General features: G+C 56.3%; 45 protein-coding genes, 1 tRNA gene and 1 pseudogene (1 of these 47 only partly in view). 24 read left to right on the top strand and 23 right to left on the bottom strand.

Annotated elements, in window-relative coordinates; all coding sequences use genetic code 11:
• Nucleotides 1–344: 344 nt before the first annotated feature.
• Both PPTH39_RS06555 and PPTH39_RS06550 read left to right on the top strand, forming a co-directional pair.
• Nucleotides 345–866: a DUF6586 family protein gene (locus tag PPTH39_RS06555; protein ID WP_095020292.1), complete on the top strand. Its 522-nt coding sequence runs from the start codon at nucleotides 345–347 to the stop codon at nucleotides 864–866.
• Nucleotides 867–984: 118 nt separating this feature from the next.
• Complete coding sequence (locus PPTH39_RS06550) at nucleotides 985–1,218, top strand: hypothetical protein (RefSeq protein WP_003446620.1); 234 nt, start codon at nucleotides 985–987, stop codon at nucleotides 1,216–1,218.
• Between the two features lie 69 nt (nucleotides 1,219–1,287).
• On the opposite strand, the gene sulA is transcribed toward PPTH39_RS06550, so the two are convergent.
• Both sulA and lexA read right to left on the bottom strand, forming a co-directional pair.
• Nucleotides 1,288–1,761, bottom strand: a complete 474-nt coding sequence (sulA, locus tag PPTH39_RS06545; protein WP_095002210.1) for an SOS-induced cell division inhibitor SulA — start codon at nucleotides 1,759–1,761, stop codon at nucleotides 1,288–1,290.
• Nucleotides 1,762–1,772: 11 nt separating this feature from the next.
• Nucleotides 1,773–2,381 carry a transcriptional repressor LexA gene (gene lexA, locus PPTH39_RS06540; RefSeq protein WP_029611310.1) on the bottom strand — a complete coding sequence of 203 codons (609 nt, stop codon included), beginning with the start codon at nucleotides 2,379–2,381 and terminating at the stop codon, nucleotides 1,773–1,775.
• Nucleotides 2,382–2,641: 260 nt separating this feature from the next.
• Between lexA and PPTH39_RS06530 the strand changes: the two genes are divergently transcribed.
• From PPTH39_RS06530 to PPTH39_RS06520, 3 genes are all read left to right on the top strand, one after another.
• Nucleotides 2,642–3,349, top strand: a complete 708-nt coding sequence (locus tag PPTH39_RS06530) for a TetR/AcrR family transcriptional regulator (RefSeq protein WP_095002208.1) — start codon at nucleotides 2,642–2,644, stop codon at nucleotides 3,347–3,349.
• 183 nt (nucleotides 3,350–3,532) lie between these two features.
• Nucleotides 3,533–4,531 carry a beta-N-acetylhexosaminidase gene (gene nagZ, locus PPTH39_RS06525; RefSeq protein WP_169916728.1) on the top strand — a complete coding sequence of 333 codons (999 nt, stop codon included), beginning with the start codon at nucleotides 3,533–3,535 and terminating at the stop codon, nucleotides 4,529–4,531.
• Between the two features lie 13 nt (nucleotides 4,532–4,544).
• Nucleotides 4,545–5,282 (top strand): S-methyl-5'-thioinosine phosphorylase, encoded by a 738-nt coding sequence (locus PPTH39_RS06520; RefSeq protein WP_095002206.1) that lies wholly within the window; start codon nucleotides 4,545–4,547, stop codon nucleotides 5,280–5,282.
• A gap of 81 nt (nucleotides 5,283–5,363) precedes the next feature.
• Here the strand turns inward: PPTH39_RS06520 and PPTH39_RS06515 are convergent, their stop codons facing one another.
• Together PPTH39_RS06515 and mfd are read right to left on the bottom strand one after the other, a co-directional pair.
• The gene (locus PPTH39_RS06515) at nucleotides 5,364–8,066 is read right to left on the bottom strand and encodes a DEAD/DEAH box helicase (protein ID WP_130871782.1); all 2,703 of its coding nucleotides are present in this window, start codon (nucleotides 8,064–8,066) and stop codon (nucleotides 5,364–5,366) included.
• 11 nt (nucleotides 8,067–8,077) lie between these two features.
• The gene (gene mfd / locus PPTH39_RS06510) at nucleotides 8,078–11,527 is read right to left on the bottom strand and encodes a transcription-repair coupling factor (protein ID WP_095019366.1); all 3,450 of its coding nucleotides are present in this window, start codon (nucleotides 11,525–11,527) and stop codon (nucleotides 8,078–8,080) included.
• Between the two features lie 285 nt (nucleotides 11,528–11,812).
• On the opposite strand from mfd, the gene PPTH39_RS06505 reads away from it, so the two are divergent.
• On the top strand, nucleotides 11,813–13,276 hold the full coding sequence (locus tag PPTH39_RS06505; RefSeq protein WP_083369829.1) for a glyceraldehyde-3-phosphate dehydrogenase: 1,464 nt from the start codon (nucleotides 11,813–11,815) through the stop codon (nucleotides 13,274–13,276).
• 152 nt (nucleotides 13,277–13,428) lie between these two features.
• Here PPTH39_RS06505 and tcuC read toward each other — a convergent pair whose 3' ends face one another.
• Nucleotides 13,429–14,727 (bottom strand): MFS transporter, encoded by a 1,299-nt coding sequence (gene tcuC / locus PPTH39_RS06500; protein ID WP_095002202.1) that lies wholly within the window; start codon nucleotides 14,725–14,727, stop codon nucleotides 13,429–13,431.
• A gap of 155 nt (nucleotides 14,728–14,882) precedes the next feature.
• Nucleotides 14,883–15,446 carry a chalcone isomerase family protein gene (locus PPTH39_RS06495; protein ID WP_130871781.1) on the bottom strand — a complete coding sequence of 188 codons (564 nt, stop codon included), beginning with the start codon at nucleotides 15,444–15,446 and terminating at the stop codon, nucleotides 14,883–14,885.
• A 258-nt stretch (nucleotides 15,447–15,704) separates the two neighbouring features.
• Between PPTH39_RS06495 and sthA the strand changes: the two genes are divergently transcribed.
• Entirely contained in the window at nucleotides 15,705–17,099 is a 1,395-nt protein-coding gene (gene sthA, locus PPTH39_RS06490) for a Si-specific NAD(P)(+) transhydrogenase (RefSeq protein ID WP_095002200.1), read from the top strand.
• Between the two features lie 42 nt (nucleotides 17,100–17,141).
• On the opposite strand, the gene PPTH39_RS06485 is transcribed toward sthA, so the two are convergent.
• Both PPTH39_RS06485 and PPTH39_RS06480 read right to left on the bottom strand, forming a co-directional pair.
• Complete coding sequence (locus PPTH39_RS06485; RefSeq protein WP_095026088.1) at nucleotides 17,142–17,864, bottom strand: glycerophosphodiester phosphodiesterase; 723 nt, start codon at nucleotides 17,862–17,864, stop codon at nucleotides 17,142–17,144.
• Nucleotides 17,865–17,900: 36 nt separating this feature from the next.
• Entirely contained in the window at nucleotides 17,901–18,485 is a 585-nt protein-coding gene (locus tag PPTH39_RS06480; protein ID WP_095026089.1) for a PilZ domain-containing protein, read from the bottom strand.
• Between the two features lie 94 nt (nucleotides 18,486–18,579).
• Here PPTH39_RS06480 and PPTH39_RS06475 point away from each other — a divergent pair, with 94 nt between their 5' ends.
• The 3 genes from PPTH39_RS06475 (at nucleotide 18,580) to PPTH39_RS06465 (ending at nucleotide 21,829) form a co-directional block, all read left to right on the top strand.
• Nucleotides 18,580–19,830 (top strand): lipoprotein-releasing ABC transporter permease subunit, encoded by a 1,251-nt coding sequence (locus PPTH39_RS06475; RefSeq protein WP_095002197.1) that lies wholly within the window; start codon nucleotides 18,580–18,582, stop codon nucleotides 19,828–19,830.
• Between the two features lie 7 nt (nucleotides 19,831–19,837).
• Nucleotides 19,838–20,521 carry a lipoprotein-releasing ABC transporter ATP-binding protein LolD gene (lolD, locus tag PPTH39_RS06470; RefSeq protein WP_165446489.1) on the top strand — a complete coding sequence of 228 codons (684 nt, stop codon included), beginning with the start codon at nucleotides 19,838–19,840 and terminating at the stop codon, nucleotides 20,519–20,521.
• Nucleotides 20,522–20,584: 63 nt separating this feature from the next.
• Complete coding sequence (locus tag PPTH39_RS06465; RefSeq protein ID WP_095002195.1) at nucleotides 20,585–21,829, top strand: lipoprotein-releasing ABC transporter permease subunit; 1,245 nt, start codon at nucleotides 20,585–20,587, stop codon at nucleotides 21,827–21,829.
• Nucleotides 21,830–21,917: 88 nt separating this feature from the next.
• Here the strand turns inward: PPTH39_RS06465 and PPTH39_RS06460 are convergent, their stop codons facing one another.
• Nucleotides 21,918–23,309 carry a heavy metal sensor histidine kinase gene (locus tag PPTH39_RS06460; RefSeq protein WP_130871780.1) on the bottom strand — a complete coding sequence of 464 codons (1,392 nt, stop codon included), beginning with the start codon at nucleotides 23,307–23,309 and terminating at the stop codon, nucleotides 21,918–21,920.
• Nucleotides 23,309–23,989, bottom strand: a complete 681-nt coding sequence (locus PPTH39_RS06455; protein WP_095002193.1) for a heavy metal response regulator transcription factor — start codon at nucleotides 23,987–23,989, stop codon at nucleotides 23,309–23,311. Before PPTH39_RS06455 ends, PPTH39_RS06460 begins: the two co-directional genes overlap by 1 nt.
• 155 nt (nucleotides 23,990–24,144) lie before the next feature.
• Between PPTH39_RS06455 and copI the strand changes: the two genes are divergently transcribed.
• Together copI and queF are read left to right on the top strand one after the other, a co-directional pair.
• Nucleotides 24,145–24,681 (top strand): copper-resistant cuproprotein CopI, encoded by a 537-nt coding sequence (copI, locus tag PPTH39_RS06450; protein WP_095019362.1) that lies wholly within the window; start codon nucleotides 24,145–24,147, stop codon nucleotides 24,679–24,681.
• A gap of 81 nt (nucleotides 24,682–24,762) precedes the next feature.
• Nucleotides 24,763–25,593, top strand: a complete 831-nt coding sequence (gene queF, locus PPTH39_RS06445; RefSeq protein WP_095019361.1) for an NADPH-dependent 7-cyano-7-deazaguanine reductase QueF — start codon at nucleotides 24,763–24,765, stop codon at nucleotides 25,591–25,593.
• Between the two features lie 109 nt (nucleotides 25,594–25,702).
• Here the strand turns inward: queF and PPTH39_RS06440 are convergent, their stop codons facing one another.
• The gene (locus PPTH39_RS06440; protein ID WP_095002190.1) at nucleotides 25,703–26,176 is read right to left on the bottom strand and encodes a peroxiredoxin; all 474 of its coding nucleotides are present in this window, start codon (nucleotides 26,174–26,176) and stop codon (nucleotides 25,703–25,705) included.
• 13 nt (nucleotides 26,177–26,189) lie between these two features.
• The gene (locus tag PPTH39_RS06435) at nucleotides 26,190–26,750 is read right to left on the bottom strand and encodes a glycine cleavage system transcriptional repressor (RefSeq protein WP_130871779.1); all 561 of its coding nucleotides are present in this window, start codon (nucleotides 26,748–26,750) and stop codon (nucleotides 26,190–26,192) included.
• A gap of 327 nt (nucleotides 26,751–27,077) precedes the next feature.
• Between PPTH39_RS06435 and dapA the strand changes: the two genes are divergently transcribed.
• The 6 genes from dapA (at nucleotide 27,078) to PPTH39_RS06405 (ending at nucleotide 32,636) form a co-directional block, all read left to right on the top strand.
• The gene (dapA, locus tag PPTH39_RS06430) at nucleotides 27,078–27,956 is read left to right on the top strand and encodes a 4-hydroxy-tetrahydrodipicolinate synthase (RefSeq protein ID WP_095002189.1); all 879 of its coding nucleotides are present in this window, start codon (nucleotides 27,078–27,080) and stop codon (nucleotides 27,954–27,956) included.
• 17 nt (nucleotides 27,957–27,973) lie between these two features.
• The gene (gene bamC, locus PPTH39_RS06425) at nucleotides 27,974–29,089 is read left to right on the top strand and encodes an outer membrane protein assembly factor BamC (protein WP_095020284.1); all 1,116 of its coding nucleotides are present in this window, start codon (nucleotides 27,974–27,976) and stop codon (nucleotides 29,087–29,089) included.
• Between the two features lie 4 nt (nucleotides 29,090–29,093).
• On the top strand, nucleotides 29,094–29,852 hold the full coding sequence (locus tag PPTH39_RS06420; protein WP_095002187.1) for an MBL fold metallo-hydrolase: 759 nt from the start codon (nucleotides 29,094–29,096) through the stop codon (nucleotides 29,850–29,852).
• 28 nt (nucleotides 29,853–29,880) lie between these two features.
• Nucleotides 29,881–30,594, top strand: coding sequence for a phosphoribosylaminoimidazolesuccinocarboxamide synthase (purC, locus tag PPTH39_RS06415; protein ID WP_019410660.1), 714 nt, complete (start codon nucleotides 29,881–29,883; stop codon nucleotides 30,592–30,594).
• A 91-nt stretch (nucleotides 30,595–30,685) separates the two neighbouring features.
• Nucleotides 30,686–30,775: transfer RNA gene (locus tag PPTH39_RS06410), tRNA-Ser, on the top strand.
• Nucleotides 30,776–31,229: 454 nt separating this feature from the next.
• Nucleotides 31,230–32,636 carry a hypothetical protein gene (locus PPTH39_RS06405; RefSeq protein WP_130871778.1) on the top strand — a complete coding sequence of 469 codons (1,407 nt, stop codon included), beginning with the start codon at nucleotides 31,230–31,232 and terminating at the stop codon, nucleotides 32,634–32,636.
• A 64-nt stretch (nucleotides 32,637–32,700) separates the two neighbouring features.
• Here PPTH39_RS06405 and PPTH39_RS06400 read toward each other — a convergent pair whose 3' ends face one another.
• The 6 genes from PPTH39_RS06400 to PPTH39_RS06375 all read right to left on the bottom strand — a co-directional run bounded on the left by PPTH39_RS06400 (nucleotide 32,701) and on the right by PPTH39_RS06375 (nucleotide 42,176).
• Nucleotides 32,701–33,078: a hypothetical protein gene (locus PPTH39_RS06400; RefSeq protein ID WP_046071426.1), complete on the bottom strand. Its 378-nt coding sequence runs from the start codon at nucleotides 33,076–33,078 to the stop codon at nucleotides 32,701–32,703.
• Nucleotides 33,079–33,948: 870 nt separating this feature from the next.
• Nucleotides 33,949–34,854 carry a replication initiation protein gene (locus PPTH39_RS06395; RefSeq protein WP_130871777.1) on the bottom strand — a complete coding sequence of 302 codons (906 nt, stop codon included), beginning with the start codon at nucleotides 34,852–34,854 and terminating at the stop codon, nucleotides 33,949–33,951.
• Between the two features lie 424 nt (nucleotides 34,855–35,278).
• Nucleotides 35,279–36,367 (bottom strand): J domain-containing protein, encoded by a 1,089-nt coding sequence (locus PPTH39_RS06390; RefSeq protein ID WP_198417397.1) that lies wholly within the window; start codon nucleotides 36,365–36,367, stop codon nucleotides 35,279–35,281.
• Nucleotides 36,368–36,471: 104 nt separating this feature from the next.
• Entirely contained in the window at nucleotides 36,472–38,310 is a 1,839-nt protein-coding gene (locus tag PPTH39_RS06385; RefSeq protein ID WP_046071428.1) for a hypothetical protein, read from the bottom strand.
• Between the two features lie 477 nt (nucleotides 38,311–38,787).
• Nucleotides 38,788–40,359 (bottom strand): site-specific integrase, encoded by a 1,572-nt coding sequence (locus PPTH39_RS06380; protein WP_130871776.1) that lies wholly within the window; start codon nucleotides 40,357–40,359, stop codon nucleotides 38,788–38,790.
• A gap of 242 nt (nucleotides 40,360–40,601) precedes the next feature.
• Nucleotides 40,602–42,176 (bottom strand): sensor domain-containing diguanylate cyclase, encoded by a 1,575-nt coding sequence (locus PPTH39_RS06375; RefSeq protein WP_130871775.1) that lies wholly within the window; start codon nucleotides 42,174–42,176, stop codon nucleotides 40,602–40,604.
• Nucleotides 42,177–42,505: 329 nt separating this feature from the next.
• On the opposite strand from PPTH39_RS06375, the gene PPTH39_RS06370 reads away from it, so the two are divergent.
• The gene (locus tag PPTH39_RS06370) at nucleotides 42,506–43,555 is read left to right on the top strand and encodes an alpha/beta hydrolase (protein WP_130871774.1); all 1,050 of its coding nucleotides are present in this window, start codon (nucleotides 42,506–42,508) and stop codon (nucleotides 43,553–43,555) included.
• 15 nt (nucleotides 43,556–43,570) lie between these two features.
• A pseudogene (locus PPTH39_RS06365) lies at nucleotides 43,571–44,050 on the top strand ((R)-mandelonitrile lyase); the annotation flags it as partial.
• A gap of 74 nt (nucleotides 44,051–44,124) precedes the next feature.
• Here PPTH39_RS06365 and PPTH39_RS06360 read toward each other — a convergent pair.
• From PPTH39_RS06360 to poxB, 4 genes are all read right to left on the bottom strand, one after another.
• Entirely contained in the window at nucleotides 44,125–45,018 is an 894-nt protein-coding gene (locus tag PPTH39_RS06360) for a LysR family transcriptional regulator (protein ID WP_095019351.1), read from the bottom strand.
• A 25-nt stretch (nucleotides 45,019–45,043) separates the two neighbouring features.
• A complete protein-coding gene (map, locus tag PPTH39_RS06355; RefSeq protein ID WP_095026092.1) occupies nucleotides 45,044–45,835 on the bottom strand; it encodes a type I methionyl aminopeptidase in 792 nt (263 codons plus the stop codon).
• Nucleotides 45,832–46,074 (bottom strand): ParD-like family protein, encoded by a 243-nt coding sequence (locus tag PPTH39_RS06350; protein WP_016780087.1) that lies wholly within the window; start codon nucleotides 46,072–46,074, stop codon nucleotides 45,832–45,834. The genes map and PPTH39_RS06350 overlap by 4 nt, the downstream gene beginning before the upstream one ends.
• A gap of 227 nt (nucleotides 46,075–46,301) precedes the next feature.
• A complete protein-coding gene (gene poxB, locus PPTH39_RS06345) occupies nucleotides 46,302–48,023 on the bottom strand; it encodes a ubiquinone-dependent pyruvate dehydrogenase (RefSeq protein WP_130871772.1) in 1,722 nt (573 codons plus the stop codon).
• 348 nt (nucleotides 48,024–48,371) lie between these two features.
• Here poxB and PPTH39_RS06340 point away from each other — a divergent pair, with 348 nt between their 5' ends.
• Complete coding sequence (locus tag PPTH39_RS06340) at nucleotides 48,372–49,751, top strand: glutamine synthetase family protein (RefSeq protein ID WP_095002178.1); 1,380 nt, start codon at nucleotides 48,372–48,374, stop codon at nucleotides 49,749–49,751.
• 93 nt (nucleotides 49,752–49,844) lie between these two features.
• Nucleotides 49,845–50,495, top strand: coding sequence for a class I SAM-dependent methyltransferase (locus PPTH39_RS06335; protein WP_095019348.1), 651 nt, complete (start codon nucleotides 49,845–49,847; stop codon nucleotides 50,493–50,495).
• Here PPTH39_RS06335 and ampC read toward each other — a convergent pair.
• On the bottom strand, nucleotides 50,492–51,646 hold the full coding sequence (ampC, locus tag PPTH39_RS06330) for a class C beta-lactamase (RefSeq protein ID WP_095031712.1): 1,155 nt from the start codon (nucleotides 51,644–51,646) through the stop codon (nucleotides 50,492–50,494). The two genes, PPTH39_RS06335 and ampC, sit on opposite strands and share 4 nt — an antisense overlap.
• Before the next feature lie 251 nt (nucleotides 51,647–51,897).
• On the opposite strand from ampC, the gene rnd reads away from it, so the two are divergent.
• A complete protein-coding gene (gene rnd / locus PPTH39_RS06325; RefSeq protein WP_095002175.1) occupies nucleotides 51,898–53,031 on the top strand; it encodes a ribonuclease D in 1,134 nt (377 codons plus the stop codon).
• Nucleotides 53,028–53,088, top strand: the 5' portion of a protein-coding gene (locus tag PPTH39_RS06320; protein ID WP_095002174.1) for a YcgL domain-containing protein. The gene runs 233 nt beyond the window's last position; 61 of the gene's 294 nt are visible here — the first part of the coding sequence; it begins with the start codon at nucleotides 53,028–53,030; its stop codon lies beyond the right edge, outside the window. The genes rnd and PPTH39_RS06320 overlap by 4 nt, the downstream gene beginning before the upstream one ends.

The following is a 53,088-nucleotide window of genomic DNA, read 5'->3' as shown; positions in this document are numbered from 1 at the left end:
CGCCAGGCGCGACTCTCATCGTGGCGCTGGGGCGTGCCCCAAACAGACGCCGGATAGATTTAAGCAAGCCAACCACATCACCCGTTAATCAGTATTGCAAAATGGGGGGTGACCATAGATTTTTTTGCCGGTTCCGGGCGTGGTTGTCGCCGCTGGAGCACTTTTTGTGGGAGCGGGCTTGCTCGCGATGGCATCGACACGGTATGACTGGAACACCTCAGCGCCTGCATCGCGAGCAAGCCCGCTCCCACACGTGACGTTAGGGAGCGTGGGCCTTGCGCCAGCACGCCCTGATCCCTGAGACTGCACGACCTGCCTTTACCCATCCGCTGTGGAGCGCCCGCATGGCTCACGAACTCTATACCCGCACCAATCAGAAGATCTATTTCGCCGGTCTGGCCCTGGAGGCCATGAACAAGGCGAGCGAAGGTCGGGCCATGAATGCCCAGGCGCTGGTTCAGGCCGAGCGCGAGGCGGCGGTATTCCATTTATATGGTGCCTTGCTAGGCCTGTGTCATGAAATTGCAGGCTTTTATCGCCTGTCACAAGCCAGCGCACCACGGGTTGAGTTGTTGCTCACCCGGCAGGTGCTGGACGAGAAAGCCATCCCTGAACTGGCAGAGCTGGTCGAGCTGGCTTGCGCGCCGCAAACCTGGCTGGCGCAGCTGGTGGCCACCCATGCAGCGCTGTATCAGCCGCTGCAGGCGCCGAAAAAGGTCAAGGCAGATGTATTCCAGCCTTTGATCGATACGGTCAGCCTGGAAGATGAGGCGCCACATGAGCTAAGCCGCGAAACCATGGAAGAGTGGCGCCAGAATCTCAAGGCGCTGGCCATTCGGTTCCGTGACGGACTCAATGAGTGCTGAGGGTCATAAGCGAAACGGTACAGTCATTCATCAGTCTGTAGTACAAAGCGCACAGATCCTGGGAATTTCCCATAGGATGGCTGATATACTCCCACGCTTTCGTGGAGAACAAATTTATATGCCAACGTCCTTTCTAGAAATTGTCGAGTTGCCAGACGGCCGCATCGAGTTGCGCCGTGCTGAGGACGAAGGGTCTTTGGTCACGCTGAATTTTTCTGAAGATGCCAAGGCTTTTCTTCAGGGTCAGCACGTAGAGGTGGCCAAGGCCATGCTCAGCGTCGGCGTGCAAATGGCGGGTCGGCTGGCAGAAGGCGAGCTGGAAAAAGACGACGGGCCGCGCATTCTTCATTAATCGCCCCGCAACCCTGTGCCGCAGCCAGGCAAGTGCATTCTGCACTGGCCCTGTGGCAGCGTTGCTTGTTTAGCCCAGGCGAATATTCAGGCTTTGCCCGTGACCGGTGCGGGCTGCGCTGATCAACTGTTGGCGTGCAGCGCTGTTCAGCGGGTTGATCCAGCTGACAACGGTGTGGCTGCGGCCCAGGCGTAGCGCTTCGCAGGTGAGCTGCAACGCGCTTTTATTGCCATTGGGCTGCAGCAGCAAAATTCGCTCGCGGTTCAGCCCTGCATCGCGCAGCCAGCTTTGGGTCAGGCTGGCCGGTGGTGCGATAAGGGTCAACCAGCGGGCGTTTTGCTGCTCGCTCAGTTCGCGCAGCATGGGGGCAAGCAGGTTCAGGCAGTTTCCGGCAGCACCGCGTAGCGACAGCTCACTGAAGACTTCAGGTTCGGCGCTCCAGGGTGATTCGAGCACGTCCTTGATCGCAGGGGCCATGGGCTGTGCCATGAACGCCTCGAACAGGGTCAGTTGTGCGGGCAGCGGTGTGTGGGGGAACTGCATGACGCCTCCTATTAGCGGCGAATAACGCCGACGCTCAGGCCTTCAATAACCAGTTCCTGCTCCTTGAGATTGACTTCAATAGGGGCAAAATCCGGATTTTCAGCGATAAGCCAGACTTTGCTGCCTTCACGCTTGAAGCGTTTTACGGTCACTTCGTCGTCGATGCGGGCTACCACGATCTGGCCGTTGCGCGCTTCGCGGCAGGTATGCACAGCCAGCAGGTCGCCATCGAAGATGCCGACGTCCTTCATGCTCATGCCCTGTACGCGCAGCAAGTAATCAGCTCGCGGATGGAAGAAGGTCGGGTTGATGTTGCAGGACTCTTCAACGTGTTCCTGCGCCAGGATCGGCGCACCGGCAGCAACCCGGCCGATGATGGGCAGGGTGGATTCGTCAGCCTTGGCTTCGAAGCCGGGAATGCGAATGCCTCGTGAAGCCCCAGGGGTCATCTCGATGGCACCCTTGCGGGCCAGGGCCTTGAGGTGCTCTTCGGCAGCGTTGGGTGACTTGAAGCCCAGTTCCTGTGCGATCTCGGCACGGGTGGGCGGGTATCCGTTGTCATCCAGGCATCGCTTGATGAAAGCCAGGATCTCAGCTTGGCGTGGCGTCAGTTTTAACATGATGATCGCTCTGTCTTTTTATACAGTGACTGGGATTATATACAGTGAAGGCGTATTGGCAATCATCCATTTCCGGCAGTCCGCTGGACGGTCGTCGATAAGCGCTGTGGCCCGTACCTTATCAGTTGGGGCCGGGCTGGCCGAGGCTGTGGTTAAATGCGAAACCGACCGGTCGCAAAACGAATAGGTCATCTTGACTTTTGACTGGCTGAAACGTATGTTTCAAACAAGTGTTTAAATGTTTGTCAGGCGGAGTAGTCATGGCCCAGTCGGAAACCGTTGAACGTATCCTTGATGCTGCCGAGCAGCTGTTCGCGGAAAAAGGGTTTGCTGAAACTTCATTGCGGCTGATTACCAGCAAGGCCGGGGTCAATCTGGCGGCGGTCAATTACCATTTTGGTTCAAAGAAAGCGCTGATCCAGGCGGTGTTCTCACGCTTCCTTGGGCCTTTCTGTGCCAACCTGGACCGTGAGCTGGAGCGTCGTCAGGGCAAGCCGGAGAATCGCCCGACTCTTGAGGAGTTGCTGGAGATGCTGGTCGAGCAGGCGCTGGTGATTCAGCCACGCAGTGGCAACGACCTGTCGATCTTCATGCGTTTGCTGGGTCTGGCCTTCAGCCAGAGCCAGGGCCACTTGCGCCGCTATCTTGAAGACATGTACGGCAAGGTGTTCCGCCGCTATATGCTGCTGGTCAATGAAGCGGCTCCGCAGATCCCGCCCATCGAGCTGTTCTGGCGCGTGCATTTCATGCTCGGCGCGGCGGCCTTCAGCATGTCGGGGATCAAGGCGCTGCGTGCCATTGCCGAGACCGATTTTGGCGTTAACACCTCGATCGAGCAGGTGATGCGCCTGATGGTGCCGTTTCTCGCCGCCGGCATGCGTGCCCAGAGCGGCGTCAGCGATCCGGCCATGGCCAGTGCGCAGATGCGTCCTCGCAGTAAAACTGCACCGGTCAGCGTCAAGGTTTGACCCGCTGCGGGTGGGCGCGGCAGCTTTGATCCGCTAAGCTAGCTGTCATGCCCAGCCCTGTCTTGTTCCCGTCTGCCAATTCGCCGCCGCCTCTCTGGAGTGCGGTGCGCAGGCCCGTGCCTGCGTATCCGGACCGGTTAACAAGCGCTCTCTCTTTCTAAAGGATTTCCCATGAGTTCTGCCTTGCAAGGCTCCTTGATGGTGGACGTCGCCGGTACCTGGCTGACGGCTGAAGACCGGCAATTGCTGCGCCAGCCTGAAGTGGGCGGATTGATCATCTTTGCACGCAATATCGAGCACCCGCGCCAGGTGCGTGAGTTGAGTGCTTCTATTCGGGCCATACGACCGGACCTGCTGCTGGCGGTCGATCAGGAAGGCGGCCGCGTGCAGCGCCTGCGTCAGGGCTTTGTGCGCCTGCCTGCCATGCGCGCCATTGCCGACAACCCCAATGCCGAGTACCTGGCCGAGCAATGTGGCTGGATCATGGCCACTGAAGTGCTGGCGGTGGGGCTGGACTTGAGCTTTGCCCCGGTTCTGGACCTGGACTATCAGCGCAGTGCTGTGGTCGGCAGCCGCTCGTTCGAGGGTGACCCCGAGCGCGCCGCTGTATTGGCCGGGGCATTCATTCGCGGGATGAACGACGCGGGCATGGCTGCCACCGGTAAGCACTTTCCGGGGCACGGGTGGGCTGAAGCTGACTCTCATGTAGCCATCCCTACGGATGAGCGCAGCCTGGAGCAGATCCGTGCCCATGACCTGGTGCCGTTTGCCCGTTTGAGCAAGCAACTGGCGGCGGTCATGCCGGCCCATGTGATCTATCCGCAAGTCGACAGCCAACCCGCAGGTTTTTCCCGGCGCTGGCTGCAGGACATCCTGCGCGGTGAACTGCAATTTGATGGTGTTATTTTCAGTGACGACCTGTCGATGGCTGGTGCTCATGTGGTGGGTGATGCCGCCAGTCGTATCGAGGCCGCCTTGTCGGCCGGTTGCGACATGGGCCTGGTATGCAACGACCGCGCCGCGGCAGAGCTGGCACTCAGTGCTGCGCAGCGCTTGAAAGTTACGCCATCGCCACGGATTGCGCGCATGCGTGGCCAGGCCTGGGCCAGTACCGATTATCGCCAGAGCCCGCGCTGGCTGGTGGCGATGGGCGCACTCAAAGATGCTCAATTAATTGATTAAGGGATCTGCCTCAATGACGGTTTACGCAATTATCGGCGGTACGGGCCTTACCCAGCTGGAAGGGCTGACCATCAGCCGCGCGCTGGCGCTGGACACGCCCTACGGGCCGACCTCGGCAGATATCCAGATCGGTGAGTTTGGCGGCCGCGAAGTGTTGTTCCTGGCCCGTCACGGCCATCCGCACCGGGTGCCTCCGCATCAGGTCAACTACCGCGCCAACCTGTGGGCGCTGAAGCAGGCCGGGGCCGAAGCGATTCTCGCGGTAAATGCCGTGGGCGGGATTCATATGGCGATGGGCACCGGGCATTTTTGTGTGCCTCATCAGTTGATCGACTACACCAGTGGCCGCGAGCATACTTTTTTTGCCGGTGATCTGGAGCAGGTGACCCATATCGACTTCAGCTATCCCTACACCGAATCGTTGCGCGAGCAATTGATTGGCGCATTGGCGGCCGAGGGCTGCTCCTACAGCAGTCATGGTGTTTATGCCGCTACTCAGGGCCCGCGTCTTGAGACAGTGGCAGAAATCGCCCGTCTTGAACGTGACGGTTGCGACATCGTGGGCATGACCGGCATGCCGGAAGCGGCACTGGCCCGCGAGCTGGAACTGGATTACGCGTGCCTGGCGCTGGTGGTCAACCCGGCAGCGGGCAAGTCGACAGCGATTATCACCATGGCCGAAATCGAGCAGGCGCTGCATGAGGGTATGGGCAAGGTAAAAGCGACGTTGGCGCGGGTGCTGGCGGGCTAATCAAGTCCGTAGCAGCCGCCGAACGCAGCCTCGCGGAGCTCGGCAGCTGCTACAGAATCAAGCCGCAAGTTGCGTCAATTTTCAGCGCTTTTCAGTTTTAGGCGGCAACGGCGCAAACAATGCGTCGATGTCGTCATCCTGCAGTTTCCAGTCCCCTGCGACGCGTCCGTCCAGTACGCCTGCCGCCAAATCTGACTTTTCCTGCTGCAAATGCTGGATTTTTTCTTCCACAGTGCCGCGGGCAATCATTTTGTACACAAACACCGGTTTTTCCTGGCCTATACGATAGGCGCGGTCAGTGGCCTGGTTTTCTGCCGCCGGGTTCCACCAAGGATCGTAGTGAATCACCGTGTCGGCCTCGGTAAGGTTCAGGCCTACGCCACCAGCCTTGAGGCTAATCAGAAAAATCTGCAGCTTGCCGCTCTGGAAGTCCTTGACCGGTGTACGTCGGTCCCGGGTTTGCCCGGTGAGGATGGCGTAGGGCACCTTGCGTTTTTTCAGCTCGGCCTCGATCAGCCCCAGCATCGAAGTGAACTGCGAAAACAGCAGGATGCGTCGGCCTTCGGCAAACAGCTCTTCGAGCATCAGCATCAGGCTGTCGAGCTTGCCCGAGGTGCTGCCTTTTTTCGGCGGGGTGTCGCTGACCAAGCGCAGGTCGCAACATACCTGGCGCAGTTTGAGCAGCGCTTCGAGGATAATTATCTGGCTGCGTCCCACGCCCTTACGGGTGATTTCGTCGCGGACTTTTTTGTCCATCGCCAGGCGCATGGTTTCGTACACGTCGCGCTGGGCTTCGTTGAGGTCCACCCAGTGGATGATTTCGGTCTTGGGCGGCAGTTCGGTAGCGACCTGCTCCTTGGTGCGGCGCAGCAGAAACGGTTTGATTCGCGCATTGAGATGCTGCAGGCGCTCGTTGCTGCCCTGGCGTTCAATGGGCACCCGGTAGTCGCGATTGAAAGTCTTGACGTCGCCCAGCCAGCCGGGCAGCAGGAAGTGGAACAGTGACCACAGCTCACCCAGGTGGTTCTCCAGCGGGGTACCACTCAGGCACAGGCGCTGGCGGGCAACCAGCTCGCAGGCGGCCTGGGTGGCCTTGCTGCCGGGGTTCTTGATGTACTGTGCTTCGTCCAGCACCAGCAGGTGCAGCGGCAGTTTTGCCAGATGCTCGATGTCCTTGGGCAGCAAGGCGTAGGTGGTCAGGATCACGTCGTAGTCGTTGAGGTGCGCGAAATATTTTTTGCGCGTGGCACCATACAGCGCCAGTACCTTGAGCTGCGGCGTAAAGTGCGCCGCTTCGTCGAGCCAGTTGGGGATCAGGCTGGTGGGCATCACAATCATGGCCGGGCGATCAAGGCGGCCGGCATTTTTTTCGCACAAGATATGCGCCAGGGTCTGCAGGGTTTTGCCCAGGCCCATGTCATCGGCCAGCACGCCGCCCACTTCCAGCTGACGCAATGACTGCATCCAGCTCAGGCCTTCGAGCTGATAGGGGCGCAGGTTGGCATTGAGCCCTTCGGGGGCTTCGACGCTGAAATTCTTGATATCTCGCAGGCGCTGGGCGAAGCCGCGAATCTGCTCGCCACCTTCCCAGCGCAGAGGGAGTGCATCCAGGGCGTTGAGCCGCGGCGCGTCAGCACTTTTGATCCGCAGAGAAGTGGCGTCCGGCTCGCCCAGATAAAACTCGTCCAGAGTGGCCAGTACCGGTTTCAGCCGTCCGTACGGCAGCGCAACCTGCAGCGGACCATGGCCGCTGGCAGGGTTGGCCGGAATATTCACCAGGATCAGTTCGTCGTCCCTGCGCCGGGCGAGTTTTTCCGGGTTGAGGATGTCGCTGTGGGAGCGCATCAGGTTGAGCAGTATCGGCAGCAGGCTCAGGTGCTGGCCGTTGACGATAATCCCCAGCTCCAGGTCAAACCAGTCGCGCTCCGGGGCTTCGTCGACAGTGGCATACCAGTCTTCTACCGGGGTCAGGTCAAAGCCGAAACCTTCATCGATCTGCAACTCCCAGCCCTTTTCGGCCAGGCCTTGCAACTGGTTGAGGGTGAAATTCAGCCAGGCACTGTCATTGACCAGCTCAAACAGCTCGCCGGCGCTTTCCGGTAGTGCCTTGCTCTGGCGCGTGGCAATTTTAAAGCCCAGGCTGCGCAGTTGCTCGCGGTAAAGGTGTTCGACCTCGGGCTTGCGCTTGATGCGCAGGGTTTGCTGTTCCTGGCGCAGCAGGATGTCAGCGTTTTTTTGCCCGCTCACGTACTGGTCCAGGTAGTTGAACGACAGGGCGGCGCGGTGCTGGATATAGCGCTGCATTTTGCCGTTGCGCGGCTCGAAAGCGCTGAATTCGGCACTGGCCAGCCACAGTCGCGGTACTGGCTGGACGTCCTCGACCAGCTGTTCTGGCAGATTGTTGGGGCGACGTGAGTCGAGTACGGCCTGGAGTTTTTCCAGAAGCTCGGCATCCTGAGCAGCGGCGGGGTAGTTCAAGGTTTCTTCAATCTTCAGTAAGACGGCTGCGGTGTGCTTGCAATTAACCCGCACCGGGCAGGTACAGTGGGCGCTGACCAGCAGCAAGGTGCTTTTGGCCGACTCACGCAACTGAATGGTCTGTCGGTAGATGTTTTCGCCAGAGCCCTGACAGCTGGCAGTGATCAGCTTGTCGCCGATCTGGGCGATCCTGACCCGATTTTCCTTGGCGTAGCGGCGGCCACGCTCAAGGCTTTGTTCCTTGAAGCGACTGACCCAGCTTGGTGCCAACGGCTGGGTCAGTCGGTCGGTGGGGTTCAGGGGCATGGGTTTTTCATTCAGGAAGACTTCGGCGTCAGGCGCTCGAACAGCGCTTCAATGGTATTGAAGCGTTCTTCCGGGCGCTCCATGGGTACCATGAATTTGAACAGGGTCGCGCCTTCGAATTTGTAGCGGTTGGGTTGGCCCTGGATCAATTTGATCAGCACCATCGGGTCAACCGGGGTGTCGGCGGCAAACTCGATGCGTCCGCCCTGCGGGCCGGCGTCGACTTTTTTGATGCCTAGTTGCTCGGCCTGCAATTTGAGCAGGGTGATGCGTACCAGGTTCTTGGTCGGCTCGGGGAGCAGGCCGAAGCGGTCGATCATCTCGACCTGCAAGTCCTTGAGGCCCTCTTCATCGGTTGCCGAGGCAATACGCTTGTAGAGGATCAGTCGCGCATGCACATCCGGCAGATACGACTCGGGAATCAGCGCAGGTACCCGCAGGTTGATTTCCGGGCCGCCACCCAGCGGCTGGTCGAGGTTGGGTTGCTCGCCCTTGCGGATCGACTTGACCGCGCGTTCGAGCATTTCCATGTACAGGGTAAAGCCGACCGCCTGAATCTGGCCGCTTTGACCATCCCCCAGTAACTCGCCCGCGCCACGGATTTCAAGGTCGTTGGTGGCCAGGACAAAGCCGGCACCCAGGTCCTGGGTGTTGGCGATGGCTTCCAGGCGTTTTTGCGCGTCGCCGGTAATCTGCTGGCGCGGTGGCGTCAGCAGGTAGGCATAGGCCTGGTGGTGACTGCGTCCGACGCGGCCGCGCAACTGGTGCAACTGTGCCAGGCCGAACTTGTCGGCGCGCTCGATGATGATGGTGTTGGCGCTCGGCACGTCGATCCCGGTCTCGATGATGGTCGAGGCGATCAGCACGTTGAAGCGCTTGTGATAGAAGTCACTCATCACCTGTTCGAGTTCGCGTTCGCGCATTTGCCCGTGGCCGATGCCGATCCGTGCTTCAGGCACCAGCTCGGCCAGTTCTGCCGCACATTTCTCGATGGTTTTAACGTCGTTGTGCAGGTAGTAGACCTGCCCGCCGCGCAGCAACTCACGCAGCAACGCCTCTTTGACGGTGCTTTTGTTCTGTTCCATGACGAAGGTGCGCACCGACAGCCGGCGCGCCGGCGGCGTGGCGATGATCGACAGGTCGCGCATGCCTGACACGGCCATGTTCAGCGTACGCGGGATCGGCGTGGCGGTGAGGGTCAGGATGTCGACTTCACTGCGCAAGGCCTTGAGCTGTTCTTTCTGGCGCACGCCGAAGCGGTGTTCTTCGTCGATGATCACCAGGCCCAGGTTTTTGATTTTGACATCGTCCTGCAGCAGCTTGTGGGTGCCGATGACGATATCGATCTTGCCTTCGGCCAGGTCGGCGACTGCCTGGTTGATCTCTTTGGCCGACTTGAAGCGGCTCATCACCTCGACCGTTACCGGCCAGTCGGCAAAACGGTCGCGGAAGCTGTTGTAGTGCTGCTGGGCGAGCAGGGTGGTGGGTACCAAAATGGCCACCTGACGGCCGCCATGCACAGCAATAAAGGCCGCGCGCATGGCCACTTCGGTCTTGCCGAAGCCCACGTCGCCACACACCAGACGATCCATGGGCTTGGGCGACAGCATGTCGGCGCGTACGGCTTCGATGGTGGTTTGCTGGTCCGGGGTTTCTTCAAACGGGAAGCCGGCACTGAAGGTTGCGTAATCCGCTTTCGGATCGGCAAATGCATAGCCTTCGCGGGCTGCTCGGCGGGCGTAGATGTCGAGCAGTTCGGCGGCCACGTCCCGCACTTGTTCGGCGGCCTTGCGCTTGGCCTTTTGCCAGGTTTCCGAGCCCAGGCGGTGCAGCGGCGCCAGTTCATCATCGCTGCCGGTATAGCGGGCGATCAGGTGCAGGTTGGCCACCGGCACATAGAGCTTGGCGCCTTCGGCGTATTCCAGGGTCAGGAACTCGGCCACCTGATTATCGACTTCAAGTGTGGCCAGGCCCTGATAGCGACCTACGCCGTGGTCGATATGCACAACGGGTGCGCCTTCGCGCAACTCGGTGAGGTTCTTGATCACCGCATCGTTGTTGGCATCGGCGCGTTTTTCCCGGCGCCGGCGCTGCATCACGCGCTGGCCGAACAACGGGCTTTCGGCGATCAGCGCCAGCGCCGGATCCTCCAGCAGCAGGCCTTCATCCAGCGGGGCGATAGTAATCGCCAGGCGGTGCTTGCTGGCGACGAAGTCCGGCCAGCTGTCGACTGTTTTGGGTCGCAGCTTCAAGCGTTCCAGCAGTTCGAGCAGCACTTCGCGGCGCCCGGCCGATTCGGCGGTAAACAGCACGCGGCCATCAAACTGCTCAAGGAAACCGGACAAAGCCGCCAATGGCTGGTTGGCCTTGGCTTCGATGGCCAGGTTGGGCAGCGGTTGCGCCGGGAAGCGCTCACGGCTGCTGCCGGTGTCGATGTCATCCTGGCTGGCGACCACCCGCGGCCAGTTTTTCAGGCGGGCGAAGCAGTCTTCAACCGGCAGGAACAGCTCGGCAGGCGGTAACAGTGGCCGCGACGGATCGATACGGCGCTCTTCGTAGCGGTTGCGTACGTCAGACCAGAAATTCTCGGCGGCCTGCTCGATGCCTGGCAGCGAGAACACTTGCGTGTCAGCCGGCAAATAGTCGAACAGGGTCGAGGTTTCATCGAAAAACAGCGGCAGGTAGTACTCGATACCCGCGGGGGTGATGCCGCTGCTCAAGTCCTGAAAGATCGGGCAGCGACGGAAGTCGACATCAAAACGCTCGCGAAAGCGCGCCTTGAACCGGGTCACCGCGTCTTTTTGCAGCGGGAACTCACGTGCCGGCAGCAGGCGCACCGATTCAACCTTGTCGATCGAGCGCTGGGTCTCGGGGTCGAAGGTGCGCAGGGTCTCGATTTCGTCGTCGAACAGGTCGATCCGGTAAGGCAGTTTGCTGCCCATCGGGAACAGGTCGATCAACGCGCCGCGCACGGCGAACTCGCCATGCTCATACACCGTATCGACGCAGCGATAGCCACTGGCCTCAAGCCGGGTACGCATTTGCTCCACATCCAGCTTCTGGCCGATGTCCAGCACCAGGCTGCTGCCGAGCAGGAACTTGGTCGGGGCCAGGCGATGTAGGGCGGTGGTCACCGGCACTACCAAAACACCATGACTCAGTTCCGGCAGCCGGTACAGGCTGGCGATACGCTGGGAGATGATGTCCTGGTGCGGCGAGAACAGATCGTAAGGCAGGGTTTCCCAGTCGGGAAAATGCAGTACCGGCAAGTCAGGGGCAAAGAATCTCAGTTCCTGCTCAAGACGCTCGGCGCTTTGGCTGTCAGCGGTCAGGAGCAGGGTGAAGCGCCTGGCGGCGCTGGCAGCCTCGGCAATCGCGAGGCTCAGGGCGGCACCGGGCAGATTGCTCCAGTGCTGTTTACCTGCCGTGGCAGGGAGTTTCGGTAGACGCAGGACGGGCACGGAAGGTTGAGCTCCAAGCGTTGCGACAAAGTTGGCGATTGTAACGGGCCAAGGGGCTGGCTGTCAGTTGCAGCCTTTAACAGCGGCGCAAATCAGCGCATAACACTGACATGGGGGTGCCAAAGGGGCTGTGCAAGGGCAGCAGACTGATGAAATGGCAGTTGTTATAAAATTTTTCGCCTATATTTGTTGATGCTTAATCGTTTCAGTAACGGCGTATGACAGGCGTGCATTGCCCCTGCATGGGCGCAGCGGCATAATGTAGCCCCTTTTTTCAGCCCCTACATGTGGAAGGTTCCCGTGACTCAGAAGCCCGACCAGTGTCTTGGTGAATGGATCGACCGTGAAGCACTCGCAGAAGCGATGATTCCGCTTATCGGTCAGCTTTACCGCAATAACAATGTGGTTAGCTCGATCTATGGCCGCAGCCTGATCAACCGTTCAGTCATTGCGATTCTCAAGGCTCACCGCTTTGCTCGCCATCGTCAGTCCGATGATATCGAATTGTCCGTGCACGAAACTTTCCCGTTGCTCAAGGCAATGAGCGAGCTCAAGCTCGGCGCTGCTTCGGTAGACCTGGGCAAGCTGGCCGTGAAGTTCAAGGCCGAAGGCAATGGCCGCACGGCTGAGCAGTTTGTGCGCGAAGAACTGGCCGATGTTGTGGGTCAGCAAAACGCTTCTGCACGTAAAGGTACTGACGTTGTGCTGTACGGCTTCGGTCGTATCGGCCGTCTGCTGGCGCGCATCCTGATTGAAAAAACCGGTGGTGGCGACGGTCTGCGTCTGCGTGCCATCGTTGTGCGCAAAGGCGCCGACAACGATCTGGTCAAGCGTGCCAGCCTGCTGCGTCGTGACTCGGTGCATGGCCCGTTCGATGGCACCATCGTGGTCGATGAAGCCAACAACACCATCACCGCCAACGGCAACCTGATTCAGGTTATCTACGCGAAAAACCCTACCGAAGTGGACTACACCCAGTACGGTATCCAGAACGCCCTGCTGGTGGACAACACCGGTGTATGGCGTGATGCCGATGGCCTGGGTCAGCACTTGCAGTGCCCTGGTATCGATCGCGTGGTCCTGACCGCTCCGGGCAAGGGCAAGCTGAAGAACATTGTTCACGGCATCAACCACGGCGAAATCACCGCAGACGACAAGATCGTTTCGGCGGCATCCTGCACCACCAACGCCATCGTGCCGGTGCTCAAGGCTGTCAACGACAAGTTCGGCATCGTCAATGGTCACGTTGAAACGGTTCACTCGTACACCAACGACCAGAACCTGATCGACAACTTCCACAAGGGCGACCGCCGTGGTCGTAGCGCCGCGCTGAACATGGTTATCACCGAGACCGGTGCTGCTACCGCTGCTGCCAAGGCATTGCCTGAGCTGGCCGGCAAGCTGACCGGTAACGCGATCCGTGTGCCGACGCCGAACGTGTCGATGGCCATCCTCAACCTGAACCTTGAGAAGCCGGCTACCCGTGAAGAAATGAACGAGTACCTGCGTCACATGGCGCTGCACTCCGATCTGCACAAGCAAATCGACTTCGTCAGCTCCCAGGAAGTGGTGTCCACTGACTTCGTGGGTTCGCGTCACGCCGGTGTGGTGGATGCTGAAGCGACGATCTGCAATGACAACCGCGTTGTGCTGTACGTGTGGTACGACAACGAATTCGGTTACAGCTGCCAGGTAGTACGCGTGATGGAAGACATGGCCGGGGTCAACCCGCCAGCGTTCCCGCGCTAAGCAACCGCCGCAACTGAAAACGCCCCGACTTGTCGGGGCGTTTTTGTTTGTGCAGGAAACCTGTGGGAGCGGGCTTGCTCGCGATGGGATCGGCGCGGTTGTTCAGTCAGACCGCGTTGCTGGCATCGCGGGCAAGCCCGCTCCCACAGGGGTCAGGCGTTACCCGCCACCGCCGATTGCGCCGTACGCAACTGATGCTGATTGCCACGGAACAACACCACGGTCGCAATCAGGCCCAGTATCGCCGCCCCGGTCAGCCACAGACCGGGGGCGGCCTTGTTGTCCAGGGCATGAATCAGGTAAGTGCAAGCCGCCGGAGTAAAGCCACCGAAAGTGGCGGTCGCCAGGCTGTAGGCCAGGGAGAAACCGGTGGTGCGCACTTCAACTGGCATGATTTCGGTCAGGGCAACCACCATCGCGCCGTTGTACGAGCCATACAGGAACGACAGCCACAGTTCGACAATCAGCAGATGACTGAAGCTCGGGTTGGCCACCAGCCAGGACAACGCCGGGTAGGCGGTCAGGATCGCCAGGATGGTCGCACCCAGCAGCAGCGGTTTACGCCCGATCTTGTCCGACAGCGAGCCCATGACCGGCAGCCAGAAAAAGTTCGACAGGCCAATGCACACTGTGACCAGCAAGGCATCGAAGTCCGACAGATGCAGCTCGGCCTTGCCGAAGGTCGGGGTATAGGCAGTGATCAGATAGAACGACACGGTAGTCATCACCACCAGGGCCATGCCACCCAGCACCAAGCCAAAGTTCTGACCGACTGAGCGAAGGATTTCACGCAGGGTAGGGTGATGTTTGCGGGCTTCGAACTCAGGAGTTTCTTCCATCGAGCGGCGGATCACAAAGATCACCGGCACAATCATGCAACCCAGCAGAAACGGAATCCGCCAGCCCCATTCACCCATTTCTTCAGGGCTTAGCCAATGGTTGAGACCAACCCCCAGCAAGCCTGCGAACACCACGGCAGCCTGCTGGCTAGCCGACTGCCAGCTGACGAAGAAACCCTTGCGCCCCGGTGTGGCGATTTCTGCCAGGTACACCGAAACCCCGCCCAGTTCCACGCCTGCCGAAAAACCTTGCAGCAAGCGCCCGAGCAACACCAGCAGGGGTGCGGCAACACCCAGGGTGGCGTAGCCCGGCACGCAGGCGATGAGTACGGTACCCATGGCCATCAGGGCCAGGGTAATGATCAGGCCCTTGCGACGGCCGTGGCGGTCAATATAGGCACCGAGAAAAATCGCACCCAGCGGGCGCGCGAGAAAACCGGCACCGAAGGTGGCCAGGGCGAGCATCAGTGAGGCAAAAGCGCTATCGGTTGGGAAGAAGGTTTTGGCAATGGCCGTGGCGTAAAAGCCAAAGACCATAAAGTCGAACATCTCTAGGAAGTTACCGCTGACAACGCGAAAAATCGCCTTGCCTTTGCCCGTACTGGAGGCCATCAGAAATCACCCGCTCTTATCTGTTTTTATGCGTTATCCGTGTTTTTACTCGTCCACACTGCCAGGCAATGACCTGCGCCATTGCGCAAAACAGTTTTGTAACCATATGTGTAACAAAGTGTGTAGGCAACATTTGTTGGCGCTACACGGCCGGGCTAGGGCCTTTGCGCAAGCAGGCTCAGGCGCAGTGGGTCGGGCAGACCTTCGGGTGCGAGCCAGATGCCCAGGTAGATTTTGGCCAGTTGATGATTCTGGCTGGTGAAAATGACCTGACCATTGCGCTCCAGCTTCAGCCCGCGTTGCGGGTTGTAGTCCAGGGCGTAGCGATCGCCGCGTTTGATATCGCCAAAACTGGTCTGAAGTTGTTTTAGCGGGGCGTCGAGGCGAGCCAGGGTGGCTGCCGGTTGCTGGCGCTTGAGGATGGTGGCCGAGGCCCGGGTGATATCGCTGTGCTCCAGATCGCGCAGATAGAACAGCTCAAGGCGCAGCTCGCGCTGTTCGTCAAAGGCCTGTTGCGGTTGGATGCCTGGCTGGGTGAAAAGGGCTGCGGCATAGATATCGGCCCAGAGGTAGGTCAGCACGATCTGGCCTTTGCGTTCCATGAGTTGCGTGCCATCGCGCCATTGGGCGGGAAAGTTGGCTTCTTTTAGCCGAGCGGACTCATCGGCCAGGCTGGTGGTGCAGTAAAGCAGCAACAATACGATCAACAACTGGCGCATGGTGGATGGCTCTGATCGATGGGTTGTTAGAGGTTATGTCAGTTTTGCTAAGTGTGCGGCAGCTGCTACGCAGGCTCTCGCGCGCGATGAGATGTAGTGAACACAAAAATAGCCAACGACCAGACCAAGGGTTAATGTTCGCGGCGTTCAGGCTTCTATAGACTGTGCCCCACGTTTTGATCCTTCATGGCGCTGGCCGCGACATGATTTAGCCGTAGGTGCCCAAAGCGGTGCCACGGCCTGTTCTGAGGAGTACGCATGGCTGTCTACAACTACGACGTAGTGGTACTGGGTTCCGGCCCGGCAGGAGAAGGTGCGGCAATGAACGCCGCAAAAGCAGGGCGCAAGGTGGCAATGGTGGATAGCCGGCGTCAGGTTGGCGGCAACTGCACGCACTTGGGCACGATCCCGTCCAAAGCCTTGCGTCACTCGGTTCGCCAGATCATGCAGTTCAACACCAATCCGATGTTTCGGGCCATTGGTGAGCCGCGCTGGTTCTCGTTCCCGGACGTACTGAAAAGTGCCGAGAAGGTTATTTCCAAGCAAGTGGCTTCGCGCACCGGTTACTACGCACGTAATCGCGTCGACCTGTTCTTCGGCACCGGCAGCTTCACCGACGAGCAAACCATCGAAGTGGTGTGCACCAACGGCGTTGTCGAAACCCTGATGGCCAAGCAAATCATTATCGCCACCGGCTCGCGCCCGTATCGCCCGGCTGATATCGATTTCACTCACTCGCGTATCTACGATAGCGACACCATCCTCAGTCTGGGCCACACCCCGCGTAAGCTGATTGTTTACGGGGCAGGCGTGATCGGCTGCGAATACGCGTCGATCTTCAGTGGTCTGGGGGTGTTGATTGAGCTGGTGGATAACCGCGAGCAACTGTTGAGCTTCCTCGATTCCGAGATCTCGCAAGCGCTGAGCTACCACTTCAGCAACAACAACATCACCGTACGCCACAACGAAGAGTACGAGCGGGTAGAAGGCGTCGAAAACGGCGTGATCCTGCATCTCAAGTCCGGCAAGAAGATCAAGGCCGACGCCTTGCTCTGGTGCAATGGCCGTACCGGCAACACCGATCTGCTGGGTCTGGAAAACATCGGCATCAAGGCCAATGGCCGTGGCCAGATCACGGTTGATGAAAACTACCGCACCACCGTGCCGAACATTTTTGCCGCAGGTGATGTAATCGGCTGGCCAAGCCTGGCCAGTGCCGCCCACGACCAGGGGCGTTCGGCAGCGGGCAGCATCGTTGATAACGGCAGCTGGCGCTTCGTCAATGACGTGCCGACCGGCATCTACACCATTCCGGAGATCAGCTCGATCGGCAAGAACGAGCAGGAGTTGACCCAGGCCAAGGTGCCGTACGAAGTGGGCAAGGCGTTTTTCAAGAGCATGGCGCGTGCACAGATTGCCGGCGAGCCCCAGGGCATGCTGAAAATCCTGTTCCACCGTGAAACCCTTGAAGTGCTGGGCGTTCACTGCTTCGGTTATCAGGCATCAGAGATCGTGCACATCGGCCAGGCGATCATGAACCAGCCGGGCGAGCTCAATACCCTGAAGTACTTCGTCAACACCACGTTCAACTACCCGACCATGGCCGAAGCCTATCGGGTAGCGGCCTACGATGGCCTCAACCGGCTTTTTTGAGCGGCTCCGGCCGGTGGCCTGAGCCGGCCGGGGAGACCGATTTCAGCTATTCCCGAGGGTGGCAGTGGCCAAACCGGGAAAGTCTGTAATCAGGCTATCTACGCCGAAGTCGGCGAGCCTGCGCATCAGCGCAGGTTCGTTGACTGTCCATACCGACACATGCAAACCCTGACGCTGGGCCTTCTCCAGGCGTTCAGGCGTGCACAGTGTCCAGTTCAATGCCAGCATCTCGCAGCCATAACTCTGGGCGACCTTGATCGGGTCGAGCCAGGCGTATTCGGCCACCAGGCCGCGGGACAGGTCTGGCGTCAACTCCAGCGCAGCCTTGAGCACCTCACGCGAGCTTGACGTGACCGTGACCTTGTCCATCAGCCCGTGACGTACCGCCATTTCGCGGATTGCCAGCACGGTGGTTGCTGCGCGGGTGCGCGAGGCGCTCTTGACCTCCAGCTGCCAGTGCTCGAAGTTGCACTTTTCAAACAGCTCCTCAAGGCGCGGGATCGGGCACGGCTGCATCCAGCCCGGGCCACCCTTGCGCGCGTCATAGGTCACCAGGTCGGCAGCCGTGTGCTCGATAACCTTGCCGCGCCGGTCCGTGGTGCGCTTGAGGGTCGGGTCGTGGATGACCATCAGCTCACCGTCCTTCGACAGGTGCAGGTCGAGCTCACAGCGCCGTACGCCATGCTTGAGGCATTGCTCAAAGCTGGCAAGGGTGTTTTCCGGTGCTTCGCCTTTGGCGCCGCGATGGCCATAAATCAGGGTCACATTTGCTCCTTGTACAGAGTGATCACGGCCCGGTGCTTACTCGGGCGCGGATGTTTGTTGTTCGCGGGCCAGGCGGCGCGCCTGTGCCTGTTTTTGCAAAATGTAGCGCGCCAGCAACTGGCGCTGTGTATCGGTCAGGGATTCAAATTCGGTGTTGACGCGGTAACCGGCATTCTGTGCCTGGCAATCGATGACGCGGGCGCGTAACAACAAGCCCAGCGCCTGGGGCATCAATACCAGCTTGATTGCAAGATGGCTGTCAGGCAGGCAGGGGTGCGGGTGCTGAAATTCGATACCGCCCTCGGACAGCTGCACCGGCTGTAACTCACCGATCTGACCCAGCACCGTTTGCGCAACGATCTGGCTCAGCAGTTCGACACGTTTGTTCAGGGTTTTAAGGTAGCTGGAAAGGGTGCGGTCGCGTTCGCTGATCTGGCGCAGCAAGTGCTGGGACTCGAATTCGCTCAGGTGCAATTCGCTGAGCAAATTGAACAGCGGTGACTCATCCTGCAACACTTCACTGCTCGCGGCTTCGAGGGCCGACAGCGGGGTTATTTCCAGTGCGATCATATCCTCGATACGGTAGTATTCGCGGCGATCTGCTTCATCTAATGTCGACATGGCGAACCCATGATGGCGGCTGTGGTCTGAGTGTAAAGCTGCTTATCAGGCCCCGCCACAAGGACGTCTTCTTTTCCCTCGAACAAGCCCCGACATGTTCAGACCTCTCTCTTTATTTATCGGCACGCGTTATACCCGTGCAAAGCGTCGCAATCATTTTGTGTCGTTTATTTCCCTGACCTCGATGATCGGGCTCGCCCTTGGCGTGGTCGTGATGATTGTCGTGTTATCGGTGATGAACGGCTTCGATCATGAGATGCGCACCCGCGTGCTGGGCATGGTGCCCCACGCGACCATCGTCGGCGACCAGCCGATCAGTGACTGGCAAAGCCTGGCGGCCAAGGTCAAGCAGAACCCCAAGGTGGAGGCGGTTGCGCCGTTTACCCAGATGCAGGGCTTGCTGACCAATGATGGCAACGTGCAGAAAGTCCTGCTCAATGCCATTGACCCGGCGCAGGAACGCAATGTCTCGATCATTGACCGGTTCATGCAGCAGGGCCAGCTCGACTCGCTGACCCCGGGCAGCTTCGGCATCATCATTGGCGACAAGGCCGCGAAAAAGCTGGGTGTGAGCGTCGGCGACAAGCTGACCTTCGTTGCGCCGGAAGTCACGGTGACACCGGCCGGCATGTTCCCGCGCATGAAGCGTTTTACCGTGCAGGGCATTTTTCATGTCGGTGCCGGTGAGATCGACGGCTACCTGGGCATCACCAACCTGCAGGACCTGGCGCGTTTGCAGCGCTGGAAACCTGACCAGGTACAGGGCCTGCGGCTGAAGTTCGATGACCTGTTCGAAGCGCCGCGCACTGCCTGGGAAATCGCCCAGCAGCTGGGCGAGAGCCAGTATTACGCCCGTGACTGGACCCGTACCCACGGCAACCTGTACCAGGCCATCCGCATGGAAAAAGCCATGATTGGCCTGCTGTTGCTGCTGATTGTGGCCGTGGCCGCGTTCAACATCATTTCCACGCTGGTGATGGTGGTCAATGACAAGAAAGGCGACATCGCCATCCTGCGTACCCTGGGGGCGACGCCGGGCACCATCATGGCCACCTTTATGGTGCAGGGCACCGTTATCGGTGTGGTCGGGACGGCCATCGGCGCGGTGGTCGGGATGCTTGCTGCGCTCAATGTCAGCGCTGCGATCTCGGCCCTTGAAGGCCTGATCGGGCACAAGTTTCTCAATGCCGACGTGTATTTCATCGACTACCTGCCCTCGCAGTTGCAGGCACAGGACGTGTTGATGGTGTGCGGTGCGGCATTGGTTCTGAGTTTCCTCGCGACCTTGTACCCGGCCTGGCGTGCTGCGCGCACCCAGCCTGCGCAGGCGCTTCGTTATGAGTGAGTTGGGCATGAAAGAACAAGCAGTGTTGAGTTGCCGCGACCTGGGCAAGTCCTACGAGGAAGGCCCGGAATCCGTGGTGGTGCTGTCGGGGCTGCAGCTTGAGTTGCACCCTGGTGAGCGGGTGGCGATCGTCGGGACTTCGGGTTCGGGCAAAAGTACCTTGCTCAACCTGCTCGGCGGGCTTGATACCCCGACCAGTGGCAGTGTCTGGCTGGCGGGTGAAGAGCTATCGGCCCTGGGCGAAAAGGCCCGTGGCCTGTTGCGCAACCGCTCGCTGGGTTTCGTGTATCAATTTCACCACTTGTTGCCCGAGTTCACCGCCCTGGAAAACGTCTGCATGCCGCTGTTGATCGGCAAGACGGCGATCCCCGAGGCGCGTGAGCGGGCCACGGCGCTACTGACCCGGGTGGGGCTGGGTCATCGCCTGGAGCACAAGCCGGCCGAACTGTCGGGCGGCGAGCGCCAGCGTGTGGCGATTGCCCGGGCGCTGGTCAACAAGCCGGGGCTGGTGATGCTCGATGAGCCCACCGGCAACCTCGACTCGCACACGGCCCAGGGCATTCAGGACCTGATGCTGGAGCTCAGCACGTCAATGCGCACTGCGTTCCTGGTGGTAACCCACGACATGAACCTGGCCCGCCAGATGGATCGCGTGTTGCACCTTCAGGAAGGTCGCCTGACCACGATCTGATCGGCCAGCACCTGACGCCTGCAAGCGGGCGTCAGGTCTTCAAATTTTATACGGTGCCCGCGAATGTTCAGACCGTTATCGATTTTTATCGGCACGCGCTATACCCGCGCCAAGCGCCGCAATCGTTTTGTTTCGTTTATTTCCATGACCTCGATGATCGGCCTCGCTCTCGGCGTGCTGGCGATGATCGTGGTGTTGTCGGTGATGAACGGCTTCCAGCGTGAAATGAGTAACCGCATCCTCGGCATGGTGCCCCACGCGACCATCGTGGGCGTCAAGCCCATCGATGACTGGCGCCCGGTGGCTGACGCGGCGATGAAAAACCCCGAGGTCACGGCAGCCGTGCCGTTCACCGAGCTGGACGGCATGCTGTCCTATAAAGGCTCGATGCAGCCGATCCAGATCAGCGGCATCGATCCGGAGCAGGAAGGCAAGGTCTCGATCGTGACCCAGCACATCGTGCAGGGCAGCCTCCAGGACTTGAAACCCGACGAATACGGTGTGGTGCTGGGCGATATTGTTGCGCGGCGCTTCCGTCTGGGCGTGGGTGACAAGATCACCCTGATCGTCCCCGAGGCCAGCACCGCGCCTGGTGGCATTACTCCGCGCCTGCAGCGGTTGAATGTGGTGGGTATCTTCAAGGTTGGTGCTGAACTGGATGGCACCATGGGCCTGATCCATATGGCCGATGCTGCAGCCATTCAACACTGGGAGCCGAACCAGGTGCAAAGCGTGCGCCTGGCGGTCAAGGATCTGTACGCGGCACCGCAGGTTTCACAGCAAGTGGCGGCCGGCCTGGGGGATGGTTACAAGGCTGACGACTGGACTCACACCCAGGGCAGCCTGTTCAGCGCCATGAAAATGGAAAAAACCATGATCGGTCTGTTGTTGCTGATGATCGTGGCCGTGGCGGCGTTCAACATCATCGCCACGCTGATCATGGTGGTGAACGACAAGGGCGCCGACATTGCGATCTTGCGCACCATCGGTGCCACGCCGCGGCAGATCATGGCCATCTTTATGGTACAGGGCACGGTGATCGGTATTGTCGGCACCTTGATCGGTGGCGTGCTGGGGGTGATTGCGGCGTTGAATGTCAGTGAACTGGTGGGCTGGATGGAGCGGGTGACCGGGCAGCATATCTTCAGTTCCGACGTGTATTTTGTCAGCAACCTGCCATCCGAACTGCAGGGCGGCGATGTGGCGCTGATCTGCGGTGCGGGCTTTGTACTGAGCTTTCTGGCTACGCTGTATCCGGCGTATCGGGCAGCGAAGATTCAACCGGCCCATGCGTTGCGGTATTCCTGATAGTTGAAGAGCAAAAGCCCCTCACCCTAACCCTCTCCCGGAGGGAGAGGGGACTAAAGGCAAAAGCAGTTCTGCGCAGCGCCACAAATCAGCGCCCTCTCCCTCCGGGAGAGGGCTGGGGTGAGGGCAGCTTTGCTGGCAGCTCCACGACAAACCGCGTTACCCCCTCTTTCGACTCACAGCAGATCTGCCCGCCATGGGCACGAATGATCGACTGGGTGATCGCCAGCCCCAGCCCCGCATGCTCACTGCTGCCTTCACGGCGTGCCGGATCTGCCCGGTAAAACCGGTCAAACAGGCGTGGCAGCAGTTCTGCAGGGATTCCCGTGCCCGTGTTCTCGATGCTGATGCGCGCAGTGCCCGGCAAAGCCTCAATCAGCACTTTGATCGCGCCACCCGCCGGCGTATAGCGCAAGGCGTTATCCAGCAGGTTGGAAAGGGCGCGGCGCAGCATGCTGCGGTCGCCTGCAAGAAGTGCATTGCCTTCGCGGGTCAGTTCAATGTGCGAGTCTTCGGCCAGCAGCGCATAAAACTCCAGTAATGCCTCCACTTCCTGACCCAGATCCAGGGCTTCGCGCCGAGGCGTAAGCAAGCCGTGATCGGCCTTGGCCAAATAGAGCATGTCGTTGACCAGTTGCGCCATCCATTGCAGCTCTTCAAGGTTGCTATGCAGTGCCTCGCGGTACTCTTCAATGCCCCGGGGGCGGGTCAGGGTGACCTGGGTGTGGGTCAGCAGGTTGGACAATGGCGTACGCAGTTCATGTGCGATGTCGGCGGAGAATGCCGACAATCGCTGGAATGAATCGTCCAGTCGCGCAAGCATGGCGTTAAAAGCCGTGGCCAGCTCTGCCAGTTCAGCGGGCATTTGTTCCTGAGGCAGGCGGGCGTTAAGCGAGTCGGCCGAAACGCTGGCTGCGATCGCGCTCATGCGGCGCAGAGGGCGCAAGCCGCTGCGGGCTGCCCACGCACCGAGAATCGCCGTGGCCAGTGCCGACAGGCCTACAGTCATCCAGATCAATCTCTGCATGCGCTGCAGGAAGTGCTGGTGGTGGGTGATATCCAGCAACAGGGTCAGATGCGGCGCATCGGGGCTGTCGGTCTGCGGTACCAGAACACGGTAATCGGTGCCGTTTATTTGCAGGCTGCCCAAGCCCGGGCGGGTCTCAAGCTCCAGTGGCAGGCGCGGTGAGCTGTCAAACCATAGATGCCCGTCCGGGCCGCGCACCCGTATCGCCAGGTCCGGCTGGTGGGCCAGATCCTGCATCAGGGCGGGCAGGCGCAGGGTGAAGCGTTCAAGGGTGTCAGCCCCTTGCAGCGTACTGCGTAGTACGGCGAGGCGACTTTCCATCAGTTGCTGGTCGAGCTCGACAAAATGCACCTCGCTGGCGCGCCCGAACAGCACCCCGGCAAACAGCGATACCACGGCGGTACAACCGGCAAACAGCAGCGCCAGGCGGCTGCTCAACGACAGGCGGCGCATCAACTGCTGCGCTCTTCAAGCACATAACCCATGCCACGCACGGTGTGGATCAGCTTCTGCTCATGGTTGTCGTCGATTTTCAGGCGCAGGCGGCGAATCGCCACTTCGATGACGTTGGTGTCGCTGTCAAAGTTCATGTCCCATACCTGTGAAGCAATCAAGGACTTGGGCAGCACTTCTCCCTGACGGCGTAGCAGCAGCTCCAGCAGGGCGAATTCCTTGGCGGTAAGGTCGATGCGCTGGCCGTTGCGCTCAACACGGCGGCGGATCAGATCCAGGCGCAGGTCGGCCAGTTGCAGGCTGGTCTCCTGGGGAGTGTTGCTGCCGCGGCGCAACAGGCTGCGAACCCGTGCCAGCAGCTCGGAAAAGGCGAACGGCTTGACCAGATAATCATCGGCCCCCAGCTCCAGGCCGTGGACGCGGTCAGCGACCGCATCCCGTGCGGTCAAAAACAGCACCGGCATGCTCAATCCGGCGCTACGCACCGCTTGCAGGATTTGCCAGCCATCACGGCCGGGCAGCATGACGTCGAGAATCAGCAGCGAGTAATCCCCGGTCAGGGCCAGGTGTTGCCCGGTAATACCGTCGGCCGCCAGTTCGGTGGTGAACCCGGCCTCGCTCAGGCCCTGGCGCAAGTACTGTCCGGTTTTGACCTGGTCTTCGACTATCAGCAGTTTCATGGTCGACTCATCATAAAAATTAACCTCAGCCTTATACCTTGGTGCAGGTTATGCAGGGTCAAGCTGACAAAGTTGTAATCTTGCAGTCAGTTGAATGCCAGTGCCGAGACTTTAAAGTAGCGCCAAGCCTGACATTTTTGTTTCTGGGAGTAAGTATGACCGCACGTATCCGTTTGTCGCTTGCTGGCTGTTTTTTGGCCTTGAGCCTGCCGGTAATGGCATCGCCTGCCGGGCATTTTGATTTTGGTCAGCCCGCACCTGCCGCCAGCGCCACGCGCACGGTTGAAATCGACATGACTGATATTGCCTTCACGCCAAAGTCGCTGGATGTGAAAGCCGGTGAAACGGTGCGTTTTGTCCTGGTCAACAAAGGGCAGTTATTGCACGAGTTCAACCTGGGCAATGCCGCGATGCACGCGGCACATCAGAAAGAAATGCTCGAAATGCAGCAAAGCGGCATGCTTACCCCGACCGGTATGGGGCATGACGGCATGGATCACTCGGCAATGGGCCACGGCGCCATGAATATGCCGGGCATGAAGCACGATGACCCCAACAGCGTGCTGGTCGAGCCAGGTAAAACCGCGGAGTTGACCTGGACCTTCACCCGCGCCGACAACCTGGAATTTGCCTGTAATGTGCCGGGTCACTATCAGGCTGGCATGGTCGGCAAGGTGAAAGTTGCGCCTTAAAACGTCCTGATTGTCGGTGAACGCTGAAAGCCTGGCTTAAACCCGATAGAATTACCGGGTTTTTCTAGCCAGGTTTTTGTCATGCATCCCGCCGCCGAACATTCCCCGCTGGGCAAGTCCAGTGAATACATCAGCACTTATACCCCGTCCTTGCTGTTCCCGATCCCGCGCGCGGCGAAATGGGCCGAGCTGGGGCTGAGCGCCGAAACGCTGCCTTATGTCGGCGTGGATTTCTGGACCTGCTTCGAGCTGTCCTGGTTGTTGCCATCGGGCAAGCCGGTGGTGGCCATTGGCGAGTTTTGCTTTGCCGCCGATTCGCCGAATATCGTCGAGTCCAAGTCGTTCAAGCTGTATCTCAACTCGCTGAACCAGACGGTATTTGCCGATACCCCGAGCCTTGAGGCTACATTGCGTGCAGATTTGTCGGCCGCATCCGGCAAGCCTGTCAGCGTGCGCGTACGCAGTCTGGATGAAGTTCAGGCTGATGGCGTAGCCGTATTGCCGGGTGTGTGCATTGATGACCTGGATATCACGGTCAGTGATTACGCGCAGCCGCGTCCTGAATTGCTCAAGTGCGACGATTCCCAGGTGGTTGAAGAAAGCGTCTACAGCCATTTGCTCAAATCCAACTGCCCGGTCACCAGTCAGCCGGACTGGGGCACGGTGGTGGTCGAGTACCGTGGGGCGGCGCTGGATCACGCCAGTTTGCTGGCGTACCTGGTGAGCTTTCGCCAGCATTCGGACTTTCATGAGCAGTGTGTGGAGCGGATCTTTCTCGACCTGCAGCGTTTGCTCAAGCCCGAAAAATTGACCGTGTATGCGCGCTATGTGCGCCGTGGTGGGCTGGATATCAACCCGTACCGCAGCACCGAAGCGGTCGAGTTCCAGAATGTGCGGTTGGTGCGTCAGTAATACGCTGTGACTCATGTGGGAGCGGGCTTGCTCGCGATAGGTCTATGCGGTTTGCCTGACAAACCGCGTCGCCTGAATCGCGAGCAAGCCCGCTCCCACAGAGTTTTGCTTAGCCGTTATTCAACGCCTTGGCCTGCTCAAGTACCGCCTCGACATGGCCTGGCACTTTCACGCCGCGCCATTGGTGACGCAACACGCCGTCCTTGTCGATCAGGAAGGTGCTGCGATCCACGCCAAGGTACTCCTTGCCGTACAGCTTTTTCAGCTTGATCACGTCAAACAGCTGGCACAGGGCTTCGTCCTTGTCGCTCAGCAACTCAAACGGAAAACCCTGCTTGGCCTTGAAGTTCTCATGGGACTTGAGGCTGTCGCGGGACACACCAAACACTTCGGTATTGGCCGCCTGGAACTCGGCGTAATGGTCGCGAAAACCCTGGCCCTCAGTGGTGCAGCCCGGCGTGCTGTCCTTGGGATAGAAGTAGATCACTACCTGCTTGCCCTTGAGCTGCGACAGGCTGACGGTTTTTTCACTCGTCGCCGGGATCTGGAAATCGTCTACGGGTTGGTCAATTGCAACAGCCATTGAGTCGGTTTCCTCACATCGGGTTCTGTGGGCGCCAAGGTTCGATCAGTGCGTCCAGGTTCAACGCGTCGGCGAAGTCGAGGAACTGATCACGCAGCCAGCTGATTTGCACGCCGGCCGGCAAGGTCACAGTGAAGGTGGCGTTGAGCATGGTGCCGCCGGTTTGTGGCGCCTTATAGGTATCGCACGTCAGGTTTTCCAGCTCGACGTTATGGTCCATGAAGAACTGGCACAGCTCGTTGATGATGTCCGAGCGGTAGGCCGAGCTGACATAGGCCACGTACGGCAGCGCCTGCGGGCGGGTTTCAAGGGCCGCACTGCGTACTACATTGACGCTGAACGCGTGCTTTTTGGCCAGCGCAGGCAAGCCAGCTTCAAGGCGTGCCAGGGCGTCCCAGCTACCGGTAACTTCCAGGACCAGGGCACTGCATTCGCCGTGGCGAGTCAAGCGCGAGGTCACGACAGCGCAGCGATTTTCATGGCTGGCGCGGCACAGCACGTTAGTCAGCTCCATTGGGTTGGCGCCAAGGGCACTGATGACAAGGAATTGTTCGCGAACTGTGGGGGTGGACATTCAACCTTCCTAAAACGATGAGCGGTCAGTACGGTCGATGGCAGGCAAGTTGAGTATCAGGTAACACTTGAGCGTCAGAAGCCCGTCAATACTGCGTTCCAGGCGGTTTGCAGGCTCTGCAAAACGTGCTCGGTGGCGTTTGGGCGGGGCTTTTGGCGCTTGCTGAGGGCCTGTGAAACAGACTTGCGCACACATCAGTACCAATCAAAGGCTGAAGGGTAGCGAAAAGCAACGCGAAGGGGAATGCTCATCGGGCGCGCTGTTGCTTGTGCAAGGGTCATGGCGCCAGTACCATTACGGCTCTCTTTTTCCGGCAGGAGCGGTTGCATGATTGCGGGCAGTATGGTGGCACTGGTCACACCTATGGATGCACAAGGTCGTCTTGATTGGGACGCTCTGAGCAAACTGGTGGACTTTCACCTGCAAGAGGGCACCAACGCCATTGTTGCCGTTGGCACTACAGGTGAATCGGCAACTCTGGATGTGAACGAACACATTGAAGTGATTCGTCATGTCGTCAAGCAGGTTGCAGGGCGCATTCCGGTGATTGCCGGCACGGGCGCCAACTCGACGCGTGAAGCGATCGAACTCACCACCAATGCAAAGGCCGCTGGCGCCGATGCATGTCTGCTGGTGACACCGTATTACAACAAGCCGACCCAGGAAGGCCTGTACCAGCACTTCAAGGCGATCGCCGAAGCGGTCGATATCCCGCAGATCCTGTACAACGTTCCGGGCCGTACCGCCTGCGACATGCTGCCGGCTACCGTCATTCGTCTTTCCACCGTGCCGAACATCATCGGTATCAAGGAAGCCACCGGCGACCTGACGCGCGTACCGGCCATTCTGGCAGGGGTGAGCAGCGACTTCCTGGTGTACTCCGGCGACGACGCCACCGCAGTCGAGCTGATCCTGCTCGGCGGCAAGGGCAATATCTCGGTAACCGCCAACGTTGCTCCGCGTGACATGAGCGACCTGTGCGCTGCTGCGATGCGTGGCGATGCCGACACTGCCCGCGCGCTGCACGAAAAGCTGATGCCGCTCAATAAAACCCTGTTTATCGAATCCAACCCTATCCCCGTGAAATGGGCGCTGCATGAGATGGGCATGATGTCGGACGGTATCCGTCTGCCACTCACCTGGCTCAGCGAGCCTTGCCACGAACCACTGCGTCAGGCAATGCGCCAGTCCGGTGTCTTGGTTTAATTGAGGAAGCACTACGCATGAAGCGATTGGCCGGACTTTCCGCACTAGCCGTGATTATTTCCAGCACCAGCGGCTGCGGTTGGCTGTGGGGTCAAGAGGGTTACTTCCGCGACCGTGGCAGCGACTACCTGGAGGCGCGTCAAACCGCTCCAATGCAGTTGCCGCCGGGTGTCCAGACTGACAAGCGCCTTGTACCGCTGTTGCCGATCCCCAGCAATGTGCCCGACGACAACGTCAAGGGCGAGTTTGAAGTACCGCGTCCACAGCCGTTGGCTGTAGCCGCCAGTGCCAGCGATTTCAGCCTGCAGAAAAGTGGCGACAGCCGCTGGGTCATGGCGCAGCGTTCGCCGTCAGAAGTCTGGCCGGTAGCGATGCAATTCTTCCAGGACAATGGCTTCCGCATCGACGAACAGCGCCCGCAAACCGGCGAGTTCACCACGAGCTGGCAGCGTGCTGACGAGCTTTCCGCTCCGATCGCCCGTCATGTGGGCAGCAGCGGCCTGGCCTCCGACAGCGAAACCCGCCTGCGGGTACGCATCGAGCCGGGTGTGCAGCGCAATACCAGCGAAATCTACGTGGTCAGTGCCAACCGCCCGGCCGGTAGCAGTGCCAACGTCGACTTTGGCAACCGCTCGGTCAACACCGGTCTGGATGCAGCCCTGGTTGATGAAATGCTGATCAGCATGAGCCGCAACGCCGAGAAGGGCGGTTCGGTTTCGCTGCTGGCTGCCCGTGATTTCGACACCCCTGCACGTGTGAGCCTGAACGAAGACGGCAGCGGCAACCCGGTGCTGACCCTGACCGAAGACCTCGACCGTGCCTGGTCCAGCGTAGGTCGTGCACTTGAACAGGGCGAATGGCGCGTTGAAGACATCAACCGCACGTTGGGCCTGTACTACATCAACCTCGCCGAAAAAGCCGAGAAGAAGGACGAGAAACCTGGTTTCTTCTCCGGTCTCTTTGGCAGCAAGCCGGACAAGGAAGAAGTTGAAGCCCGTGCCCAGCGCTATCAGGTTCGCCTGAGCAAGGTGGGTGAAAACGTGCAAGTGACCGTCGAAGAAAACATCAACACCGTTGCCTCGCCAGAAGTGGCGCGCAAGGTGCTGGGCGTTATCCAAGACAACCTGGGCTGATTGTATGCGTTTTGCCGTTCTCGGCAGTGGTAGCCAAGGGAATGGCACGCTGATAGCCAGCGACAGCACCTATGTACTGGTCGATTGCGGTTTCTCGCTGCGAGAAACCGAGCGTCGTCTCGCCAGGCTGGGCATCAGCGCTCACCAGCTGAGCGCGATTCTGGTCACCCACGAACATGCCGACCATGTGCATGGCGTGGGTTTGCTGTCGCGGCGCTACAATTTGCCGGTGTACATGAGTCGTGGTACCCAGCGCGGGATGCGCAAGCCTCTGGAGGCCGCCGGTTACGTGGCGGGTGGTCAGACGCTGCAAATCGGAGCCTTGAATATCAGTGTGACCCTGGTCGCCCATGATGCCCAGGAGCCCACCCAGTATGTATTCAGTGACGGCAAGCGGCGATTCGGCTTGCTGACCGACCTGGGTTCGTATTGTGCTGGCGTGCTGGACAGCTATCGCGACCTGGATGCGCTGATGATTGAAGCCAACCACTGTCGGGACCTGCTTGCCCGTGGTCACTACCCTGCGTTTCTCAAGCGCCGGGTAGGGGGCCAGGAAGGACATTTGAACAACCACCAGGCCGCAAGCCTGGTGGCCGAGTTGGGCTGGCAAGACCTGCAACACCTGGTACTGGCCCACCTCAGCAGCAAGAACAACCTGCCGCAGCTGGCCCGGCAATGTTTTGTCGACACCCTTGGGTGCGACCCGGACTGGCTGCAACTGGCCGATCAAGATTCAGGGCTCGACTGGCGCACAATCGCCTAGCCCACCTACTTAGCATGCGGAGCCCATCATGGAAAAACGTGAAGAACTCTATCGCGGTAAAGCGAAATCGGTTTACAAGACCGACGACGAAAACCGCTTGATCCTGCTGTTTCGCAACGACACTTCGGCGTTCGACGGCAAGCGTATCGAACAACTTGATCGCAAGGGCATGGTGAACAACAAGTTCAACGCCTTCATCATGCAGAAACTTGAAGAAGCCGGCGTGCCGACCCAATTCGACAAACTGCTGGGTGACAACGAGTGCCTGGTGAAGAAACTCGACATGATCCCGGTCGAGTGCGTTGTGCGTAACTACGCAGCGGGCAGCCTGGTCAAGCGCCTGGGTGTGGAAGAGGGCATGAAGCTCAACCCGTACACCTTCGAACTGTTCCTCAAGGACGACGCCAAGGGCGACCCGTTCATCAACGAATCCCACGTCGTGGCTTTCGGTTGGGGCACGGCCGAGCAACTGGTTCGCATGAAAGAACTGTCGCTCAAGGTCAACGACGTACTGAACAAGCTGTTCGATGACGCTGGCTTGCTGCTGGTCGACTTCAAACTTGAGTTCGGCGTATTCCACGACGGTTCCATCGTCCTGGGTGACGAATTCAGCCCGGACGGCTGCCGTCTGTGGGACAAGGCTACCGGCAAGAAAATGGACAAGGACCGCTTCCGTCAGGGTCTGGGCGACGTAATCGAAGCCTACGAAGAAGTTGCAAACCGCCTCGGCGTCCCGCTTTAAGCAGTAAAGGCGCGCAAGCAACTGATACAGCGCGGTTTTTTTGAAAAAAGGCTTTGCCATAATCAAAAACCGCGCTATTATTCGCGCCGTTGGAGAGATGCCAGAGTGGCCGAATGGGACGGATTCGAAATCCGTTGTACTGGCGACAGTACCTAGGGTTCGAATCCCTATCTCTCCGCCATTATTAAAAAGTCCTTATAAATCAATGATTTAGAAGGATTCGAAAATGGCGATTTGTAGCAGTGATTTGTAGCAAAATTTGTAGCGAATTTTGATTGCAAGCTGACCTACAGATCGCCATTTTTTTTCGCCTGCCGTTTGACCTTTCTGCTGCTCGTTCTGAGCTTCTTTGGCCTCCGTGGCTACCTATGCCTATCTGCTGATGTTCTGGTGCCTCTAGTGAGGCTCTGAGCCGTTATCCTGCTTGGTTCTGGATCGAGGTCGCTGAAGGTGCGGGGACTTGTACCCGTGCCTTTGGGGGCCGAAAAGCAGATCTATTTCGGATATGGTATCTCTGTCAGTGGGCAGACGTGCCAAAGCTGCACTGGCGTATGGGCCGTATCATCTGATACGACTTTTCTATTCCTCAAGGTTATACAGTAGACGTTTAAACGACTTGAAAGTTGGAGAAATGAATGGACAAGGAATATGTAGTGGATTTTGATGAGTGGGTAAAACCATTCGGTAAAGTTTCTCAACATTTGGATGAGGATTTTTCAAGTCTCTTGACAGAGCTGTTACACCTAATTAGGGGGACTAACGTCACACATAGCTCCGATAAAACAAACATCGAAGACAGCAAGATGAAGTTTGTGGCGAATATACATGCTGAATGGAAAAAGGCTGAAAAGTTGATTTCTTCGAATGTTTATGTCTGTCTTTGTGATATTGAAGAGATTGAGAAGAGGAAAATAAAATTTCACATTGATAAAGATTTCGAAAATAAGAAAATATGTATCAGGCAAATAAAGGATAAGTCTGTGCGTATTAGGATATTAAGGCGTTTTTATGATGCGATAGTTTGGTCGTTTATGCGAGGGGAACACTCTACTATAAGGAGGTTCTTTACTCCGTCTAATATTGATAATCTATCCAAGAAAAATATTGAAGATGGTTCTGGCTTTTTAGAAAAAGCTAACGCTGATAGATTTAATATTGCTATAAATGCCGATATTACTACGTTTATGCATTCTGGTGATGCTCTTGTATTCAATCCGTTTAAAGGGACTGCTTTGGTTGAAGTAAAGACCGGTCATAAGAACAGTAAAATATGCGAAGATGTAAGGAGGTATACCTCTCCCGAAAATCTTTCTCAGGTTGATGAGTTTGTTGCCGGCTTAAATGAGAAAGATAGGCAGCAGTTTGGTAGGATAAGAAAGCAGTTAGAGCTAAGCCGTAGTATTGTAGATGTATTAAATAACGGGATAGGGGTGGATTACAGCACGGGACAAAATGTGGTCACACCAACAACAAGTATCGCCTCGGATTTTTTTTCAACGGAAATTGTTTCTCTTTATGAGTCACTTTCCGAAAAGAAAACGTGGGCAATTGATGTTATAGATGAATGCCTGTATTTGGGAGTGTACTCGGACCAACGCTCGGCTATTTTAGGGTTTAACGGCTGGATGGGGGTGATGGAGTGTAAGTCTCCAGTCTTTAACATACTTGATTTTTTGAAGGACCCACTGGCACCGCCTCTACCTTATTTGGATTTACCGACACCATTGCTCGACGACATAATGAAAGATAAGGTTGTGGTTGTGATGTGTCTCGATGTTGTGGGTTTTATTGAAAATGTGAATGAAAAATACGGTGATTATCTGTTTTTTCTAGAAAAGAAAGAAAGTAGAAAGCATTTGGATAGCTTGAATGCAATGTGGTCATATAAAGGCCGGGTGGTTGGTTATAAAAACGGCACTGGTACCGGAGTGTTGGGTTATGGGGTAGTTACCCGAATTCTTTACGATTTTCAAAGACCGTTGAATATGATTGCCCAGCTCAAAGATTTAGACGCTAGGTCAGGCTCTGTCGGCGGAGCTTAATCACTCTAAGCATGTGTGGAATATATAAGTTAGGTAATTCCTACGGCGTAGGAATGATATTTTATTATGGCTTCATTTTTTCCATTATGCATTTTTTGTATTCGTCTGCGTCTGTATCTATTTTTGTTTTTGCTGCTTCCCAATGCTCTTTGTAAGTCGCCCTGTATCGCTCAATTAGTGTAAGGGTAATATTGTTAAGGTTTTGTTGTTTTACTTTATTGTCGGGTCTGCCGAACTCTCGCACTAATACATCGTTGGAAATTGATTTGCAGCCAGAAAACCCTGCTATCAGTTTCTTGGCGAGGCTTGAGGTCAATCTTAAATCGGGAAATTCCTCCATTTCTACCAATTTTATAAAAATAACTAAAAATTTTTGACGCTCTCTTCTTTTGAAACCGCCAACTAGACCGCCTATTTTTCCTGCATACTCCGCCTTATTCATGTTAGAAATCCTCTATTGTTCTTATACAATTACCATAGGTTTTGTATAAGTCAATGCTTCAAGGTTATATCTCCGAACCTATAACATTGCTTCGGGGATATGATTTGTAGGAAGTTGGATATTCTCATTATTTTCAATTTTGAACGTGACCAATACCCTGCGTTTTTTTGTGAAATTCATGTGAGGGCGATTTTTGAGTTTTTTCACTGTCGTTTTTTGCTCTGCTTTGTGGCAAATATAAACTAAGTGATTTACTTAAGGTTGACCCCTATTTAACTATTAAGGTTGAACCTTATATTTATTTTAATTTTGCTATTGACAATGTATTTTTCTGTTTGCAAGCCATAATTCGACGGTCGAAAAATTCGACATATTAAAAATATGGTATAAATTTGTAAATTTTTTTGAGCTTGTTTTTAAAGAAATTGTATTTTCAAAAAGGCCCGTTTTTTCTTACTGGTCCTCGACGCTTTCGGGGTATATGGGTTGCTTCGCTCAATGGATATCATTCACCGAATTTGATGAATGATAAAAGTGTGAAATTTTCATCAGGAAAGAAAGTGGATATGTATGTATACATACATATAGCTTGAGAGATATATCTCCGAAGCATAGTAAGCTGTGGGATAGGGTTGAGCACGCAATCACTTATTTTAAATGGGGCGTTTAACTTTGTGGTGTCTTCGTATCAATCGAGTAAATTCGAGCCGATTTTGACCATTTGCGTGTGTTCAATGGCTATCGTCTTATAGGTCTTAGGTGTAGGTATGTGGTTCGGATGGGAGGGAAGGGGGGATGGGGTGGAAAGAAGAAACACCCTCTCCGGGTGCTATTATCTGATATAGGCTATTTTGTCTCACCACTATAATGTTATTTTCGATTTTGCAATCTGTACCAAGTTGCACGACTAATGCCAAGCTCATCCCACGGGTTTCCGTTACCTGTGATTATTGCAGGTCTTCCACCCTTACCAACTAATCCGCCTTTGCGTCCTCTTATGGCTTGTATCTCGCTTGTGTGGGTTCTGGCGACATATTCGTCAAAGGTGCCACGGTTGAAGTTTCTATGCGTCCACTTGGCTACGCTTTTGGCCGTGTGCTTTACTTCGGAAATGTCCAACGGCGTAGTAAAATTAACGTTGTAGCCTGTGGCACGGTCTAGACAAGCGTTTAGCCATTGGTTGTAGTCGGGCCAGCCTTGGCGGATCGCCTTGTATGCCCACGCTCTTAATTGATCAAAAAGCATACAGTTGCGACCCAAACCGTATTCCTCGACGGCGTTCTGTTTGGCCTTTTCAGGCGTTAAATCAACGTAGTCAGCTAAGTCGTCCAAGGTGTATGGATCGGCCTGCCATTCGTGGACGATCCAGTGAGAATTGATCGGGTTCTTGCAGATCAACCCGGAATAGCCTCTGTCTGCTCCTAACCGACTACGCAAGCCCGCCTCAACGGCTGCCGCATAGCGTAAAGGGGCGGTTTTGCCGTCCATAGCAGTTCGGACAGGGGTTTGTAGCAGGTAGAGTAAATGAGCGTGCCCATTGGCCGGATTTCGAGCTATTAGGTTCGGAGCTGGTGCCCCTACGTGATCCCAGTGAATACCGGCGTCAGACCTATCCAAGTCAAAAACCATCCAATATCTATGCGTAGGGCCGTTAGGTTGCACAAGCCTTGCAAGTTTCGCTTTTTCTTTTTTGTTAATTTTTAAGCCGCTGAGTAAATCGTCAGTATGATAAGGTCTCTTTGGTAAGTAGTCCTCAAATAGTTTTACGCATCCCATTGTTATCCTCTTCTAAGTTGTTTAGAAAAAGAAAACCTTGGGAGATGACTTGACAATAATTTTTATAATGATTAAATGGTTGTGTTGATTAATTTTTTTTAAATTTTATTGTAGTATCGTAGCCACCTTGCAGGGTGGTTTTCTTTTTCTGCTTCCTTCAAGTTGCCACACTTTCAAGGTTTGTCAAACTTGGTTGGTAAAAAAGCCCGCTTGCTTGCGGGCTTTTCTATTTTATTCTTTGAGGAATTTTCTTTTGCACATGTTGTAGGCTATTTGGGCGTGAAATTTGCTGCCTCCATTTTTTGCGTTATATAAAACACAATCCTCAAAATTTCTCGGAGTTATGAATAGGTTGTAGGAAATTGTCAAGATAAAAATCGTTAGAGTGAATATAATAGCATTTCTTAAACTGGTATTTGAGAACTCAAAACGCATTTTCTGGTAGCCTCTCGAAGTCCATATTTCCGTTGAGCATTGTGTAGATTGTCAGGGATATATCGCTATATTGAATGCCTTGAGCTGTTTGGATTTGCTCAACGTCAAAGGGGTCTGACTTTGAGTTGCACCCATTCTTAATGTCTTTGTATTTAATTACATAGTTGCCCGGTTCAATTTTATTCATTTTGAATGTGCCCCCTGCTGGAATGTACGCCTCTCGGATTCCAGAAGATTTTCCATCAGTAGGGCGAGCAAGCTTAATGTAAATGTTTGAGTTGCCCTTACCATTGTCAATCGTAATAGTCGAATAACCATTGGCTCTAGTAATCGGTCCTACATAGGCAGCACGAGCGGGCCAAGCCTGTCCATTAGGGGCTTTTGTCATTTCAGGAGAGCACATGGTAGGAACTGTTGGCTTTGTAGGAGCTTTAACAGTCGGTGCTTGAGTGCCTGTAGTGTCCGTTGGTTTGATATAAGTTTGTGTTAAAAGCTTTTTACTTTCTTCCGGTGTTAAATTATATGCTTGCTGAAATGGCGATGTTTTCGTAGTTTCACTATTTTCTGTTGTTGTTTTAGAATTGTTATAATCTAAAAAGTGATCCCAGTATCCGGCAATCTTATTTTTCATATCTGTTGGAGTAAGCGTGTACCCCCAGCCTAGAAGTATCAATAAAGGTAGTATTGTCCTTGACCATTGAAACGGTTGTTTTTTAGAACTGGTGGGTTCTACCGGCTTTTTTTCCCGCCATTTATCTGAAGAGGCCGATGCTTGTGGCTGTGGCTGTGGCTGTGGCTGTGGCTGTGGCTGTGGCTGTGGCTGTTCTTTTTTTGGATCAACTCTATGAGCAGCTTTCCATTCTTCAAATCTTATCCATTTATCATGGTTGTCTCGTTTTTCTGGATCAGAGAGAACCTCATATGCTTCATTGAGATGCAGCATAATTTTAGCTGCTTGCGGATCGGGGTTACGATCAGGGTGGTATTTCTGTGTTAACGACTTGTAAGCTGCACGTATAACCTCTGGAGGGGCGTCCCGTGAAACTTTTAAGTTATCGTAATGGGTGCGGATTTTCATTGGCATATCCGTTGCGTTCAATGCTGGCAATTCTACCATTGAGATGCCATCAATCCAAGAATGGCGTTGAAGGGGATAGAGGCTATAAAGCCGCTATATTGCGGCTATTGATATGGGTCGTAAGGGTCTTGGAATGGGCTTGGTGGCTTGAGTTTTAGCAATCTTCGCCTTCTGGCTTCTTTCGCCTGCTGGGCTTCCTCTTTGTCAAATTCAACCACTTGTTTGTTTGTGAAGGTGTCGGATGCCCAAAGTTTTACTTTTTCTGTCAATCCTAGATCCACTTTAGCATGGTCTAATCCTTGCTCTTTTAGTTGTTCTCCGACGTTAAATAGGTAATCCTTTCGCTTCTCGGAACCCAAGCGGCTTGCCATTTTATAAGTGTTTTCTTTTAGTCTTTGGTAGTATTGGTCTGGGTTTTTATCGAGCCTCTTGGCTTCAAGTATTCTATCAACCAAAATGTCAAATTTCTTGATTAATGGTTCTAGCTCTATCTCGTAGACCTTAATTGCTCTTTCTAACACTGATTTTCTTTCGGTATCCTCTTCTATTTTCTTCCTTAGCTCGCGTAGTTCCTTGGTCATTTTTTCTTTGGCGGTTTTGAAGTTTACCCTAAGCTCTTCGGTTTTGTTTGTCTTCTTGGTTATGTCCTCGGACAGTATTTGCCTATCGTGGTCGAGCTTCGCATTTTCTTTCTGCTGCTCCGTGGCGTGCATCTCTAAATTTTGGATTGTATTCTGGTATGTTGAAACAGTATTTTGAAGGTTGCTTATCGTGGTGTTAAGCGTGACGATAGTGGTCTTTTGCTCGGTCAGCTCTTCTTTCTTCTGTGTAAGTTCCTGCTCAAGTTTTTCTACTTGTCTGGTGTAATAGTTATGGCTTCGCTCGCTCTTGGGTTTCTTGGCCTCCTGCTCAATCTTGCTTAGGAATTCCTGTTTTTCCTTGGTTTTAGGTAGGAATTTGGCTTGTAAACCATATGCAGCGGCTAATCTGTTAAAGTGTTCATAAAAGGCCGCCTGCATTACTTTTGACTTCCATGACTCGCGTTCTCGGATAAACCTATGGTTTTGCTTTTCTTCGCTACGGTTGGGAAGTTTGAAGTCTTCCAATGTTGGCGGCTCGGATATTTTGTCGAGGTGAGCTTTATTTCTAGCGTAGTATTGTGATGCGAATTCAAATTCTTGAGCTGAAAAATCATACTTCCCCGTCTTCTCATTTTGAAGGTCAAGAAACGCATGAACGTGGTTTGTTGTTTCGTCCAGATGACTGAATGAGAAAAGCATCTTGTTGTTAGGGAAGTTTTTTTGATAAAACTGGTGCATGGCTTTCTGCAAAAGATCTGTGTATCCCTTTGTGATAGCCAATTTATTGGGTTCAGGTATCACAAGGATGATTTCTTTAACCCTGTTGACCGTCCTTGATACGGCTCGATTTGGTGCGTTTTGCTCGATCTCTCGCTTCTTGGTGGTGTAGTTCTCTAGAAGGTCGATACGCTGAGCTACACGGCTGATTTTGTGCTGATTGAGTAGGGCGGCGTAGTCTCCGACTACCAATGGCCTTTCTCCCTCCATAACCGATGTGACGTATTCTTTTATTTGGGTGGGTTCGGTTGCGTTGATGAATTTCACCAGCTTCGATTTTAGTTTTCGGAGCTTTTCTTTTTCTGCTGCTATCTCGTCAGTCGCTTCTGTTGCTTTGAGTTTGGTTTGTAGTTGGTCGTTGAAGTCGGCCAGTAATTGCTCTGCCAGTTCCCTTGTTAATACCTGTTCAACGCCACCTACAATGGCGATATTTGGGTGGTCTGGATTAGGGTTGAATTCGAAGTCGTCATACTCGTTTTGGTCCAGTCTAAGCGAGTGTTTCAGCGAACTGTCCAGCCCCTTAAGGTTGGAATAGTTTCTGTCTCTTTTGGTCAGTGTGATTGTCTGCAAATTGGTGTCATTCATTTTATCCTCAGTGGTGGGTTTGTTTTTGCTCTTGGCTTTTGCTTCTGTCCTGCCGACTAGGAACCTGCGTTAACCGTCACATCTTTTGCGTAGCAAAAGTGGGATGGTTAACATAGCAGGTATGCTTTAAAGGGCTTCTTTGAGAACTTGAACCATATACATATATTGAACCACATAAAAAATGTATATCAAGCATGATGGTGTGGGTAGATTTGTATGGGGGGTTGGTTGGGTATGTGCGTGTGGTGTAGTAATCTTTATTATGGCTATCTAGTCTACATGTTATCTATATATTGATAACTAAAGACGTGTGTGGGTGCGTGCGTATACATGAGGCGTATGCGGGGGGAGTGTATTATGCGAGATGAATTTTTAAAAAAGACACTCGTTTAGAAAAGGTCAAAAGCTCTTCTGGTGGGTAAGAGCTTCGAAGCCTTTGATTATTGTTTTGGGTTTTAATGTGTAACGCTTGCGGTTTTAGAGTTTTAGCTTGTATTTTAGTTTATATATTGCATCGTGTTTTTGCTTAGGGCTTGGTCCTGCACTATACACGTCAAATGTGATGGTTCCCGTCTCATGTCCAACGATTGATGCAATGAGTATTCCGGGCACGTCGGCACGTTGTAATTGAGTGATAACGGTCTTCCGGAAACTGTGGAAAACAAATTGGCTGTTATATTCAAGTTTGGTTTTTAATCGGCCAAACTGTTTGCTGAGTGCGTCGGAGCGGTTGCCGTATTTGTTTCCTGCTGGAGAGCTAATCAAGAAACCGTCTTTTGAATTACGGATCAATTTTTCTACAGTTGCCTTAATTGCGGGATGTATCGGGGTATGTCGCTCACTGGCCGCAGTTTTCCCATCATAGAAGTAGAAGCATTGAACGCCTTCTTCGGTAACTATGTCTTGGATTTGAAGCTGGCAAAGCTCTTCAATTCGTGCTCCGGTGTGAGCACCTAAAAGAATTAGGTCTGTGAGGATTTCACGGTTTTTGGTGGCTTTGGCTGCCTCATAGAGCTTTGTAACGTCTTCCGGGGTGAAAGCCTTCCTATCTGTTGAACCATCACCCCTCTTGCTGCGATTTACTGGAAAGTCGTGTTTTTCAAACGGTGATTGTTGGTCGCGGTGCAGCTTCTTAAAGTTTTCGTCGTGCTTAATGGCCCACTTCCAAAAACTTGACCCTGCGAATAGGTATTGTTTTTTAGTCTTAATGGAAAGGTTGAGCGTATCGAGATAGCTGGCAATGCTTTCGTGGTTGAGGTCGCGTTGTTCTGCCTCAAGCCAAGCATTCATCAATTTCAAGCGATTTGCCTGCGTATCTACAGTCTTTTGGATAATCCCCTTGGTGTTAGCCTGATACGCTTCAAATGACGCGATTCTGTTTGTTGTGATAGGCGACTTGACGTTGTAGTTTTTTGGGCTGTCGAGAATTGATTTTACTTCGTTGATACTTTCGATGCTGATTGGTTGACCAATCGTAATTAGATAATTGTGCATGACTTTGTTCAATCGAATAAAGTCATTGAACCTTTCAATTTTCTGCTCAAGAGAAATTCCTTCGCCTCGCTCTAACCATTTTTCCTTGAATGTATCAAATTCAAGGTAGGGTCTTTCGCCACACGGGTCAAAATCGGATTCAAATGCCTCCTTTGGACTTTTCCATTTTTGAGCATTTGAAATTAGGTCAAAAGTTTCACTTTCGATTTGGTGAAATTTCTCTTGGGTGAACGTGAGGTCTAGTTCATCGGTTTGATTGCCGATGACGATGTTCATCAAGCCCGATTGCTGGCGGTTCTCTATCAGCTTCGAGATGTCGTAAGATTTTTCCGCCAATTCGTCAGGGGTTGACCCTGCGACGAGCTTCCTAGCGTTCGCAATCAACTGCTTCCAGACTTGTAGGAACGCTAGTTTTTTCACCTGAGCTTCGGCCTTGCTCCCGGTCTTCAGCGACTCGGTGAATTCGGTTCGATTGAGGATGTGCCTAACGTCCTTGGGGATGCTTAAGCGGACGTGCCAATTTCCTGACCGTAGAACTAGGTTGTCGCTTGCCATTTTCGTCCCTAAGCCTTGGGTGTTGATGCCGAAAAGGTAGCTGATTTTTTCTACAATTTGTAGCAAAAATTTGTAGCAAAATGGCCTATTGTGCCTGTAATCATTGGTTTTAAAGGGCTGAATGTCCGGATTCGGAAAGTCCCTATCTCTCCGCCATTATTGAACAAGACGAAGCCCCTGAAATGGTTGAACATTTCAGGGGCTTTTTCGTGGGCGTCGATAAATGCGGTGCCCATTTCCCCTCAGGCAGACACCACCCGGTTGCGCCCGCTTTCCTTGGCACGGTAAAGGCGTTCGTCGGCCAGTTTTAGTACTTGCTGCGGTGTCATTGGCGCGCCGGCCTTGCTGGCAACACCTATGGAGATTGTCAGGTTGCCGACTTGCGGTATGCGAGCGTCTGCGATGCTTTGGCGTATGCGTTCGGCGATGGCTCTGGCCGTTTCTTGCGTGGTATCCGGTAGCAGCAGCGAAAATTCCTCCCCACCGCTGCGACATGCCAGGTCGTTTGCCCGTGAGTTCTGCTTGAGGATTTCGGCAACCTGCTTGAGTGCAACGTCGCCAGCGTCATGCCCGAATGTGTCATTGACCCGCTTGAAATGATCAATATCCAGCGCCAGTACCGTGTAGGGCTGCTGGGTCTGCTCCAGCACGCTCAGTAGTTCTTCCATGGCCCGGCGATTGGCCAGGCCGGTGAGAGGGTCACTTTGCGCCTCGTGGCTGAGGCGGCCAAGCTTTTGCTGCAGCAGTTGCACGCCCGCCAGCATGGCCTGGCGGATGGCCGAAGCATCGTGGTACCAGGCGTTGATACGTTGCAGCAACTCCGTAGTCTGCGGCGCGGACAGCTGTTGCGCCGCGGCAGACAGCAGGCGCAGGGGCCGGGCGATCAGCGTTGTGCCGACGAATACCAGTACCATCCCCAGAAGCCCGGCCGGAATCATGCCCATGATCATGTCGTGCATAAGCCGGCGCAAGGTCGCCTGACTATGCTCCCTGGGTTGTTGCACCACTACCGCCCAATTGGAGTCCGGGACCTGGCTGTAACCTGCCAGCATTTCGACGCCTTCGGAATTCCTTATTTCCATCGAACCGCGTTCGCCGCCCAGGGCCGCATCAACCGCAAAGTTTTCACCAAGCACTTCAGAGATACGCGCAGGATTGGGGTGGTAGAGCAGTCGACGATTGCTGTCGGCCACAAACGCAAAAGTGCCTTCGTGATGAAAGTGGCTGCTGATGACGGTGTGCAAGGCACTTTGATCAAGCAGGTAAATAGACCCGACCACGGCGCCGAGAAACACACCGGCCTTGCTGAAAACAGGTTCTGATACGAATACGATCAAGTTGCCCTGGCGGGATACATAGGTCGAGCTGACCAGTGCCCGGCGCTCTTGGAGTGCTTGCCTGATACCGCTGGCCGGGACGTTGGAACCGACAATCTGCGCCTGTGGCGGATTCGAGGCCAGGACTTTGCCGTTGGCATCGAGGATTTCGACGGAGTTGAAATACTGATCCTGTGCCTCCAGCCTCAAGGCTTCTTCATGCAGCACCTGGGGATCGTCCCAGTGCTTGCCGAGGATTTTGGCGCTGTAGTTCAGGTTGTTGTGGGCTGCGCGCAAGAACTCACCAATGCTGGAGGCAACTTTTGCCGCATAGGCAGCATTGGACTCCAGGGTCGAATGGATCAGGGCGTCGCGTTGTACGCGATAGGCCACCACAAGGCTGTTGCACAGGGTCGCCAGGACTGACGCCAGAACAATGCAGAGGATCAGGCCGCGCAGGTTTACGGGCAATGGGCGTGATGGTTTAAAGCTGTCGGTCATGGGCATGTTCGATAAGCGCAAAAAAACTTGAATAGAGGTTTGGACTCCAGAACCTGGCGGTGCGCAGGTCACTAGCAGAGTAGGTAGGGGTGAGCGCTCTGTCACACCCGTAAACAAGAATAATTGCTGAACTGCGGCTATCGCCCGCTTGCGGCCGACGGCGGGTGCCAATCACCAGTCGGTGGATTTATGCGTCATTGGTATAAGTGCTATCAATAAAGCCGCGTTTATCAATGAATTCCTACGCGCTAAGTTACTTCTGTATTGAATACGCGCACACCTCTGGTGGCCGTTTCCTACAGAAGTTTTAACTTGAAAGGGAGATTTCTGTGACGTTTACGGTGCTTAAAGCCACGTTTATGGCCGCAATGGTCGGCATGTCCGCCGCGGAGGCGGGGGACTACAAGACCAACCCGTTCACCCTGACCTACGCGGGTGCGATCACTCGCAACGAGCCAGGCAAAGTCAATATCCACCCGGTCACCTACCAGCTCAATGGCCTGGACATCGCCGCCAATGTGTACACCCTCGCCAATTACGATGCGGGCAAGAAATACCCTGCCATTGTCGTCGCGCACCCCAACGGCGGGGTCAAGGAGCAGGTGGCGGGCCTGTATGCCCAGCGCCTGGCGGACAGGGGCTATATCACCATCACCGCCGACGCCGCCTACCAGGGCGCCAGCGGCGGCCAGCCGCGCAATGTCGACAAACCTGCCAACCGTGTTGAAGACATCCACGGCATGGCCGATTTTATTGCCAGTTACCCCGGTGTTGACCCCCAACGTCTGGGCTTGCTGGGTATCTGCGGCGGCGGTGGCTATGCCTTGAAAGCCGGGCAGAGCGACAAGCGTTTCCAGTCGATTGCCACTGTGAGCATGTTCAATTCAGGTCTGGTACGCCGTAATGGCTTTATGGATTCGCAACTGGACACCCTCCAGGAGCGTCTACAGCAGGCCTCCGCTGCCCGTGCCCAGGAAGCGGCAGGTGGCGAAGTAATCTACACCGGCGATGTCAAACTTACCGACGAGCAGATCGCCAAGCTGCCCTTTGATCTGTATCGCGAAGGTTTCGAGTACTACGGCAAAACCCACGCCCACCCCAACTCGACCTTCAAATACACCCTCAGCAGCCTGATGGACCTGATGAGCTTCGACGCCACCAACCAGCTCGAATTGCTCAACAAACCGTTGCTGATGATTGCCGGCAGCAAGGCCGACACCCTGTATATGACCGAGCAGGCGTTCGCCAGGGCCACGGGCACCCAGGACAAGACACTGTTCAAGATTGATGGTGCGACCCATATCCAGACCTACTGGGTGCCTGAATATGTGGACACTGCCATTAACCAGCTGGCTGATTTCTATGCCAGAACACTCTGATTCCGGGAGGTTTGCATGAAGCGGACACTGTGGACACTTGCCATGTGTGTTGCGGCCCCCCTTGCGGGTGCCGCCGGATCGTCAGCCGTTGACGACAAGGCCCGGGCGCAGCAGATCACACGCAGCGCCGACCAGGCCTCGACAGCGGGTCCCGAGGACTACTTTACCGGGCAGGTACGGGTCGATCCGCTGTTTGCCGCCAGCGAGGAAATCAACGCTTCGGGCGCCTACGTCACCTTTGCGCCGGGCTCCCGCTCCGCCTGGCACACTCACCCGGCAGGACAGCGGCCGGTGGTGGTGTCCGGCGTGGGACTGACCCAGGAGTGGGGCAAGCCGGTGCAGCAGATTCACCCCGGCGATGTGGTGGTTTGCCCACCGGGCGTCAAACACTGGCACGGCGCCGCAGCGGATGGTGCCATGACTCATCTGGCCGTCACCGGCAGCGTGGACGGTAAAAGCGTGACCTGGATGGAGAAAGTGACGGATGAGCAATACCAGAACCGTTAAGTTTCAGAGCCCTGCCATGCTGGCTGCGGGGTGGACGGGCAAAGCCGTGAGCTGGCACCCCCTCAGCCTGGGTAACGCAAGGCTTCGCGCAGCAGGGTGAAGGCCGGGGAGGACTGGCGTCGGCTCGGGTAGTAGAGGTGGTAGCCGGAGTAGGGTTCGCACCAGTCCTCCAGCACACGGATCAGGCGGCCCTGCTCGATATAGGGCCGTACCACGTCTTCCGGCATATAGGCCAGGCCCAGCCCCTGCAGGACTGACTCCAGGCGCATAGCAATGTTGTTGAACACCAGTTGGCCTTCGATCCGCACGTTGAGTGCCTGGCCGTTTTTTTCGAATTCCCACATAAACAGGCCGCCGTGGGTAGGCATGCGCAGGGTGATGCAGTTGTGCGCCATCAGATCGGCCGGGATCACCGGCTTGGGGTAGTGGCTGAAGTAAGCGGGGGAGCCGATCACCGCCATGCGCATATCGGGCCCGATGCGCATGGCAATCATGTCCTTGGCCACCTGTTCGCCCAGGCGCACGCCAGCATCGAAGCCCTCGGCGACGATATCGGTCAGGCCGTAGTCGACGATAATCTCGATGCTCAAGTCCGGGTGGTCGGGCAGCAGCCGCGCCAGCACCGGCTGCAGCACCGCAATCGCCGCATGTTCCCCTGCGGTGATGCGCAATTTGCCCGCTGGCCGGTCACGGAACTTGCTGAGCAGCGCCAGCTCGCTGTTGATCTCGTCGAAGCGTGGGGCGATCACCTGCAGCAGGTGCTCGCCCGCCTGGGTCGGGGCAACGCTGCGGGTAGTGCGCGCCAGCAGGCGCACCCCCAGGCGTTCCTCGAGCTGGCGCATGGCCCGGCTCAGGGCCGGTTGCGACATGCCCAGGCGGGCGGCGGCGCGGGTAAAGCTGCGCTCCTGGGCAACTACCGCGAAGATCGCCAGTTGGTCGTAGCTTTCAACCGTCATGGTGCCGTCCCTGTGCAGTGGCCCGTCAAACGATGGCGGGGTACTCGGCCAGGGTGTCCGGCCACGGGCTCAGCACCTCAAAGCCGTCGTGAGTCACGGCCACCATATGCTCCCACTGGGCCGACAGCGAGCCATCCCTGGTCACGACAGTCCAGTGGTCAGGCAGCGTCTTCACATGGCGCTTGCCAGCGTTAAGCATCGGTTCGATGGTGAAAATCATGCCGGTCTTGAGCTTCATACCCTGGCCTGGATAACCGTAGTGCAGCACCTGCGGTTCGTCGTGATAGACCTTGCCGATGCCGTGGCCGCAATACTCGCGTACCACACTGAAGCCTTCTTTCTCGGCCAGGGTCTGGATGGCGTGGCCGATATCGCCTAGGGTTGCGCCCGGGCGGACCATGCGGATCCCGGCACACATGGCTTCGTAGGTAGTTTTCACCAGATGCCGGGCTGCGGGGCTTGGCTCGCCGACAAAGTACATGCGGCTGGTATCGCCGAACCAGCCATCCTTGACCACGGCGATATCGATATTGACGATATCGCCGTCGCGCAGCACGCGGTTGGACGGGATGCCGTGACATACCACTTCATTGACCGAAGCACATACGGTTTTGGGGAAACCGTGATAGCCCACGTTGCCGGGGATGGCCTTTTGCACGTTGACGATGTAATCGTGGCAGATCCGGTCGAGCTGGTCGGTGGTGACCCCGGCCTTGACGTGCTCGGCGATCATGGCCAGCACTTCGGCGGCCAGCTTGCCCGCGACCTTGGACTGGGCGATTTGCGCCGGGGTGTTGATAACGACGCTGGCCTTCATGAATGTGCTCCGGTTGCGAGGGGGGTGTCTTGCAGTGCCACATTCAAGTCCAGGCCGCCAGCCTGCTCGGCCCGCACCAGCAGGCGGCAGATCTGGTTGTGATCAAGGTTGGGGTGCAGTTCGGACAGCATGCCAATGCGCATCCAGTGCTCGGCTTGTGCATTGATCGAGCGGCTCAGCGCGTTGCTGGCGACCCGCAGGTTTTCGTGCATCTGCTCGGATATCTTGACGATGCCCATCAGCGTTCCAATATGAAATGTATATGGAACGTATATTAGGCGAGAGCTGCTCGTGATCGCAAGCTGTAGCGGTTTTCAATCGTGTAGAAACTCTGTTTCCGGTCAAGGTCTCCCTGTGGGAGCGGGCTTGCTCGCGATGCATGCGGCGCGGTCTGTCAGGTAAACCGCGTCAATTTCATCGCGAGCAAGCCCGCTCCCACAAAGTACTGCGGTTATTGGAGAGTTAATCAGCGCCACAAGTTGACTTTGGCCAGGTCGATCAGCTCCCGGGCGCGGCCGTCCATCACGGTCTTGAGCATAAACAGGCTGAAGCCCTTGGCCTGTTCGAACGTCTTGGTCGGCGGCATGACCAGCTCCTGACGGGCGCTGACCACATCCACCAGCACCGGGCCGTCATGGGCGAAGGCTTCGCGCAGCGCCGCTTCCAGTTCGGATGGATGCTCCACGCGAATCCCTTTAACCCCCATGGCCTGGGCCATTGCCGCAAAGTCCGGATTTTTCAGGTCGCAACCCACATCCGGGAAGCCCGCTGCCTTCATTTCCATTTCGACAAAACCCAGGGTGCCGTTGTTGAGCACGATGACCTTGACCGGCAAGCCCACCTGGCTGAGGGTGAGGAAGTCACCCATCATCATGGTGAAACCACCGTCGCCGGACATTGAGATAACCTGGCGATCCGGGTATGTCGCCTGTGCGCCGATGGCCTGCAGCATGGCATTGGCCATCGAGCCGTGGTTGAACGAGCCGATCAGGCGCCGTTTGCCGTTCATTTTCAAATAGCGGGCTGCCCACGCAGTGGGGGTGCCAACGTCGCAGGTGAAAATCGCATCCTCTGCCGCCAGCTCACTGACCAGCCGGTTGAGGTACTGGGGGTGGATGATAGAGCTGCCAGGGCCACTTTCCGCCAGGGCGTCGAGGTCTTCCCGGGCTTTTTTGTAATCGTCCAGCGCCTGGTCGAGGTGGTCGCGGTCGGGGTTTTGCATCACCTTGGGCAATACTGCCTCAAGTGTCAGCTTCACATCACCGAGCAGCCCCAGTTGCAGCGGGCAGCGATTGCCCAGGGCTTCGGGGCGCAGGTCGATCTGTGCGATATAACTGTGCTCGGGATAGAACTGGCGATAAGGAAAGTTGGTGCCCAGCATCAGCAGGGTGTCGCAGTTCATCATCGCCTTGTAACCCGAGGCGAAGCCGATCAGGCCGGTCATGCCGACGTCATAGGGGTTGTCGTATTCGACATGTTCCTTGCCGCGCAGGGCATGCACGATGGGCGCGTTCAACCGCTCGGCCAGGGCCAGGATTTCGCTATGGGCACCGGCGCAGCCTGCGCCGCACAGCAGTGTGACTTTCTTGCCGTCATTGAGAAACGACGCCAGCCGGTCGATATCGGGCGGGGCGGGACAGACCAGCGGCTGGGCAGGCTTGAGCCATTGCGCCACCTTGGCCTCGGTCGCTTGCAGCGCCACATCCCCCGGAATCACTACCACCGCCACTCCGCGTTTGGCGATGGCCGTGCGCATGGCCCGATGCAGAATCTGCGGCAGTTGCTCAGGGCGGGACACCAGTTCAACGTAGTGGCTGCATTCCTTGAACAGGCTTTCGGGGTGGGTGGCCTGAAAATAGTCGATACCGATTTCGCTGCCGGGAATGTGAGCGGCCAGTGCCAGCACCGGTACTCCGCTGCGATGGGCGTCGAACAGGCCATTGATCAAGTGCAGGTTGCCGGGGCCACAGCTGCCGGCGCAAACCGCCAGCTCGCCGGTCAAATGGGCTTCGGCCCCGGCGGCGAATGCGGCGGACTCCTCGTTGCGCATATGGATCCACTCAATCTGCTCCTGGCGACGCAAGGCGTCGGTAAAGCCATTGAGGGAATCACCCACCACGCCAAATACACGCTTTACGCCGGTTTGCTGCAGGGTTTCGGTGATGAAATCGGCAACCGTTCTGGTCATGGTGCGGGCTCCTCGAAGCAGTAGGGTGGATCAAGCAGGATAGACACTGCATGCGACCTTGCCGGGGATTGAAACGTTCACAGAGCCCGCTTCCACAGAGGCTTGATTGTTTAGCGCCGATGTAACCAAAGGTATAAATCCCTGCATTTAAACAACCCACCCGGGCGTGTGAGGCTGGGTTCCCTTTTTGGCAACGGTTGCAGGTATGAGCAGCATTCAGTGCCCCTGGCAGGCCTTCTGGGCCCTGTTTCACTGCCGTCATGCCCGCCCGCCGGATCTTCATCGTGCCGTCAAATCCTGAATATGTGCGCCCCGGCGCCTGTCTGATACGAACCGATGAGTATTGCCATGAGTGCTGCAACCGCGTTTGCCCCGCTGCAACAAGCCCTGGATTTTCTGGAATTACATCCCCACATCGAGATGTTCGAACTGTTCATCATCGACAATAACGGCGTGCCTCGCGGAAAGTTGCTGCACCGCGACGAGTTGCTGGCGGTCTACGAGAGCGGTCGGCCGCTGCCGAGCACGATTCTGGGCTTGAGCATTAACGGCGATGATGTGGAAAACACCGGCCTGGTGTGGGATGTGGGCGATATCGACTGCCGTGCCTATCCCGTCAGCGGCAGTTTGCAGCCCATGCCGTGGCGCCTGATTCCCACGGCGGCAGTGCAGGTCAGCATGCATCCCCAACAGGGCATGCCCGCCACAGTGGCCGACCCCCGGCACTTGCTGGCCAAGGTTATCGATGGCCTCAAGGCCGATGGCTATTACCCGGTGATGGCGGCGGAGCTGGAGTTTTATCTGCTCGATCAGCAGCGCGACAGCAACGGTCGCCCGCAACCGGCCCGTGATGCTGATGGCCAGCGCCCGCGGGCGACCCAGGTTTACGGTTTGCGCGAGCTGGAACAGATCGAGCCGTTTCTGGCCGATTTGTACAGCGCTTGCAAGCTCCAGGGGATACCTGCACGCACGGCGATTTCCGAATATGCGCCGGGGCAGGTGGAAATTACCCTGGAACATCGCAGTGACGCGCTGCAGGCAATGGACGAAGCGGTGCGCTACAAGCGCCTGGTCAAAGGCGTGGCGCACAAGCACGGGATGGTTGCCTGCTTTATGGCCAAACCTTTCGATGATCTGGCCGGTACCGGCATGCACATGCATGTGAGCCTGGCCGACAAGGACGGCAACAACCTGTTTGCCAGCGAGGCAGCGGACGGTACGCCGTTGCTCAGGCAGGCGGTGGGCGGAATGCTCAGCACTTTGCTCGATTCACTGTTGATGTTTTGCCCCAATGCCAACTCCTACCGCCGATTCCAGAGCAACAGTTATGCGCCGCTGGCCGCTACCTGGGGCGTGGACAACCGTACGGTGAGCCTGCGGGTGCCCGGTGGTCCGGCGTTTTCACGGCATATCGAACACCGCATATGTGGTGCCGATGCCAATCCGTACCTGGCCGCGGCAGCTATTCTGGCCGGAATCCATCGTGGCATTCGCGAGCAACTCGACCCGGGTGCGCCGGTCGAAGGCAATGGCTATGCCCAGGCCAGCGAGCGGTTGCCGACCGACTGGCTGACCACCTTGCGGGCGTTGCAGGCTTCGGAGTGGGCAAAAGAAGCCTTCGGTCCGGAGTTTCTCAAGGTCTACCTGGCCGTGAAAAACGCGGAATACCGTCAATTCATGGGCGAAGTGGGCGAGCAGGACTGGCGCTGGTATTTGCAGCAGGCGTGACCCGCCTGTTTTCATGGTTTTGTGACAATTTTTTCACTGGTGTCCCGATAATCTCTGCGTTGATCATCATCAAACACAAGAGTTCGCGGGCCCATGTCATCGCAGCCACCTTCCACCCCTATAGAGCATGAGCTCGCCGAGCAGTTTGACCGCGAGCATGCGAAGGTTTGCCTGCAAGTACAGCCCCAAGGGCTTGCCCGCAGGTTCGTGTTGTGGCGCGAGCGGCGCCTGGTGCGCCGGGCGCTCAAGGTTGCGGGCGAGCCTGGACTGATCCTGGATCTGGCTTGCGGAGCCGGGCGTTTCTGGCCGATTTTGGCCGAGCATGGCAATCGGGTGATCCTGGCCTGCGACTCGTCGCAGGCCATGCTCGATCACGCACAAACCCACCATCCCGCCGGCCTGCTGGCGCGCATCAAACTGTTTCAAAGCTCGGTGTTTTCCATCGATATTTCGGAAAACGCCGTGGACTGCATTTTTTGCATGCAGTTGTTCCACCATGTGCGCGACAGCGATCATCGCCAGGCCATTTTGCGCGAGCTGCACAGGGTCAGTCGTGACGGCCTGATCCTTTCTGTGCCCCTTGGTCGTGCGGCGGAGCAGGGCTGTGACCCGCTCCGTATCGTGGTGAACAAGGACGAAATTGAAGGTCAATTTGAGCGGGCAGGCTTCAGTATCCTCAAACAGTACGAAGTGCTGCCCGGTTGTGGCATGGGCAGCATCTACATCTTGCGCAAGGACATTTAGTCCAGGGCCTTGAGCACCTCGTATGCCAACTTGACCCGTGCGTCGTTGGGGTAGTTCTTGTTGGCCAGAATGACGATCGATTTTTGCTTGGCAGGCACAAACACCGCGTAGGCACCAAAGCCGCCGGTTGAGCCGGTCTTGTTGACCCATACCGCCTGTTGTGGGGCCAGAGGCGGATTCAGGGCGATGGCGTCATTGTTTTCATAGGCCATGTTGTTCGAGTTGCCTTCCAACAGCGATTTGAGCTCGACAGGGTAAGGGTACTGTTCCCAGATCAGATCCTGCGTCATGGGGCCCACGCGGAAATAACCGATGTGCGTGTCAGCCAGAGCCTTGCGAATCTGCGGGCTGGTTTCGCCCTGGCCCAGGTTGAGCTCGGTAAAGTGGATCAGGTCGCGGGCGCTGGTTTTCACGCCATAGGCTTCATTGCCGAGCACGCCGGAGTTAAGCCTGACCGGTGCATCCTGCTTGTCGTAGCCCTGGGCATACAACGTCATTTTGCTGGCGGGCACGGTGTAGTAGGTGTTGTGCAGCCCCAGTGCCGGGAACAGTTGTTGCTCCATTGCCTGGGTGAACGGCAGGTTCAGGCTTTTGGCGGCAATCACGCCGAGCATGCCGATGCTTGGATTGGCGTAGCTGCGCTGGGTGCCCATCGGGTAGGCGGGTTTCCAGCGTTTGAGGTAATCCATCAACTGGCGCTCGTCCTGCACGCTGTCCGGCAGCTGCAAAGGGAAGCCGCCTGCAGTATGGGTGGCCAGATGGGCCAGGGTTACCTTGCCAAAGGGTGTGCCTTCAAGTTCCGGCTCGTATTTGCCGACGGTATCGGACAGCGAAAGCTTGCCCTGGGCCTGAGCGTAAGTGGCCAGGGTGGCGGTAAACAGTTTGCTGACCGAGCCAACCTCGAACAGTGTGTCGGGGGTCACTGGCTCTTTACTGGCCTTGGACGCGACACCGAAGCTGTAAAAGTGTTGCTTGCCGTTAGCGCTCACGGCGATGACCAGGCCGGGCACGGCGTATTCTTGCATTACGTGCCTGGCGCCGTTTTGCACCACTGCATCCAGGTCAGAACCCTTTGCCAGTGCACTACTGGCAAAAGAGCAAAGGCCTATCAGCGAAAGTGCCAGTGCTGACAGTTTGCAGGTCATTTTCATGGGGTATCCTCGGTTTTTAGTGCGCAAATCTACTCGTGCCCGCTCACAGTGGCCCGACTGGCTTGTCACATAATGTGTTGTAACAAATCTTCAATGGCGTTGAGCAAGGCAATTTATAGAGGAAATCACTCTAGGGATGCGGGTTTTATATGGAAGTTTCGTAGGTTTTTTCGCGCACAACATGACGAGGCAATGTCCGGTAATCCCTGGCGGCGATATATACTGCGCGCCATTCTTCAAGGGAGAGCCGTGTGGCCATCGATATTCACTGGATTCGCGACAACGATAGCCTCGGCCAGCATTGCGCCGAATGGCAACAATTGCCGTTCGTAGCCCTCGACACCGAATTTATGCGGGTCGACACCTTTTACCCGATTGCCGGCCTGATCCAGATTGGCGACGGCACGCGGGCGTACCTGATCGACCCGTTGACCATCGACAACTGGCAGCCCCTGGCCGACCTGCTGGAAAACCAGGCGGTGGTCAAAGTGCTGCATGCCTGCAGTGAAGACCTTGAGGTTTTACTGCGCCTGACCGGCAGCCTGCCGGTGCCACTGTTCGACACCCAACTGGCAGCCGCCTATCTGAACCTGGGCTTCTCCATGGGCTATTCGCGCCTGGTCAAGGAAGTCCTGGATATCGATCTGCCCAAGGGCGAGACCCGCTCCGACTGGTTGCAGCGTCCGTTGTCGGAAACCCAGATCAGCTACGCCGCCGAAGATGCCGTGCACCTGGCTGAAGTCTACAAGTTGCTGCATCCGCGCCTGTCGGCGGAAAAGTACCGCTGGGTGCTGGAAGATGGCGCCGAACTGGTCGCCAACCTGCGCCGCGAAACAGATCCTTACGAGGTGTACCGCGAAGCCAAGCTGGCGTGGAAGCTGTCACGGGCCCAACTGGCGGTATTGCGTGAAATCTGCGCCTGGCGCGAGCACGAAGCCCGTGCCCGGGACCTGCCGCGCAACCGCGTGATACGCGAGCATGCATTGTGGCCTCTGGCCAAAACCCAGCCTGATAACCTGGTGGCACTGGCGCGCATTGAAGACATGCACCCGCGCACCGTGCGTCAGGACGGTGAGTTTTTGCTTGATCTGATCAAGCGTGCTGGCAGTCTGCCGCCGGAACAATGGCCGCCCGCCGTGCCCGAGCCGTTGCCGGTTGAAGCCGCGTTGCTGATCAAGCGTCTGCGTGCCATCGGCCAGGCTGAAGCTGAGCGCCTGAACATTGCGCCGGAACTGATGCTGCGTAAGAAAACCCTGGAAGCCCTGCTTAAAAGCGGCTTCCCCAATGGCCCTTATCAATTGCCGGAATCACTGCGCGGCTGGCGCCGTGAGTTGATGGGCCAGGCCTTGCTCGATTGCCTGGCCACCGCTGGAGAACTGTCTTGAAACGTATTTGCTCGATCTACCGCAGCACCAAACGCAACGAAATGTACCTGTATGTAC

Origin of the sequence: Pseudomonas bubulae, assembly GCF_900618535.1 — a bacterium.
GTDB lineage: Bacteria > Pseudomonadota > Gammaproteobacteria > Pseudomonadales > Pseudomonadaceae > Aquipseudomonas > Aquipseudomonas bubulae.
The sequence above is the reverse complement of the archived record's forward strand: the minus strand, read 5'-3'. Positions and strand labels throughout refer to the sequence as shown.

What these genes read in the sequence shown, in the direction of transcription:
- PPTH39_RS06555 (WP_095020292.1), top strand. Translation starts at nt 345, where the DNA reads ATGGCTCACGAACTCTATACCCGCACCAATCAGAAGATCTATTTCGCC.
- PPTH39_RS06550 (WP_003446620.1), top strand. Translation starts at nt 985, where the DNA reads ATGCCAACGTCCTTTCTAGAAATTGTCGAGTTGCCAGACGGCCGCATC.
- sulA (WP_095002210.1), bottom strand. Translation starts at nt 1,761, where the DNA reads ATGCAGTTCCCCCACACACCGCTGCCCGCACAACTGACCCTGTTCGAG.
- lexA (WP_029611310.1), bottom strand. Translation starts at nt 2,381, where the DNA reads ATGTTAAAACTGACGCCACGCCAAGCTGAGATCCTGGCTTTCATCAAG.
- PPTH39_RS06530 (WP_095002208.1), top strand. Translation starts at nt 2,642, where the DNA reads ATGGCCCAGTCGGAAACCGTTGAACGTATCCTTGATGCTGCCGAGCAG.
- PPTH39_RS06520 (WP_095002206.1), top strand. Translation starts at nt 4,545, where the DNA reads ATGACGGTTTACGCAATTATCGGCGGTACGGGCCTTACCCAGCTGGAA.
- PPTH39_RS06515 (WP_130871782.1), bottom strand. Translation starts at nt 8,066, where the DNA reads ATGCCCCTGAACCCCACCGACCGACTGACCCAGCCGTTGGCACCAAGC.
- PPTH39_RS06505 (WP_083369829.1), top strand. Translation starts at nt 11,813, where the DNA reads ATGTGGAAGGTTCCCGTGACTCAGAAGCCCGACCAGTGTCTTGGTGAA.
- tcuC (WP_095002202.1), bottom strand. Translation starts at nt 14,727, where the DNA reads ATGGCCTCCAGTACGGGCAAAGGCAAGGCGATTTTTCGCGTTGTCAGC.
- PPTH39_RS06495 (WP_130871781.1), bottom strand. Translation starts at nt 15,446, where the DNA reads ATGCGCCAGTTGTTGATCGTATTGTTGCTGCTTTACTGCACCACCAGC.
- sthA (WP_095002200.1), top strand. Translation starts at nt 15,705, where the DNA reads ATGGCTGTCTACAACTACGACGTAGTGGTACTGGGTTCCGGCCCGGCA.
- PPTH39_RS06480 (WP_095026089.1), bottom strand. Translation starts at nt 18,485, where the DNA reads ATGTCGACATTAGATGAAGCAGATCGCCGCGAATACTACCGTATCGAG.
- PPTH39_RS06475 (WP_095002197.1), top strand. Translation starts at nt 18,580, where the DNA reads ATGTTCAGACCTCTCTCTTTATTTATCGGCACGCGTTATACCCGTGCA.
- lolD (WP_165446489.1), top strand. Translation starts at nt 19,838, where the DNA reads ATGAAAGAACAAGCAGTGTTGAGTTGCCGCGACCTGGGCAAGTCCTAC.
- PPTH39_RS06465 (WP_095002195.1), top strand. Translation starts at nt 20,585, where the DNA reads ATGTTCAGACCGTTATCGATTTTTATCGGCACGCGCTATACCCGCGCC.
- PPTH39_RS06460 (WP_130871780.1), bottom strand. Translation starts at nt 23,309, where the DNA reads ATGCGCCGCCTGTCGTTGAGCAGCCGCCTGGCGCTGCTGTTTGCCGGT.
- PPTH39_RS06455 (WP_095002193.1), bottom strand. Translation starts at nt 23,989, where the DNA reads ATGAAACTGCTGATAGTCGAAGACCAGGTCAAAACCGGACAGTACTTG.
- copI (WP_095019362.1), top strand. Translation starts at nt 24,145, where the DNA reads ATGACCGCACGTATCCGTTTGTCGCTTGCTGGCTGTTTTTTGGCCTTG.
- queF (WP_095019361.1), top strand. Translation starts at nt 24,763, where the DNA reads ATGCATCCCGCCGCCGAACATTCCCCGCTGGGCAAGTCCAGTGAATAC.
- PPTH39_RS06440 (WP_095002190.1), bottom strand. Translation starts at nt 26,176, where the DNA reads ATGGCTGTTGCAATTGACCAACCCGTAGACGATTTCCAGATCCCGGCG.
- PPTH39_RS06435 (WP_130871779.1), bottom strand. Translation starts at nt 26,750, where the DNA reads ATGTCCACCCCCACAGTTCGCGAACAATTCCTTGTCATCAGTGCCCTT.
- dapA (WP_095002189.1), top strand. Translation starts at nt 27,078, where the DNA reads ATGATTGCGGGCAGTATGGTGGCACTGGTCACACCTATGGATGCACAA.
- bamC (WP_095020284.1), top strand. Translation starts at nt 27,974, where the DNA reads ATGAAGCGATTGGCCGGACTTTCCGCACTAGCCGTGATTATTTCCAGC.
- PPTH39_RS06420 (WP_095002187.1), top strand. Translation starts at nt 29,094, where the DNA reads ATGCGTTTTGCCGTTCTCGGCAGTGGTAGCCAAGGGAATGGCACGCTG.
- purC (WP_019410660.1), top strand. Translation starts at nt 29,881, where the DNA reads ATGGAAAAACGTGAAGAACTCTATCGCGGTAAAGCGAAATCGGTTTAC.
- PPTH39_RS06405 (WP_130871778.1), top strand. Translation starts at nt 31,230, where the DNA reads ATGGACAAGGAATATGTAGTGGATTTTGATGAGTGGGTAAAACCATTC.
- PPTH39_RS06400 (WP_046071426.1), bottom strand. Translation starts at nt 33,078, where the DNA reads ATGAATAAGGCGGAGTATGCAGGAAAAATAGGCGGTCTAGTTGGCGGT.
- PPTH39_RS06395 (WP_130871777.1), bottom strand. Translation starts at nt 34,854, where the DNA reads ATGGGATGCGTAAAACTATTTGAGGACTACTTACCAAAGAGACCTTAT.
- PPTH39_RS06390 (WP_198417397.1), bottom strand. Translation starts at nt 36,367, where the DNA reads ATGAAAATCCGCACCCATTACGATAACTTAAAAGTTTCACGGGACGCC.
- PPTH39_RS06385 (WP_046071428.1), bottom strand. Translation starts at nt 38,310, where the DNA reads ATGAATGACACCAATTTGCAGACAATCACACTGACCAAAAGAGACAGA.
- PPTH39_RS06380 (WP_130871776.1), bottom strand. Translation starts at nt 40,359, where the DNA reads ATGGCAAGCGACAACCTAGTTCTACGGTCAGGAAATTGGCACGTCCGC.
- PPTH39_RS06375 (WP_130871775.1), bottom strand. Translation starts at nt 42,176, where the DNA reads ATGACCGACAGCTTTAAACCATCACGCCCATTGCCCGTAAACCTGCGC.
- PPTH39_RS06360 (WP_095019351.1), bottom strand. Translation starts at nt 45,018, where the DNA reads ATGACGGTTGAAAGCTACGACCAACTGGCGATCTTCGCGGTAGTTGCC.
- map (WP_095026092.1), bottom strand. Translation starts at nt 45,835, where the DNA reads ATGAAGGCCAGCGTCGTTATCAACACCCCGGCGCAAATCGCCCAGTCC.
- PPTH39_RS06350 (WP_016780087.1), bottom strand. Translation starts at nt 46,074, where the DNA reads ATGGGCATCGTCAAGATATCCGAGCAGATGCACGAAAACCTGCGGGTC.
- poxB (WP_130871772.1), bottom strand. Translation starts at nt 48,023, where the DNA reads ATGACCAGAACGGTTGCCGATTTCATCACCGAAACCCTGCAGCAAACC.
- PPTH39_RS06340 (WP_095002178.1), top strand. Translation starts at nt 48,372, where the DNA reads ATGAGTGCTGCAACCGCGTTTGCCCCGCTGCAACAAGCCCTGGATTTT.
- PPTH39_RS06335 (WP_095019348.1), top strand. Translation starts at nt 49,845, where the DNA reads ATGTCATCGCAGCCACCTTCCACCCCTATAGAGCATGAGCTCGCCGAG.
- ampC (WP_095031712.1), bottom strand. Translation starts at nt 51,646, where the DNA reads ATGAAAATGACCTGCAAACTGTCAGCACTGGCACTTTCGCTGATAGGC.